The organism is Bradyrhizobium vignae (assembly GCF_004114425.1).
GTDB lineage: Bacteria > Pseudomonadota > Alphaproteobacteria > Rhizobiales > Xanthobacteraceae > Bradyrhizobium > Bradyrhizobium vignae.
On sequence record NZ_RDQF01000018.1, the window covers coordinates 57,672 to 114,923 of the forward strand.

Genomic DNA, 57,252 nt, shown 5'->3' on the forward strand with positions numbered 1-57,252 from the left:
CGTGGAACGCGGCCCCCCCGATCGGAGCGATCGTGTCCGCGCCCGTCAGCATGTTGATGCCGCGGCCGCCGATATGGCCCTTGTTCGGGTGAACGGATTCGGCAATCAGCACGCCGCGCCGCACGCCCTCGAACAGGGTTGCAACCAGTGTGGTCTCGCCGCGGCTGTTGCCGAGCGTCACCGCATCGCCATCGGCGATGCCGAGCGTGGCTGCATCCAGGGGATGGATCATCACGCTGGCCCTGCCCTCGCGCGCCTGCGACGACGGCGTCTCGTTGAAAGTCGTGTTGAGGAAGCTGCGCGAGGGGCTGGTCGCGAGGCGGAACGGGTGGTCCTGGTCGGTATGCTCGATCACGGCCCAATGGTCCGGCAGCGAGGGCATCTTGTCGAAATCGCCCATCGTCTGGCCGAACGGCGGGTGCGCCCAATCCGCCCTGAAGTGGAACTTCCCGTCGGCGTGGGCGAAGCCGTCGAGATAATGCGAGGTGCGGAAGTCCGGCTGCAGGTCGCGCCAGATGTCGGCTTCGAGGCCGGCGATGTCGCCGTGATTGCTCAGCTTCAGCGTCGCGTCGATCAGTTCACGCGGCGTCATCTCGAAGCCCGGATGCTTGGCGCCGAGCCGCGGCGCCAGCGCCTGCAGCAGCTCGTGGTTGGAGCGGCATTCGCCGGGCGGATCGATCAGCTTCGGCCCGACCGAGATGTGCTGGTGACCGCCGCCGTAATAGAGATCGTCATGCTCCATGAACATGGTCGCCGGCAGTACGATGTCGGCCATCTCGGCGGTCTCGGTCATGAACTGCTCGTGCACCGCGACGAACAGATCCTCGCGCGCAAAGCCCTGCCGCACCAGCGCCTGCTCCGGCGCCACCGTCATCGGATTGGTGTTCTGGATCAGCATCGCCTTGACCGGACCCTTGCCCTGCAGAGCTTCGGCATCGCCGGTGAGGATGCGGCCGATCTGCGACTGGTCGAGCGCGCGGGTGGTTTTGTCGATGGCGTCGTGGCCTTCGATGATGGATTCGTTGAAATGCCACAGCGCGTAATTGTTGAAGAAGGCGCCGCCGCCTTCATATTGCCAGGCGCCCGTCACCGCGGGAATGCAGAGCGCCGCATGCATCTGCGTCGCGCCGTTGCGCGAGCGGGTGAAGCCGTAGCCGAGGCGGAGGAAGGTCCGCTTGGTCTCGCCGACCGCCTTGGCAAAGGCCTCGATCTCCGCGACGGGCACGCCGCAGATGGCGGACGCCCATTCCGGCGTGCGCGTCTTCAGATGCGCCTCGAGCTCGGCAGGGCAGTCCGTGTATTTATCCATGTAGGCGCGGTCGGCATAGCCGTCGCGGAACAGGACATGCATCACGCCGCAGGCGAAGGCGCCGTCGGTGCCGGGGCGCAGGATGATCTTGATGTCGGCCTGCTTCATGGTCTCATTGTCGTAGATGTCGACCGCCGCGATCTTCGCGCCGCGTTCCTTGCGGGCACGAGAGGCGTGCGTCATCACGTTGACCTGGGTGTTGACGGGATTGGTGCCCCAGATCACCACGAGATCGGACAGCGCCATCTCGCGCGGATCGACGCCGGCGATCTTGCCGGTGCCGATCGCGAAGCCGATGCGCGCGACGTTGGCGCAGATGGTCTGATAGAAGCGCGAATATTTCTTCACATGGGTGAGACGGTTGAGGCCGTCGCGCATCACGAGCCCCATGGTGCCGGCGTAGTAATAGGGCCAAACCGATTCCGCGCCGAACTCGCGCTCGGCCTGGTTGAAGCGTGCCGCGATCTCGTCCAGCGCCTCGTCCCACGAGATGCGCGCGAACTGACCGGAGCCTTTCGGCCCAATGCGGCGCATCGGGAATGTCAGCCGCTCGGGGTGATGGATGCGCTCGGCATAGCGGGCGACCTTGGCGCAGACGACGCCGGCCGTATAGGTCTGTTTTTTCGAACCGCGGACGCGGCCGATGCTGCGGCCCTCGACCACCTCGACATCGAGGGCGCAGGCCGAGGGGCAGTCGTGCGGACAGGTCGAATGGCGGATCTCGATCTTGGCGTGCTGGTTCATGTCCAGTTCGTAACACCAAATTACCAGCCGGCCGAGCGCATTTATCCGGCAAGGCCCATGCGATTTGCTCAAACCGCGCATGCTGCAGGTTCCTGCTGCGGCCGCGAAATGCGGACCGCCACACCGACATCCGCCCGGTATTCCCGGCCCAATCACTGCCGTGAGGCGTCGACAGTCCGCATTCCCTGCCGCTACAGTACCGGCCAACAAGAACGATATCAGGGAGGTGGGCATGACAGCCCGAAGCTTCATGCTGGCGCTGGCCGCCGGCCTGCTCGCAGCATTCTCCGCATCCCCCTCCTCCGGGCAGGATTATCCCAACCGCGCAGTCCGGATCGTGGTGCCCTTTGGCGCCGGCGGGCCGGCGGACGTCGCGGCCCGGCTGATCGGCAACGTGCTCCAGGAGAGCTTTGGCCAGCCCTTCGTGATCGAGAACCGCACCGGGGCAGGTGGCGTCATCGGCACGGTGGAAGCTGCGAAATCGCCGGCCGACGGCTACACGTTGCTGATGATGTCCAATACGCAGACCGCGAATGAATCGCTGCTGACGCCGGACAAGCGCAAATACGAGCTGATGCGCGACCTCGCGCCGATCGCGCCGGTGAACTATTCCGATCTCGTCATCGTGGTGAACCCGCAGGTCCCGGCGAAGACGTTGCCAGAGTTCATCGCGCTCGCCAAGGCGCAGCCGGGCAAGCTGAACTACGCCTCTTCCGGCCAGGGCACGCCCTATCACATGGCCGGCGAGCTGTTCAAAGCGATGGCGGGCATCCATATCGTCCACGTGCCCTATCGCAACAGCGGCGAGGCGCGCAGCGGCGTGATCGGCGGACAGGTGCAGATGATGATCGACGCGGTGCCGGCAATGGCCCCGAATGTCGCCGAAAACCAGGTCCGCGCGCTCGCCACCACGGGCAAGCAGCGTTCCGCGGTGCTGCCGAACGTGCCGACCGCGATCGAAGCCGGGGTGCCTGGTTACGAGGCCACGATCTGGCTCGGCCTGATGGCGCCCGCGGGCACACCCAAGGCCGTCATCGACAAGCTCAATGCGGCGGTGAACGCAATGGTGAAGCGGCCCGACATCGTCAAGCTCTGGACCGAACAGGGCGCCATGCCCATGTCGATGACGCCGCAGGAATTCGACAAATTCCTGCGCGGCGACATTGAAAAATGGGCCGATGTCGTCAAGAAGTTCGACAGGTCCTGAGGCCGCACTGCTCATGCCCTCTCTTCAATTCCGCCTCAATGGCGCAGCGATCGCCGTGGACGTCGATCCGGACCAGACGCTGCTCGACGTGCTGCGCAGCCGGCTCGGCGTCACCGGTCCGCATTTCGGCTGCGGAGCCGGTGAGTGCGGCGCTTGTCATGTTATGGTCGACGACCGCGCGATGACCTCCTGCGACATGCCGATGTGGTCGGTCGAGAACAAGGACGTCGTCACGGTGGAAGGCCTCGGCACAATGCAGCAGCCGCATCCGCTGCAACGCGCCTTCATCGCCGAGCAGGCGATGCAATGCGGCTATTGCGTCTCAGGAATCCTGATCAGCGCAGCCGCGCTGCTGAAACGGAATCCGTCGCCGACGGAGGCCGAGGTGAGAGAGGCGCTCGACCGCAATCTGTGCCGCTGCGGATCGCATAATCGCATGGTCCGTGCCGTGCTGCGCGCAGCCTCTGAGATGGCCGAGCCATGATCTCGCCTGCCCCGAAACTGCCGGTCAGTCTCGTGGCCAATCCCAGGCTGTCATCTTGGGTGCAGTTCACCGATGGCGGCCGCGTGGCGATCTCGCCCGGCAAGGTCGAGATCGGCCAGGGCATTGTCACGGCGCTGGCCCAGATCGCGGCGGACGAGCTCGACGTCGATCTCGGCCGCATTGACATGATCCGCGCCTCGACGGCGATGAGCCCGAACGAAGGTGTCACCTCGGGCAGCCTGTCAATCCAGCAATCCGGCCGTGCGCTGCGCCATGCCTGCGCCGAGGTGCGGGAACGTTTCCTCGCGGCTGCATCGGAACGTCTCGGTGTCGATGCAGCGTTGCTCGATATCGATGACGGCACGATCTCGGGTCCCGGCAATGTCAGGACCAGCTATTGGGAGCTCGCTGGCGAGGTCTCGCTCGACCGCGACGCCACCGCGGGCGCACCAGCGAAGAGCCCTGCGGGGCGCGCCCTCGCCGGACATTCGGTCCCGCGGGTCGACATTCCCGACAAGGTGTTCGCACGACCACGATTCATCCACGATTGCGCGCTGCCTGGCCTGCTCCACGGGCGCGTGCTGCGGCCGGATGTCTCGCGCGCCAAATTGATTGCTCTCGACGAAGTCGCGACGGGTGCGGTCCCCGGCCTCGTCGCGGTCGTCCGCGACGGCAGCTTTGCAGGCGTGGTTGCCGACAGCGAGGCCGCGGCGGAAGCCGCTCTGAAGATCTTGCGCAAGGGCGCGACATGGTCGACCGGCGAACCGCTGCCCGATGAATACGATCTCGCGGGCTTCCTGAAAAGCCAGCCGGTCCAGACCACCGTCATCGACGCCAGGACGGCGACCTCTCCGAAGCAAGCCATGCGGACCTTGCGCCGGCAATACACCCGCCCCTACATCGCGCATGCCTCGATCGCGCCCTCCTGCGCCATGGCGCGATGGGAGGGTGATCGGGTCCACGTCTGGACGCACAGCCAGGGCATCTATCTGCTGCGCGCTGATCTCGCGATCGTGCTCAAGCTGCCCGCAGAAAGCATCATCGTCGAGCACATGGAGGGCGCCGGCTGCTACGGTCACAACGCGGCCGACGACGTCGCGCTCGATGCCGTGCTGCTGGCGAAAGCGGCCAGCGGCCGTCCGGTGCGGGTACAGTGGTCGCGCCATGACGAGATGAGCCATGCGCCGTTTGGTGCGGCGATGGCCATCGAGATCGAGGCTGACCTCGATGCGGACAATGAGATCGTCGGCTGGCGCCATGCGATCTGGAGCAACGGCCATGCGGCGCGGCCCGGACGCGCGGCGCAACCGGCGTTGCTCGCGGCTAGCGAGATCGAGAACCCTTATCCGCGCATGATCTCTTCCAATCCACCGGCTGCGAATGGCGGCGGCGGTGATCGCAACTCCGTACCTCTCTATGATGATTTTCCAGCCTGGACGATCACGAGCCACCGGCTGCTGACGATGCCCGTGCGCACCTCCGCGCTGCGGACCCTCGGCGCGCAAGGCAACCTATTCGCCATCGAGTCCTTGATCGACGAGATCGCGGCCCTGCGGGGCGAGGACCCGATCGCATTCCGCTTGCGCCACCTGCGCGACGAACGGGCGAAGGACGTGATCCGCGTCGCAGCGGGACGCGCGCAGTGGAAGCCGCAGAAGCGATCCGGCATCGGCTACGGCGCCGGCTTTGCCCGCTACAAGAACACGGGGGCCTATTGCGCCGCGATTGCGGAGATTGAAGGCGCGGAGGACATCCGCGTGAAGCGGCTGACGCTTGCGGTCGATGTCGGCGAGGCCATCAATCCCGATGGCGTCGTCAATCAGATCGAGGGCGGCGCCATCCAGGCCACGAGCTGGGTGCTGAAGGAGCGCGTCCGCTTCGACCGGACGCGCATCACCTCGGTCTCCTGGACCGACTATCCGATCCTGAGGTTCAGCGAGGTGCCGGCGGTGGATGTCGAGATCATCCAACGGCCCGAGATCGAGCCGGTCGGCGCCGGTGAAGCCGCGCACGGCCCGGTGACGGCAGCGATCGCCAATGCGGTCTACGATTGCCTCGGCGTACGCGTGCGCGACCTGCCGATTACGCGCGACCGGATCATTGCAGCTGCGGAGCTTGCATCGTGACCACCGTGAACATTTTGAGCGGGGGTGCCGCGCAAGGCCTGGTGCGCGGCCTCACTGAGACCTTCAAGGCGCAGACCGGCCTCAGTATCGACGGCGAGTTCGGCGCAGTCGGCATCATGGCCGACAAGCTGCGCGCCGGTACGGCGGCCGATCTCGTGATCCTGACGCAGGCGCTCCTCGCAAAACTGGCCGAGGAGACGCTCGTCATTCCCTCCTCGATCGCGAATGTCGGCCGGGTCGAGACCGCACTCGCGGTCCGCAGCCGCGATCCCCGGGTGGAGGTGAAGACCGAAGCCGATTTGCGCGAGATGCTGCGTTCCGCCGACGCCATCTACGTCCCGGACACGAAGGCGTCCACGGCGGGACAGCACATCGCAAAGCTGCTGGATCAGCTCGGCATCGCCTATGAGGTTGCTTCGCGCCTAAAGATATTTCCGAACGGCGCGACGGCGATGCGCGAGCTTGCGGCCTCCACTGCGCAAAGGCCGATCGGCTGTACTCAGGCCACCGAGATTATTGCCACCGACGGCATCGCATTGTCGGGATCACTGCCGCCGGGCTGCGAACTCGTGACGATGTACACGGCCGGCGTCACCGCGCGGGCCGCACATCCAAAGGAGGCCGCTGCGCTGGTGGCACTATTGACCGGCGCAGACCGGAGGGAACTGCGCCGGCGCGTGGGCTTTGCCGACTAAACGGCCGGCCTATTTGTGCAGCTGGGTGAGCCCGGTCGGCGGACCGTCGACCGCGGTCCAGCCGCCGTCAACGAACAGCGTGCTGCCGCTGACATAGCTCGCGGCGTCCGAGGCCAGATAGGCCACGGCAGTCGCGACTTCGTCGGCGCTGCTCCAGCGATTGAACACGGTGTGGCCGGCGTAGAGATTGTAAATGTCGGGCCGCTGCTTGAATGGGCCGGTCAGCGCTGTCTCGGCGATGCTGGGCGCGATCGCGTTGACGCGCACGCCGGCATGGCCGACCTCGGAGGCAAAGCCCTTCACCAAGAGGCCTATCGCTGCCTTGGTCGAGCCGTAGACGCCGAGGCCGGGCTCGATGGTGACCGCGCGCACCGAGGAGCAGGCGATGATGCTGCCGCCGTTCTGCTCCACCATGATGCGGCCGAAAGCCTGGAAGAACCACACCGTGCCCTTGACGTTGAGATTGAGGACGCGATCGAGATCCTCCTCGGTGTAGTCGAGGATGGTCTTGCGGATGTTGAGCCCCGGCGTCGTCACGGCAATGTCGAGCCGCGGAAACTTCTGCATGACGGTTTTGGCTAGCGCATTGACATCAGCAGCGCTTGCGGCGTCGCAACTAGCTGCCTCCGCCCAGCCGCCCTTGTCGCGAATGCCGGCGGCAGTTGCCTCCGCCGCATCAAACGCGCGATCGGCGCAGACGACGCGGGCGCCGAGATCCGCAAGCGCCTCGGCCGATGACTTGCCGATGCCGGAAGCGGCGCCAAGCACGACCGCGGTCTTGCCGGTGAGATCGAAGAGCTTGCGATAGTCCGTCACTGATAGCTTCTCCCTGGTGCTGCTAACCCTTGTAGCCCATCAAAAGACGCGGCAGCCACAGCGAGAATGCAGGAACGTAGGTCACGAACATCAGCGCTGCGATCAGCGCTGCATAGAACGGCAGGATGGTCCGCATCACCGCCCCCACCGAGATGCCGCCAATGGCGCAGCCCACGAATTGCGTCGTTCCGACCGGCGGAGTGTTGAGCCCGAGGGCGCAGTTGATCAGCATCAGCATGCCGAACTGCACCGGATCCATGCCCGCCTTCATCGCGATCGGCAGGAAGATCGGGGTGCAGATCAGGATGGTCGCCGCCATGTCCATGAACGTGCCGAGCACGAACAGGATGATGTTGATGAGCAGGAAGATCATCCAGGGTTGCGTCGACACCTTGCTCATCAAATCGCCGGCGAAGTCGGCCACCTCGTAGAGCCCCATCAGGTACTGGAACATGGTGGAGACGCCGATCAGGAGCAGCACCACACCCGTCGTCTTCACCGCCTTGGCCGCGGCCCGCAGGAAGTTCTGCAAAGTCATGGTGCGGTAGATCAAGAAGGTCAGCAGGATCGTGTAGGTGACCGCAACGGCGGCGGATTCGGTGGCCGTGAAGACGCCGGACAGGATGCCGGCGAGGATGATGCCGACGATCAGCAGGCCCGGCAGCGCGGCCGCGAACGAGCGGAAAACCTCGGCCCAGCCCGGGAACTTGCCGGCGGGATAGCCGCGCTTCACCGCGACCGCATAGGCGGCGACCAGCATGCACACCATCAGCACCAGCGCCGGCAAAAGGCCCGCGGCGATCAGCGCGCCGATCGAGACCTTGCCGCCGGCGGCCAGCGCATAGATGATCATGTTGTGGCTGGTCGGCATCAAGGCTCCGACCAGCGAGGCGTGGGTGGTGACGTTGACGGCGTAGTCGGTGTCGAACCCTTCCTTCTTCATCATCGGGATCATCACCGCGCCCATCGCCGACACGTCGGCTACGGGCGAGCCCGAGACCCCGCCGAACAGCGTGCAGGCAACCACGTTCGACATGCCGAGGCCACCGCTGATGTGCCCGACGAGGTTCTTGGCGAGCTTCACGATCTTGTCGGCGACGCCGCCATGCAGCATCAGCTCGCCGCTGAAGACGAAGAACGGAATGGCGAGGAACGAGAAGATGTTCATCCCCGACATCATCTGCTGGAAGATGACGGCGACCGGCAGGCCTTCGTAGAGGATGGTGCAGATCGCCGACAGGCCGAGCGCGAAGGCGACGGGTACGCCGAGGACGAGAAAGCCGAAGAAGGTGGCGCCGAGGATGATCAGTTCCATGAGGGGACGACCTCTTCGCCGCGCAGGAGCGCAATGATGTGCTCAATTGAAAACGAAACGATCAGGATGCCGGAGGCGATCAGCGGCACGTATCGGATCACCTCGGGCAGGCCGAGATTGGGGATCTTCACGGTGCCGACCGATGCCCCGAGGATCCAGCCGTTATAGGCCATCGCAATCCCGAACACGGCCACCAGGACGTGGATCACGATCTCGATCTTCTCGCGCACATGATGCGGAAGCATGACCAGCAGACTGTCCATGCCGATGTGTCCGGCATCGCGCACGCCGACGGCGGCGCCGATCAGCGTGACATACAGAATGAGGACCAGGGCAAGATTCTCGGTCCAGGTCGGGCTGGAATTGAGCACGTAGCGTCCGAACACCTGGTAGAAGACGATGGTGACGATGACGACCAGTCCGGCCACCGACAGATACATGCCCACGCGCGCGATGGGTGCATTGATCCGCGAGAGCAGGCCGGTGGACGGCCGTCCCGTGACCGCCTCCTGCTCGTGATCTGCGACGTGTGGGTCTGTCATCCCGCGCCTCTCTCGCGAGGGTCCGGTGTCACCTTGCAGCGACGCCGGACCCGATCCGCCGTGCTTCTACTTCGTGTCCTGGATGCGCTTGACGAGGCTCTGCAGCTTCTCGTCGCCGGCGAACTTCTGGTACACAGGCTTCATCGCATCGACGAACTCCTGCTTGTTGGCGATGGTGACGACCTGAACGCCGGCTGCCTCGACGGTCTTGCGGGAGGCCTGCTCACGCTCGTCCCAGAGCTTGCGCATGACGGGGACCGATTCCTTGGCTGCCTTGCGGATCATGGCCTGATCGTCCTTGCTTAGTGTGTCCCAGACCTTCTTCGACATGACCAGGACTTCGGGCGCGAGCGAGTGCTCGGTGACGTTGTAGAACTTAGCGGCCTCGAAGTGACGCGAGGATTCGTAGGACGGCCAGTTGTTCTCGGCAGCGTCCACGAGGCCGGTCTTGAGCGCGGTATAGACCTCGCCATACGGCATCGGAGTCGGATTGGCCCCGAGGCTCTGGATCATGCCGACCCACAGGTCGGACTGCTGCACGCGGATCTTCAGGCCTTTGAGGTCGGCGAGCGACTTGACCGGTGCCTTGACGGTGTAGACCGAGCGCGCGCCGCTGTCGTAGTAGGCAAGGCCGACCAGGCCCGCAGGCTCCATCGCGGCCAGGATCTCATCGCCGATCGGCCCGTCGAGGACGGTGCGCATGTGCTGCGTATCCCGGAAGACGAAAGGCAGGCAGAGGGCGATGGTTTCGGGCACGAAGTTGTTGAGCGGCGATGAGTTGATGCGCATCATGTCGAGCGCGCCGATCTTGAGCTGCTCGATCGTGTCCTTCTCTGAGCCCAAGGCCCCATTGGGAAACACCTTCACGCCGAGCTTGCCGCCGCTCGCGGCTGCGAGCTGCTTGCCCATGAACTTGACGGCCTCGACGGTCGGATAGTCGGCAGGGTGCACGTCGGCGGAGCGGAAATCGCGTGCGGTCGCCAGGGACGCTGAAACCGCCAGTGCAACGGCTGTGATGATACCGGTTAGCGTCTTCATCTGGGCTTTCCTCCTGGTTGATTGGATTGATTATATCGTTGTCGGGGCGGCTGCTGGCCGCCTTGGGTCGCTCCACTTCAGGTGTGAAGTCAAGCACCAAGTCGTCCCTAGGGCGGCCGGCATTCTCTGTCCAAGCCAAATCCGGCATCGATCAATGCAAGAGTTGCATCGATCGGTCTGGGGCAAGTCATGGTGAATTGACGCTACCAAGATGGCCCCTCAAGATGTCGGAAACTTCCGGATCTACTTGAGGGAATGCCCATGCCGCGGAAGCTGATCGATATCTCGGTGCCGCTCACAAACGACGTGACCGCCGATCCGCCCGGCAATCACCCGACGATCCAGTATATCGATCACCAGCAGGGCCTGCCGCGCATGCTGCAGTTCTTCGACGGCCTCAAGGCGGACGACCTTCCGGACGGCCAGGGCTGGGCGGTCGAGCAGGTCTCGCTCTCCACCCACAACGGCACTCATCTCGATGCGCCCTGGCACTTCCATCCGACCATGAACCGCGGCGAGCGGTCGTGGACCATCGACGAGGTGCCGCTGGAATGGTGCTTTCAGCCCGGCGTGAAGCTCGACTTTCGGCATCTGCCCGACGGCTACGTGGCGAGTGCCGAGGATGTCGAGAAGGAGCTGAAGCGCATCGGACACCGGCTGTCGCCGCTGGAGATCGTCGTCGTCAACACCAGCGCCGGCGCAAAATTCGGCAAGGCCGACTACGTCAATTCCGGCTGCGGCATGGGCTATGAAGCCACCATGTACCTGCTCGAACGCGGCGTGCGGCTGACCGGTACCGACGGCTGGAGCTGGGATGCGCCGTTCGTCTACACCGCCAAGAAATATGCCGAAACAAAAGATGCCGGCCTGATCTGGGAGGGCCATAAGGCGGGACGGCATATCGGCTATTGCCATCTCGAGAAGCTGCACAATCTCGACCTGCTGCCTTCGACCGGATTCACGATCTCGTGCTTCCCGGTGAAGATCGAGCGCGCCTCCGCAGGCTGGACCCGCGCGGTCGCCATCATCGACAACTAGGCCAGAAGCGTCACTCGCCGTCGAGGCCGCTCTCGGCGAGCTCGCGCAGTGCGTCGGTATCCAATACGACGATGGCGCCGTGCTCGAGGCGGACCCAGTGACGGCCGGCCCAGGCGCGCAATTGCTTGTTGATGCTCTCGCGCGTCATCCCGACCATCTCGCTGATCTCCTGCTGCGTGATGGCGAGCGTGCCGCTGCCGGAATCGAGCTTGCGCTCTTCGGTGAGGCCCAGCAACGCACTCGCGAGCCGGCCCGGCAGATTTTGGAGGATCACCTGCTCGACCTGCTGACTGGTCCAGCGCAGACGCGCACACAGCAGCTCGATGAATTTCATCGCCAGCGCCGGCTGGCTCTTCACGAAGGGCAGGAAGTCCCGACGATCGATGACGTAGAGCTCGCAATTGGTGTTGGCGGTCGCATCCGCCGACCTGGGAGCGCCGTCGAGCACTGCGATCTCGCCGAAAATTTCGCCCGGGCCGATCAGATTGAGGATAGCATTCCGTCCATCGGGCGACGAAGAGGAAATCTTGACTGTGCCGGCGATCACCGCGAACAGACTGTTGCCGGGATCGCCCTTGGCGGCGATCGTTGCGCCGCGCTTGACCGTGGTGTGCTTGGCGTAGCGGCAGAGCTGATCGAGCGCGTCCGGCTCCAGATCCGCGAAGATCGGGTGCTTGCGCAGGACCGATAGTTTGTTGCCCGCCGACTGTCGCGGTTCGCCGGTCTTGTCCTGAGGCACGCCGCGTTGCTCCTAAGACTACGAGGCACTGGGTTCCTGCGTAGTCAACGTTATCAGGCTTTTCAACCGGAAAGCACGCGCGCGATTTGAGGCAAATGCCACGAAATGGCCGTGGTAAAGTCGCAAGGATGCATCCGAAGGATGTGTCGATACATCACGGTCGATGCAGGGTTGCAAGCAGCGCAAGCCGATATTGCGTTGAGGCGCTGCCGAACGCCCGCGCCCGCTTGCGCATCGGTCGTCGGCGCGCCGGACGCGGACGATGAGCTTCAGCGCTTGGACTCGAGATGAGCCGGCCGGTGCTGGTTTGCCGGTCTGCCCAAGCCAGAACTGCGGCAAATGCGACGAAGATCGCGACGACGACAATGGTCACCAGCAACGCATCAGCGGGCATCATGCTCCTCCCGGATTCGGCTCGCGTCGAGGCCATGGCCGCGGCCTGACCTTGAGCGCGACCTGCCGCTCACGCCAGCCGAGTAGAAAGGTCGCAACCTTCTCGTCGGCCGCGCCTCGGCCGAGCAGGACCCCGGCCGCGCACCGTCAGGGCGTGATATCGAGCTCGCCAACGAAATTCACGGCGCCTCCATCGAAGCCCTCCAGCTCGAGGCCCGTGCGCTGCTGGCCCGGGTGTCCGGCGCAGTGCATCATCCGCTCAGCACGATCGTGCCGGCGCTGGTGCCGCTGATCGCGCTCATGCTCAAGAATTTGCGGACGACGGCCAAGACGCCCGCCGATGCGAGTTCAGAGCTTTAGCCTGACGTCGCAAATATCAGGCTCGGCCGGATCCGGCTTGACCTCGAAGCCGAGCTGCCGGCACATGTCGAGCATCACGGTGTTCTCCTGGAGCACGTCGCCCGATATGAACTTCAACCCTTCCGCCCGCGCGTAGTCGATGATCAGCTGCATGAGGGTCCAGCCGAGCCCCCTGCCTTTGAGATCGGACCGCAGCAGAATCGCGTATTCGCCGCTCTCGTAGATCGAGTCCGAATGGAGCCGGACGACGCCGACCATTTCGCCGGTGGCCTCGTCGAATGCGATGAAGGCCATCGCACGTGCATAGTCGAGCTGGGTCAGGCGCGCGATGAACTCGTGGGTGAACTCCTTCATCGGTGCGAAGAAGCGCAGGCGAAGGTCGTGCGGCGTGACGTGACGCAGGAATTCGTGGATGGTCGGCTCGTCCTCAGGGCGCATCGGCCGCACGAAGATGCGCCAGTCGTCCTTGAGCTTGAGGCGCCGCTCCCATTGCGACGGATAGGCGCGAACGGCGAAATTGGCCGGGCCGGAGCCGGCGAACTTCCGCTGCGGCGGCCCGACCGCGACGCGGGCATCCACCGCGGTCACGCCGGTTTCGTCCGCCAGCAGCGGATTGATGTCGAATTCGCGGATCTCGGGAATGTCGGCGGCCATCTGCGCCAGCTTGACCAGCACCATGGCCACGGCATCCTGCTTGACCGCCGGCACATCGCGGTAGGCCTTCAGCAACCGCGACACGCGCGTGCGGTCGATCAAATCGCGAGCCAGTTGCAGATCGAGCGGCGGCAGCGCAAGCGCCTTGTCGTTGATGATCTCCACCGCCGTCCCGCCGCGGCCGAAGACGACCACCGTACCGAAGGTCGGATCGTCGGCGAGACCCAGGATCAGCTCGCGGGCCTTTGCCTTGACGACCATCGCCTGGACGATGACGCCGCCGAGGCGGGCTTCCGGACGCAGCTTCTTCGCCCGCGCGAGAATGCCGGTGGCAGCGCCTCGCACGGCTTCGGGAGTGGTCAGGTTGAGCACGACGCCGCCGACATCGGATTTGTGGATGATGTCGCGCGACATGATCTTCAGCACGACGGTGCCGCCCTGTGCGAAGATATGCTTCGCATAGGCCACCGCCTGCTCGACATCGGTTGCCGCATAGGTCGGCACCATCGCGATGTCGTAAGCTTCGAGCAGGTGCTTGATCTCGACAGGCTCGAGCCATTCACGACCGTCCGCGATCGCGGCGGCGACGATCTCTCTCGCCCCCTTGGTGTTCGGAACGAACGTATCGGGCATCGCGGGAGGCACCTGGCTCAGCTCCTCCACCACTTCGCGGTGCCGGACCAGATGCATGAACCCGCGCACGGCATCGTCCTCGGTGGGATAGTTCGGCACACCGGCGCCGGAGAGTGCCTGAATGATGTGCTGATCGGCCCCAACCCAGGCCGCCAATACGGGCTTCGCCCACCGGCGGTGCTGCTCGCGATACTTGCCGACGAGCTCCGTCACGGTCGTCGCGATCTCGGCGGCCGAGGCGATCGCGGTTTGCACGTTGAGGACGAGGACTGCGTCATTGTCGCGATCGGCCAGCAGTTCCTCCAGCGCCGCCGCGTAGCGCGAGGCATCGGCGTCGCCCACGATGTCGACGGGATTTGCACCGGACCAGGTCGGCGGCAGCGCCGCATCGAGCTTCTTGCGCGCGTCGGCCGAGATGGTTGCCGGAACTCCGCCGAGCTCGACCAATCGATCGACGGCGAGGACGCCGATGCCGCCACCGTTGGTCAGGATGGCGAGACGCTTGCCCGTCGGGGATTCGACACGGCCCAGTGTCTCGGCACAATCGAACAGCTCACGCAGATCAGACACCCGCAGCACGCCCGCGCGGCGGAACGCCGCGTCGTAGACGGCGTCGGCACCGGCAAGCACGCCGGTATGCGTGGCAGCGGCCTTCGCACCCTGCGCCATGCGGCCAGACTTCACCACGACGACAGGCTTCACGCGCGCGGCGGCGCGCGCAGCCGACATGAACTTGCGCGCGTCCTTGATGGCCTCGATGTAGAGCAGGATCGCGCGGGTCTTGTGATCCATCGCGAAATGGTCGAGCAGATCGGCAATGTCGACGTCGATCTGATCGCCGATCGAGACGATACCGGAGAAGCCGACGCCGCGCTGCGCGGCCCAATCCACCATGCCGGCGGCAATCGCGCCCGATTGCGAAATCAGCGCGAGGTTGCCCGTTCCCGGCATGTGCGCGGCGAAACTGGCGTTCAGGCTGACGCCGGGCATCATGATGCCGAGGCAGTTCGGCCCGATCAGCCGCATGCCGTGCTTGCGGGCAGCAGTGCTTGTAGCCTCGTGCAGCGATCCCGGCCCCTGGCCGAGCCCGGCCGAGACGATCAGCGCACCCGCAGACCCGCGACGCCCGGCTTGGTCGATAATGTCTGGAATCTCGCTCGCGGGCGCGGTGATGACCACGAGTTCGGGCACGAAGTTCAACCTGTCCAGGCTCTTCACCGCCGCGACGCCGCCGATCTCGGCATGGCGCAGATTGACGAGGCCAAACTGCCCCTTGAATTCGGCCTTGCGAATGTTCTCCAGGACGGCACGTCCCACCGACGCCGGACGGGCGCTCGCCCCGACCAGCGCAACTGAGCGCGGCGACAGCAGGTTGTTCAGACGATAAATTGACATGGAAGCAAATACGCCGGGTCACCGGCGGTTCCGATGGTTGACGATCAGGCCGGAAGCAGGCGCCTGGTGTGAAATCATAACCCAGCACGGTGGCTGGCCAATGACGGTCTTTGTCACACCGCCCCATACGATCTCGTTCAGGCGAGAATGATGATAGGCGCCCATCACGATCGCATCGATACCATGGGAATTCGCCCAGCTTCCCAACACCTTGCCGATCGAGCTGCCCCCGCCTTTCGTCGTTTCGAACGAAGCATAGACACCGTGTTCCCTCAAATGATCGACGAGAGCCGCTCCGGATTGCATGATCGCGTCAGTCTTGTCCTCCGCCACAGTCAGCACGCGAACCGAGGCGGCAGCCCGAACGACGGGCAACGCGTTGCCGACTGCACGCGCGGAGTGATCCCAGGCAATCATGACGTTTTCGAATTCGGGCCGAAGTTCGTCCGCGAGATGTTCGGGACAGAGCAGAAGAGGTCGACCCGATTCGAACAAGGAGGCCTCGACCATGCCTCCGTTCGGCTGTCGTGCGGTTTTACCGGAACCAGCGTGAGGTCGCTGAAGCGGGCATGCTCGGCCAGGATCGCCCCGATCTGATCCGCAGGCACCTTACCCGATCGGCTTTGGGCGCGCATGTTGGCCCGAGAAGCTGCGTTGCTGAAGGCGTTCAGGAGCTGTTGCATGTCGCCGGCCCCAGGACTGGCCTGCACGAAATCGCGATCGTAAGGCAGCATCACCTTCGGCCGCTCGAAAACATCTTCTTCCTCGAGCACGAGCGCGGTGATCCTGGCGCCGAGATCCGCTGCGACAGCCACGCATTTCTCGATCGCAACCAGGGCTGGCCCGCGCGGCTGGCCGACAAGGGACAGCAAGACGTCCTTGATGGGCACCTCAGCCACCACAATAGGCCGGCTGACGTCGAGACGCTTGATCCTCGTCAAGGTAGGGGAAACTCCGTCCGGTCGCCCGGGAACAGGCGTTGACCGACGTCAAGGACTGGCCGCTGGGTCATTCTATGAATACTTCAATCGGAGCGGTTCGCCCCGGAGAGACTCATGCGTGCGATGGTGTTGTCGACCCCACGAGCACGGCTCCAGATGGAGGAGCGGCCTGACCCGATGCCGGGCAAGGGTCAGATCCGGGTGAAGATCAGCGCCTGCGGCGTATGCCGGACCGATCTTCATCTCGTCGATGCCGAGTTGCCCGATATTCGCTATCCGATCGTGCCTGGCCACGAGATCGTCGGCCGGGTCGATCTCGTAGGCCTAAATGTGACAACACATGCGCCTGGCGACCGGGTCGGCATTCCCTGGCTCGGCTTCACCTGCGGAAAGTGTCGCTTCTGCCGGGAAGGTATGGAAAACCTCTGCGACGCCCCGCTGTTCACCGGCTACACGCGCGACGGTGGTTACGCAACCCACACCATCGCCGACGCACGCTACGCTTTTCCGCTCGGTGAGACCGGGAGCGACGTGGAGATTGCGCCTCTGCTGTGCGCAGGCCTGATCGGCTGGCGCTCGCTGGTCCTCGCCGGCCCCGCCGACAGGCTCGGCCTCTACGGTTTTGGGGCGGCCGGCCACATCATCGCGCAAGTCGCGGTTTGGCAGGGACGATCCGTCCATGCATTCACGCGACGCGGCGACGCGGCTGCGCAAGACCTTGCGCGCCGTCTCGGCGCGGTCTGGGCCGGGTCATCCGACCAAATGCCGGACGAGCCGCTCGATGCCGCGATCATTTACGCACCGGCCGGCGAGCTTGTCCCGGCAGCGTTGCGCGCCGTCCGCAAAGGCGGTCGCGTCGTATGTGCCGGCATCCACATGACCGACATTCCAAGTTTTCCGTATGACCTGCTCTGGCAGGAACGGCAGCTGGTCTCGGTCGCCAATCTGACCCGGCGAGATGGCCTCGATTTTCTAAAGATCGCTCCGCAAGCCGGCGTGCGCACCGAGACGACGGCGTTTCCGCTCGATCAGGCCAACGAGGTTTTGAGCATGCTGCGGAACGGCCAGATTCTCGGCGCGGCCGTGCTGACGCCCTGATGGTGCTTCGGATGTCCGCTTCGCTGAAAGATGAAATGACGGCCCAGGAGCGCGTCTTCCAGATGCTGACCGAACATCCTGGCGTGACGCGGATCGACACGCATGCAGCCTCGGTGTTCCTGGACGCAAGGCGCGCGCTGAAGATCAAGCGCGCCGTCCGGTTTCCGTTCCTCGACTATTCGACACTCGAGAAGCGCAAGGCGGCCTGCGAGGAGGAGATCAGGATCAACCGGCCGCTGGCGCCGCAGATTTACCACCGCGTCGTGGCAATCACAGAAGAGCCGGATGGAACGGTGAAGGTCGACGGCGCTGGCCGGCCGATCGAATATGCGGTCGACATGTCGCGCTTTGACGAAGGCAGGACGCTCGATCATCTAGCCAAGGCCGGCCCGCTGGACACAAAGCTCGCCTCTGCGGCTGCCGACGCAATCGCCGCGTCACACGCGGCGGCGACGCGCGCCAATGGAAATGCATGGGTCTTCTCCATCCCTGCCCTGATCGACGGCAACAGCAACGGTTTGCGGGCCGGAGGACATTTCAGCGCGGAAGACATCGAAAAGCTCGGAAAAGCCTCGCACGCGGCATTTCTACGCATTCGTCCCCTGCTCGCAGAGCGCGGCCGCCGGGGCTTCGTGCGCCGCTGTCATGGCGATCTGCATCTCGCAAACATCGTCCTGATCGATGATCGGCCCGTGCTGTTCGATGCGATCGAGTTCGATGCGCAGATGGCAACGGTCGACGTGCTCTACGATCTCGCATTCACGTTGATGGACCTGTTGCAGCACCATCAGCCAAGCGCGGCGAACATGATCCTGAACCGCTATCTCGCCATCACGCCGGCCGACAATCTCGACGCGCTCTCGGCCCTGCCGCTGTTCATGTCGATCCGGGCGGCGATCCGCGCCCAGGTTGCCCTGGCACGGCAAAAGCGACCGCATTCCGATGCCCCCGGTATTGTTGACCAGGCACGGCGCTATTTTGAACTCGCCGAGATGCTGATCCATCCTCCTGCTCCGCGTCTGATTGCGGTCGGCGGGCTGTCCGGCACCGGAAAGACGGTCCTGGCGCACGCGCTCGCGCCGGTCGTCGCGCCGCAGCCGGGAGCCGTCGTGCTGCGCAGCGATCTCGTCCGCAAGCAAATGTTCGGGGTCGCGGATACGCACCGCCTGCCGCCATCCGCCTATTCGCCGGAGGTTACGGCCCGCGTCTACGACACGCTGGCTCAGCACGCCCGGCGGGTGCTGGCGCAGGGCCATTCGGCGATCATCGACGGCGTATTCGCACGCGAGGACGAACGCGATGCGGTCACCACGCTCGCGCGCGAGCGCAACGTGTCGCTGCACGGTCTGTTCCTGGTCGCAGACCTCGCGACCCGGCAAGCGCGGATCGGAAGCCGCCGGGGAGACGCATCGGATGCCACGCAAGAGGTTGCCGCGCTGCAAGAGCACTATAATATCGGCCATGTCGACTGGGCGACCATCAATGCATCCGGGACACAAGAGCAGACGCTCCAGAACTGCCGCGACGCGATCGCTGCGGGGCAAATAGGGCAATCGGATTGATGCGGGCAAGGATGTCGCGATCCATCACAAGCTCGACGGCAAACGCGCATGCCAAGCCGGCGGCGCGGCGCAACGCCCTGCCCGCCCGCCTCAGCCCCGGCATGGCCTGCGATACGGCGTTCCGGATCATCGCCCGCCGTCACCTCGACGCCGTGCTCGCTCAGCACGACGGCACTTGCCGCGGCGATCCCGACGCGCTGCACCAGATCCGCATCGCACTGACGCATCTGCGAACTGCCATCCGCTTCTTCTCGCCGATGGTCGACGATGCCCGGCGGCCGAATGTCTGGGCCGAACTGAAATGGCTGAACGGCCAGCTCGGCATGGTGCGGGATCTCGACGTGGCCATCGAGCGGGTCGTCGCCGAGAGCGGTGACGAGCTTGCCGTGATCGCCGAGCTTCAGCACTGGGACGAGAAACGGGCCGAGAGCCACCGGCTGCTGGCGCGCGCGCTGCAATCCGCGCGTTACCGCCGCCTGGTCGAGCAGACCTCGATGTGGATCGATAGCGGCCCCTGGTCGACCCGGCGTAGCAAGGAAGCCATTCGATTGCGCCGCCGCACGCTCGCCGACCACGCGAGGGAACGGCTGACGGACTGGGAGACGACGCTGCTCAAGAAGGCCCGGAAACTGAAGAGGCTCGATGTCGCGAGACGTCACCAGTTGCGGCTCCTCAACAAGCGGCTGACCTATTCGGTCGAGTCGCTTGCGGATCTGTTCGCCGATGGAGCGGCGGCGGCGAAGCAGAAGTCCATGCTCAAGCAATTGCGCAAGGCGCAACGGTCGCTCGGACAACTGAACGACGATGTACGGGGACAGGCGCTCGCGTCATCGTTGAACGGCGCCGTCCTTGATGCCGGCCATCGCTTCCTCAATCGCAAGCGGGAAAAGAAGCTGTTGCGAACGGCGTCAGTGGCCTACCGGAAACTGGACAAGACCAAGCGCTTCCGCTCCTCGGACCTCGCGCCGAGCTCCGAGCCGGAGGTCTAAGGCGCGACGAGATTGGGATGATCATCATCGCCCAGCTTATTGTTTGAGCATGATCTTCTCGGAAAACCGCCTCACACTTTTCAGATAGATCACCGAGGAGCGCGCACGGCAGGCCGCGATCGTCGCAGCGGAGAACGTCGAGGGCGTCACGAAGGTGCACGACCATCTGTGTTGGATCGACACCATGTCGGGCGTCTATCTGAACTCGCCCGAGGACGACGAGCTCGCCAAGGCGAGCTAATGCGAAATGGCCTTAGGATGAATCGATTGTGGCGGCTCGTTCACCTCTCCCGCTTGCGGGAGAGGCGTGGGCCGCCTCTGGCGGCCGTCATCTCAAACACGCCGAGGCAAAGCCTCGGCTATGGCGAAGCACCGGGTGAGGGCTTTCTCCTCTTGGGGATTGTCCCATTGCGGAAGCGCCCTCTCCCCAATCCTCTCCCGCAAGCTGGAGGGATCGCACCTCCGTCGTTGCGCAATCATACCTCATTTCATCGCGGCTTAACCAAGGCGAGCCGATCGCGGCCAAGCTCAGCGCGGAATGACGGCGGTGGCTTCGATCTCGACGCGCGCCGCCTTCTCCACGAGGCGAACGACCTGAACCAGCGCCATCGCAGGATAGTGCGCTCCGAAGACGTCGCGGTAGACCCTGCCCAGCTCCTTCAGATTGGCCAGGTACTCGTCCATGTCGACGACGTACCAGGTCAAACGCACGAGGTGCTCGGGGCGGGCACCGGCCTCGGCCAGGATCGCGGCGATGTTGCCTAGGGTATGACGCACCTGCGCGACGAAGCCGTCGGCGAGACGCTCTTCGGCGTCCCAGCCGATCACCCCGCCGGTCACGACGATGCGCCCCTCGGCAGCCATGCCGTTGGCATACCCCTTCGGCACCGGCCAGCCTGATGGCTGGAGGATCTGCGCCTTGATGCGCGTCCCGTCCTCGGCTGCTGTCGGCAGCTCCGCGAGTTGCGAGCCCTTCGGCGTCGTCACAGACAATTCTCTATCCTTCTCTCATTCCGCAGCGACGCCTGAGGACGTCACTGCGGCCTGCGCCAGCTGCCGTAGCGCAAAACGTTTCAACTTTCCGGTCTCGGTCTTCGGCAATTGCGTCACAAATTCGATGGCGCGCGGATATTTATACGGCGCGATCTCGCGTTTGACATGCTCCTGCAACTCGGCCACGAGCTGAGGGTCAGGCATCACGCCCGGTGCGGCAACGACATAGGCCTTCACGATCATGCCGCGCGCCTCGTCGGGGGCGCCGACCACACCGCACTCGGCGACCGCCGGATGCGTGAGCAGCGCCGCTTCGACATCGGTCCCTGCGATGTTGTAGCCGGCCGACACGATCATGTCGTCGGAGCGCGACTGGTACCAGAAATAACCATCGCCATCCATCAGATAGGTGTCGCCGGTGATGTTCCAACCGTTCTGGACGTATTTCCGCTGCCGCTCGTCGGCGAGATACCGGCAGCCGGTCGGCCCGCGCACGGCGAGGCGGCCCATCGTCCCGGGCGGCACGTCGCGGCCCTCGTCATCGACGATCTTGGCCTCATAGCCCGGCACGGGCTTTCCGGTGGCGCCGGGGCGGATCTCGTCCTCAGTCGCACTGATGAAGATGTGCAGCAGTTCGGTCGAACCGATGCCGTCCATCAGCTTGATGCCGGTGGCCTTCAGCCACGCTTCGAATGTCGGCTTGGGCAGCGTTTCGCCGGCAGAGACGCATTTGCGAAGCGAGGAGATGTCGCGGCCTGCGAGCTTGCCGAGCATGGCCCGGTATGCGGTCGGCGCCGTGAAGCAGACCGTGGTCTTGTACTGCTCGATCGCATTCAGAATGTCGTCCGGCGTGGTCTTCTCCAGCACCACGAAGGAGGCGCCGATATGCATCGGGAACAGCACGCCGCCGAAACCGAAGGTGAACGCGAGCGGCGCCGAGCCGATGAAGCGATCCTTCTGCTCGGCCCGCAAGATGTTGCGCGCATAGCCATCGCAGACCGCGAGCATGTCGCGGTGGAAATGCATGGTGCCCTTGGGATCGCCTGTGGTGCCCGAGGTGAAGGCGATCAGGCAGGTGTCATCGGCTGCGGTATCGAGAGCCCTGAACGCGGGGCTCGCATCCGCAATCAGCGCCTCGAGCGAATCGGAGGCGTCATTGCCCCAATAGACGACGCGCTCGAGACCGGGCGCTGCGGCCTTCGCCTTCTCCATCTCCTCGGAGAGTTTTCCGTCGCACAGCGCCAGCGTGATCGCCGCTTTCTGAATCGGATAGGACAGCTCCTTGGCGCGGAGCAGCGGCATCGTCGCTACGACGATGCCGCCGGCCTTGATCACCGCGAGATAGGTCGCGACCATCATGGGGTTATTGGCAGAGCGCAACAGCACACGGCCGCCGGCGACGAGACCAAGCTTGCCGACCAGCACGTTCGCGATGCGGTTCACCAGCGCCTGCAGCTCGCGATAGGTGTAGCTGACGCCAGGGCTGATGACGCAAGGTGCATCGCCCTGGCCCTGCTCGACCCAGCGATCGAGGAAATAGCTGACGCAGTTCAGTCGCGGGGGATAGCGCAGCTCCGGCCGCGAGAAAATGAATTCGGGCCAGAGCTCGCGCGGCGGCAGATGCTGCTGCGCGAACGTATCGACATGGGCCGTCGCGGCATTGCCGTCACACGGACCCGACACTTGAATCTTGGCGGCGTTGGCCATCGCACGCTCCTTTCAGCATGGATTGCACCCGGCAGCACGATCTGGAAAACATTTTAGGCTTAAAACAATTTCGCGCAATAGCGGATTTTGGGCATGCCGTGCTTTTTCCTGCGGCAAAGGGGATCGGCGGTCTGCTCGGCCGGCCGGTTTATGGCCGGCGCCGGGCGGCGGATTTCTGCGCCGAAGCCTTGGTCTTGGCCAAGAGGCGCATCAATTCGCGCACATCCTTCGGGGAGAGGTCAGCGAAGAGATCGGCGATCCAGGTCTCGTGTTCCGCAGCCATCCTGCGAAACTCGGCACGCCCGAGCTTTGTGAGACGGATCACCTGGACGCGGCGGTCCGTCTCCGAGGTGCGCCGGTCGAGATGGCCTGATTCCACCAGACGCTCGACGAGACCGGTGACGTTCCCGTTGGAGACCATCATGCGCTTGGAGACGTCGGACAGCGTCATGCCGTCAGGCGCCTTGTCGAGCTGTGCCATCAGGTCGAAACGCGGCAGCGTGACGTCGAACCGCTGCCGCAGCCGGCCGCGCACCTCGCCCTCGATCAGCGTCGTGCAGGTCAAGAGCCGCAGCCACAGCCGAAGCTCTTCGGCGTGGTCCTCCGGTGTTTCGACGGCCTTGGTCTCGGAATCGAGCATGTTGCTGCAGTCACTCACGGCCGGCATTTGGCGCCGGCACGGATTCCCCAACGTTTTGAGCTTCAAATAAATCGGCGCCGGCTGCAAGTCCAAAGCTGCAATAATCGACCGCACGTCAATTTCTTTAGGCTTCAAATAATTGGCGCGCCGCTTGCATGCGCAGCTGCCCGCGGGATAGCCGCCTCGAGCTCGGCTTGCCGCGGCGGCCGTCATCGGCATAAGCTTGGATCGAAGTACGTGGCTTGCAGCGCAAGCCAATCGACGCGAGGGAAGATGATGAAGACGCAAATGACCTTAGCCGCAGCCGCAATGCTGCTCGGCACCGTGGTGACCCCTGCCCTCGCCCAGGAAAAAATCAAGCTGGGTGTGATCGTGACCCTGTCGGGACCTGCCGCCGCGCTGGGCCAACAGGTTCGCGACGGCTTCACGCTCGCAGTGAAGGATCTCGGCAGCAAGATGGGCGGCCGCGACGTCGAGGTCGTCGTCATCGACGATGAGCTGAAGCCGGATGCAGCGGTGACGAAGGTCAAGGGCCTTCTCGAGCGCGAGAAGGTCGACTTCGTGGTCGGCCCGATCTTCTCCAACATCCTTCAGGCGATCCACCGGCCCATCACAGAATCGAAAACCTTCCTGATCAGTCCCAATGCCGGGCCGTCGACCTTCGCCGGCAAGGACTGCAACCCGTTCTTCTATGTGACGTCGTATCAGAACGATCAGGTGCACGAGATCCTCGGCAAGGTCGCGCAGGATCGCGGCTACAAGCGCATGTACCTGATGGTCCCGAACTATCAGGCCGGCAAGGACTCGGTCGCGGGGTTCAAGCTCGACTATAAGGGCGAGATCGTCGAGGAATCCTACATGCCGCTGAATACGCTGGATTTCCAGCCGGAGCTGTCCAAGATCTCGTCGCAGAAGCCTGATGCTCTCTTCACGTTCATGCCCGGCGGCCTCGGCGTCAATCTCGTCAAGCAATACCGGCAGGCCGGGCTCGCCGATACCATTCCGGTGCTCTCGGCGTTCACGGTGGATGAATCGACCCTGCCGGCGCAGCAGGACGCGGCCGTCGGCATGTTCGGCGGCGCGAACTGGGCGCCCAATCTCGACAATCCCCAGAACAAGAAGTTCGTTGCCGCCTACGAGGCCGCCTACAACAGCGTTCCCGGCACCTACGCCTTCCAGGCTTACGATGCCGCGATGCTGATCGACAGCGCCGTCAGGGCCGTGAAGGGCAACCTGTCCAACAAGGACGCGGTCGCCGCCGCTTTGAAGAAGGCCGACTTTACCTCGCTGCGCGGTGCCTTCAAGTTCAACACCAACGGTTATCCGATCCAGGATTTCTACCTGACCAAGGTGGCCAAGCGTCCGGATGGCAAGTTCCAGACCGAGATCGTGCAGAAGGTCTTTGAGAATTACGGCGATCGCTATGCCAAGGATTGCAAGGCGGCGAACTGAGCCGAAGCGTGTTACGGGAGGACTGCAATGAAGAGTGAAATCACCGGCATCACCCGCGCCAATGAGGGCATCCAGGGCATTTCCTGGAACATCCTCGGCCAGACCTACGTGCCGAAGAGCTACGCCGAGAACAGTTTCTCCTGGCATGCGACGCTGCCGCCGGGCACCTTCGTGCCGCCGCACATTCACCCCGACCAGGATGAATATCTCTACATGCTGGAGGGCAAGCTCGATTTCGTGCTCGGCAATTCGGAAGCGCAGGCAACGGCAGGCGACCTGATCCGCCTCGGCATGGGCGTGCCGCACGGCATCTTCAACAAGTCGGAGCAGACCGCAAAGGTGCTGTTCTGGGTCTCCCCGAGCCGCAAGCTGTTCGACCTGTTCTGGGGCCTTCACAACATGAAGGAGCAAAAGCCCGAGGACGTGGTGGCGATGGCCGCCGAGTTCAACATCCACTTCCTACCGCCGCCGCCCGGCGGCTAGCAGCCTGTCTTAAGCGCGCACGGCCGCAAGTCCCGGCACCGCGGCGAAACCGGCCTTCGTGGCATAGCCCCGCACGATCGCCTCGCGCTGGGAATAGCTCAGCACATTGTCGACATTGTCGAAGCCGTCGGGCGCGAGCTGCTCGACGGCGTCGATGACGCCCTCGGGGCCGCCGCGCCGATTGGAGCGGACGATCTCGGCCGTCATCGGCAGGCGCTTCTTCTCGTACTCCAGCAGCGCCTGGCGCGGGTGTTCGGCGCGTACCAGCGCATCCGCAAGGCAGCGCGCGTCAAGGATCGCCTGCGAGGCGCCGTTTGATCCGACCGGATACATCGGATGCGCGGCATCGCCGAGCAGCGTGACTCTGCCCGACGACCAATAGGGCAAGGGATCGCGGTCGCAGGTTGGATACTCGTAGAATTCGGGCGTTGCCGAGATCAGGCTCTTCACGTCAATGTAGGGAACCGAGAAGCGCGCGACATGCGGCATCAGCTCCTCGCGGCGGCCCGGGCGCGACCAGTCCTCCTTGCGCGGTGGCGGGGCATTACCCTCGCCGATCTTCACCAGCACCGCCCAATTGGTCAGCCGGCTTGCCGGGCTCGATCCTTCCGCGATCGGGTAGATCACCACTTTGGCATTGAGCCCCCCGGCCACGATCATCGACTTGCCGGTGAGGAACAGCGGCCAGTCGCGGGCGCCGCGCCACAGCATCAGCCCATTCCAGCACGGCGGGCCCTCGTTGGGGAACAGCGTCTCGCGGACGCGCGAATGGATGCCGTCGGCGCCTATCAGGATATCGCCACGCGCGGTGTGGACGTGCGCGCCGGCGCGATCGAAGAAGTAGGCCGTGACGCCGCCCTCGTCCTGCGTGAAAGCACCAAGCCGGCAGCCGGTGTGAATTGCGTTCGCGCCGAGCCGCTCCTCGACCGCGCGATGGATGACGCCCTGAAGCCGGCCGCGGTGGATCGAGAATTGCGGCACGTCGTGACCGGCGTCGATGCCGCGGGCTTCGCGCCAGACCTCCTGGCCATGGCGGTTGAGATAATAGAGCTGATCGGTGCGGATCGCGACGTCGTCGAGCTTCTGCAACAGTCCGAGCCCGGCCAGTTCCCGCATGGCATGCGGCAGCGTGTTGATGCCGACGCCGAGTTCGCGAATGGTGTCGGCCTGCTCGTAGATCTCGCAATCCAGGCCGCGCGAGCGCAACATCAATGCCGTGGTGAGGCCACCGATACCGCCGCCGACGATAATCGCCTTCATCGCCCTAACTCCACTCGAAACACAGGCAATGGGTTAACGTCGCACGGGCGGTCACTCCGCCGCAAGCGGCTTTGTCGCCTCCGCCTTGAGCTCGGCCCGGGTCTTGGGCTTAGCCTTAATTCTCAGCTCCTCGAGGTCCTGCCGGTCGCGCACGCTGTTGCGGAAGATCTGATCTTTGCCGGGCAGATATTGCGGGGGGCAGAAAGCGTCGTTTGCCCCATACCAGGCCGCCGCCTTCATGGTGAAGAAGGGGTCGACCAGGTGCGGACGGCCGAGTGCGACGAGATCCGCCCGGCCGGCGGCCAAGATCGTGTTGGCTTGGTCAGCCGTGGTGATGTTACCGACGCACATGGTGGCCACGCGCGCCTCGTTGCGGACCTGGTCCGAAAAGGGCGTCTGGAACATGCGCCCGTAGACGGGCTGCGCATCACGCACGGTCTGACCGGTCGAGACGTCGACGAGATCGACACCCGCCTCGGCGAAAGCGCGCGCTACGGCGACGGCGTCGTCGCCGGTGATGCCACCGTCCGCCCAGTCGGTTGCGGAGATGCGCACCGACATCGGTTTGTGCAAGGGCCACACCGCGCGCAGCGCCTCGAAGACCTCGAGCGGGAAGCGCAGCCGATTTTCGAGCGCGCCGCCATACTCGTCCGTACGGGTGTTCGTGAGAGGGGAGATGAAGCTCGCGAGCAGATAGCCGTGGGCGCAGTGCAATTCGAGCATATCGAAGCCGCAGCGCTCGCCGCGCTCGGCCGCCGCGACGAAAGCGTCTCTCACCGCTTTCATGCCGGCCCGATCGAGCTCACGCGGCACCTGGCTGTCGGGAAAATAAGGTAGCGGTGAGGCCGAGAAAACTTCCCAGCCGCCCTGCTCCAAGGGACGGTCCATGCCGTCCCACATCAACCTGGTTGCGCCCTTGCGGCCGGCGTGGCCCAGTTGCAGGCAGATTTTCGCGGCCGAATTGGCGTGGACGAAATCCACGATGCGCCGCCACGCGGCCTCCTGCTCGTCGTTCCACAGGCCGGCGCAGCCGGGGGTGATCCTGGCGTCGCGGCTGACACAGGTCATCTCGGTGAAGATCAGCCCGGCACCGCCGATCGCGCGCGAGCCGTAATGCACGAGGTGGAAGTCGGTCGGCACACCCTCCCGCGCCGAATACATGCACATCGGCGACATCACCGCGCGATTGGCGAGCTTCATCTCCCGCAAGCGGAACGGCTGGAACAGCGGCACCATCGGCCGATCGGTGTCGACATCGAAGCCGCTGCTGCGTACCTGCCTGGCAAACGACTTGTCGACCTCCGCCACGAAATCCGGCGCGCGGAGCTTCAGATTGTCATATGTGATCGCCTTCGAGCGCGTCATGACGCCGAAGGCGAACTGCACCGGGTCGAAATTCCAGAAGCGGTCGACGTGCTCGAACCAGACCAGCGAGACGTCGGCGGCATGCTGCGTCTTCTCGACCTCCTCGCGGCGGCCGTTCTCGTAGATCTGCAGCGCCGCCTCGATGCTGGGCGCCCTCTCCATGGCTTCGGCCAGCGCAATCGCATCCTCCATCGCAAGCTTCGTGCCCGAGCCGATCGAGAAATGCGCGCTGGCCTTGGCGTCGCCGAGCAGGACCATGTTGTCCTTGACCCAGCGCTTGCTGCGGATCATGGGGAAGTTGCGCCACATCGAGCGGTTCGTCAGCAGCTTGTGCCCATTGAGGAACCAGCCGAAGATGTCTGCCATCCGCGCGGCGGACTGAGCCTCGTCCAGCCCTGTCAGCCCCGCCCGCTCGAACGTTTCAGGATCGGTCTCGAAGATCCAGGTCGAATGCCCAGCCTCATACTGATAGGCATGGGCAATGAACGGGCCCCACTCGGTTTCCTGGAAGATGAAGGTGAAGGCATCGAGCGGCCTGGTCGATCCCATCCAGGCGAACTTGTTGGAGCGGACGTCGACCTCCGGCTGGAAATGATCGACGTATTTCTCGCGGAAACGGCTGTTGATGCCGTCGGCGATGAGGATGAGATCGGCATCGGCGAAGCGGGATTCATCGCCGATGTCCACCTCGAACTGCAGCGCGACGCCAAGCTCTCGCGCACGCTCCTGAAGGATCAAAAGCAGCTTGCGTCGCGAGCAGCCGCAAAAGCCGTTGCCGCCGACCCGGTGCACCGTGCCGCGGAAATGCACGGCGATGTCGTCCCAATAGGCGAATTCCTGGGTGATGCGGCGGTAGCTCGGAAGATCGTGCTTCTCGAAATTATCGAGCGTCGCATCCGAGAACACCACGCCGAAGCCGAAGGTGTCGTCGGCGCGGTTGCGCTCATACACGGCGACGTCGGCGCTTGGCCGCTGCTTCTTCAGCAGGATTGCCGCGTAAAGACCCGCAGGTCCGCCACCGATGATCGCGACTTTCATGGGAGCCTCGCCAATTCGACCGGCCATGAAAACTATTTTAAGCCTAAAATAATTTCGTGCAAGCCCCATTCCTGGCTTGGCTCAGGATAATAGCGGCCGGCTCAGTCGCCCCTGAAGACCGGCCTGACCTTGTTGGCGAACGCCTCGAAAGCACGCTCGAAATCCGCCGTAGTCATGCACAGCGCCTGGGCAACGGCCTCCGCTTCGATCGCCTCCTCGACCGACATCGCCCATTCCATGGCGAGCATCCGCTTGGTCATGGTGTTGGCAAAGGTCGGCCCTTCGGCGATCTGTTTCGCCAGAATTTGCGCCTGGGGCAGCACCTGCTCCGGCGTGACGATGCGGCTGAAGAAGCCCCAGCGCTCGCCCTCTTCCGCAGTCATGAACCGGCCGGTGTAGAGCAGTTCGGAGGCGCGGGACTGCCCGATGATGCGCGGCAGGATCGCACAAGCACCCATGTCGCAGCCGGCCAGCCCCACCTTGTTGAACAGGAACGCCACCTTCGCCCCGCTTGCCGCAAGGCGCATGTCCGATGCCATGGCGATGATCGCCCCGGCCCCGGCGCAGATGCCCTCGACCGCGGCCACGATCGGCTGCGGGCAGGCCCGCATCGCCTTGACGAGGTCGCCGGTCATCCGCGTGAAGGCGGTCAGCCCCTTGGTGTCCATCTTCACGAGCGGACCAATGATCTCGAACACGTCGCCGCCGGACGAGAAATTGCCGCCGGCACCGGTGACGACGATGGATTTGACCGCGTCGTCGAAAGCGCAGGCACGGAAGAAATCGGTCAATTCCCGGTAGCTTTCGAACGTCAGGGGATTCTTTCGTTCGGGGCGGTTGAGCGTGACCGTGGCAACGCCGTCGACCACGGCCAGCAGGAAGTGCTGCGGCGAATAGTCTGCAAGCGGCACGGTGACGGGATTGGCGGGTCTGCTCATGCGATCTCCTTGGCTTCCTTGGTTCGGGCCTTGCGCAGCTTAGATTTCACCACCGGCAACCGCGATCGCCTGTCCGGTGATCGCGCCGGCGCCCTCGCCGCACAGCCAGAGAACCGCGTCAGCGACCTCCTGAGGCGTGATCAGGCGCCCTTGCGGATTGTGTTTCGCAAGCTCTGCGACGGCCTGCTCGCGGCTACGCCCCGTCTTCTTCATGATATTCTCGATGCTGCCGGCAACGAGATCGGTGTCGGTGAAGCCGGGACATACCGCATTCACGGTGACGTTGCTTCCAGCCATCTCGAGGGCAAGGGACCGCACGAACCCGACCACGGCGTGCTTAGCGGCAGCGTATGCGCTGACATAGGCGTAGCCTTTGAGCCCGGCCGTGGACGCAACCGCGACAATGCGGCCATAGGGACGATCTTTCATGCCCGGCAGCACAGCCTGGACGGCGTGGACCACGCCCATGAAATTGACATCCATCATGCGCGCAAAAAGGGCGGTATCCGATTTCGCAAACGGCGCCGATTCAGCGCTGCCCGCATTGGCAATGAGAATGTCGATCGGCTTGCGCGCACTTGCCGCGGCAATGGCGCCTTTCAGTGACGTTTCGTTCGAGACATCAGCGACAGCCGCAAAGTGCGCGGCACCTGCATTGACCGCCTCTTCGAGAACCGCCGCATTTCGGCCAAGCACGGTCACGGTCGCGCCAGCGCCGACCAGAGAAGCAGCTATCGCACGGCCGATGCCGCGACCGCCTCCGGTCACCAGCGCATGCGGCGAATGCGGCAATCCGGACATGCGCTGGCTCCCTGGGCTGCTGATCGTTCCCCGATATATTTTAACCTTCAAGTTTTTGCAACGAAAGCGCCGATCGACATCGCGAACGCCCGCATGGCGCCCGGCCCGAAAATTGCTTTAAGTGTAAAATTATCGCTTCCCATCGCCGGCAAGCCTGTTAGCATCGAAGGGCCCAGCAAAAAGGATGTCGCGTGTCGCAGCCTGTGCCAATGATAACAAAGGACGGACGCTTCGCCTATGAGGCCGCGGGCGATCCGGGCGCGATACCTCTGATCTTCCTGCATGGCATCGGCGGCGCGGCGCGGGCCTGGCGGCGGCAGCTTGCCAACTTCGGCGACCGCTTCCGCGCGATCGCATGGGATATGCCGGGTTATGGCGGATCGGCGCCGCTCGCCAGCGTCAGCATCGCTGCCCTGGCGGAAGCACTCCAGCAGTTCATCGAGCAACTCGGCGTCAGCGGGCCTGTTCTGATCGGCCATTCCATCGGCGGCATGATCGTCCAAAGGTGGCTGGTGCAGTTTCCCAAACTGGCACGCGCGGTCGTGCTGGCGCAGACCAGCCCGGCCTTCGGCAACGCCGACGGCGACTGGCAGAAATCATTCGTCGCGGCGCGGCTCGGGCCGCTCGAGCGCGGGGAGACGATGAAGTCGCTGGCCCCGTCGCTGGTGAAGGAACTCGTCGGCGACGATCCGGATCCGAACTGGATGGAGCTTGCCCGCGAATGCATGGGGAGCGTGCCTGAGGCCAGCTATCGCGCCATGATGCTGGCTCTCATCGGCTTCGATCAGCGCAGCACGCTTGGGAATATCTCCGTTCCCACCCTGCTGCTGTCCGGCTCAAAGGACAACAACGCGCCTGCGCCGATGATGGCAAAGACGGCGACCTTTATTCCGGGAGCTGAATATGTCGAGCTCGCCGGCGTGGGCCATCTCGCCAATCTCGAACGCCCCGGTGCCTTTGACGGCGCTCTCGCCCGGTTTCTGAACTCTCTCGCGACCAAAGCCTAAGGTAACTGCGCGATGACCATGCAAGTCAGCAAGACGATCGGCACGACCAACAAGGTTGCGCTGGATGCGCCGATCTTCGATCCTGTCGCGTTCCGCTTGAGCGACGAGCAGGCCGGCATCGTCACGCGCGCCCGCGAGATCGGCCAGAGCGTGTTCGCTACGCGCGCGGCGGCCTACGATCGCGAGGCGATCTTCCCGACTGAGAATTATCGCGACCTGCATCGCGTCGGCCTGCTCGGCATTGCCGTCCCCAAGAAGCACGGCGGCCTCGGCGCGAACTATCAGACCTATGCCTTGGCGGCCGCCGAGATCGGCCGCTATTGCGGTGCGACCGCGCTGACATGGAACATGCACGTCTGTTCGACGCTATGGTCGGGTCCCCTTGCCGACGATCTCGACATGGACAAAGAGGCGCGCGCCGAGCACGAACGGCGGCGCGCAGTCCACTACAAGCGCATCGTCGAGGATGGCGCAATCTATTCGCAGCCCTTCTCCGAAGGAGGCGCGGCGGCTGCCGGTGGGGTCGCATTCGGCACGGAAGCAAGGCCGGTCGAAGGCGGCTGGATCATCAACGGCAAGAAGATCTTTGCGTCGCTCTCGGGTCATGCCGATTATTACGGCGTGCTCTGCACCGAGATTGAGGAAGGCGAGAAGGCTTCGCGCCGCAACACGCTTTACCTTGCGATTCCCGCCAAGTCGGAAGGTGTTTCCGTCGTCGGCGATTGGGATCCGCTAGGCATGCGCGGCACGGTCTCACGGACGCTTCTGTTCAAGGACGTGTTCGTGCCGGATGATTCCGCGCTGATGCCCCGTGGCGTCTATTTCCAGGCCGCGATGCGCTGGCCGCACATGTTCCTGACGCTGTCGCCGACCTATATGGGTCTCGCACAAGCCGCCTATGACTTCACCGTACGTTACTTGCGCGGCGAGGTTCCGGGCATGCCGCCGGTCAAACGGCGGATGTACCCGACCAAGCAGATCGCGGTCGCGCAGATGCAGATCAAGCTGGAGCAGATCAAGACAATCTGGTTTCAGGCAGTGACCGAAGCACGCGCCAATCCGACCAAGGAGCAGGTTCTGCGCGCCTATGCCGCGCAATATTCGGTGATGGAGGGCGCCAATGAGCTCGCCGCGCTAGCGATCCGCACCTGCGGCGGTCAGGCCATGCTTCGCTCGCTGCCGCTGGAGCGGATCTATCGCGACAGCCGCTGCGGCTCGCTGATGCTGCCCTGGACCGCCGAGCTCTGCCTCGACCGAATCGGGCGCGAAGCGCTGTACGAGGCCGGCGAAACGGACGACTGACGGTGGACCTCTGTAGCCTGATCGACCGCAATGCGGCGTTCGCGCCAGACAAGACAGCCATTGCCTTCGAAGGCGAGCAGCTGAGCTACGCGGCATTCGCCTCGCGCATCGAACGGACCGCGACGGCGTTGAAGCAACAGCTCGGCGTCGGCCGCGGCGACCGGGTCGCGATTTTGAGCCTGAACCGGCCGGATTATCTGGTCCTGCTCTACGCGTGCGCGCGGCTCGGCGCGATCCTGGTGCCGCTAAACTGGCGGCTGGCCGTCGCCGAGCAGCTATTCATTCTCGGCGATGCCGGCGCCAAGGTCCTGGTGCTCGAGCAGGCATTTTCCGGAGTGCTTGCCGAGCTTGGGCAGACTGCGCCGGAGACATCCGTGGTCGGTCTCGACTTCCCGCCACCTCGCGGTGTGACATTTGAAGCTCTGCTGGCTCGCAGCCAGGGCAGCGGCCGCACCCCTCACACCGACCTCTCCTGCCCGCTCCTCATCGTCTACACCTCAGGAACGACGGGGCGGCCGAAAGGCGCAGTGCTGCGCCAGGAGGCGCTGTTCTGGAACGGCGTCATGAGCCAGCACATGCACAACATGACATCCGACGACCACGTGCTGACTGTGCTGCCGTTCTTCCACGTCGGCGGCCTCAACATCCAGACCACGCCGGCGCTGCAGCTGGGCGCGACGGTCACGGTCCATGCGCGCTTCGCGCCGGATGCCGCGCTTGCGGCCATCCAACAGGAACGGCCGACACTCACGGTGATGGTGCCTGCGATCCTGCAGGCGGTGAGCGAGCATCCTGCCTGGCCGACCACTGATCTTTCGTCACTCAAGGCCATCGCCACCGGCTCGACCATCGTGCCTCCTCACCTGATCGAGCGTTTCGTCGCGCGCGATGTCCCGGTACTTCAGGTCTATGGCTCGACGGAAACCTGCCCGATCGCCGTCTACACGCGGCTTGGCGGCGACCTTTCGCGCGCGGGATCGACCGGCCTTGCCGGCTTGTGCTGCGAAGCCAAGGTGATCGATCAGGCCGGCAACGAAGTCCTTACGGGCACGCCGGGCGAGATCGCGGTGCGCGGGCCCAACGTGTTCTTTGAATATTGGGGCAACGAGGCCGCAACGCGCGACGCGTTGCACGACGGCTGGTACCGCACCGGTGATATCGGCCTGTGCGATGCCGACGGCTATTTCTGGGTCCGTGACCGCAAGAAGAACATGATCATATCAGGCGGGGAAAACGTCTACCCGGCCGAGGTCGAGCGCGTTTTGCTCGAACATCCTGATGTCAGCGAATGCGCCGTGATCGGCCGGCCCGACCCGCGCTGGGACGAGGTGCCGATCGCCTATGTCATTGCGAGATCCGGCTGCCGGCTCGAAGCGGACGAATTGAGGGCGCATCTTCAGGCACAACTCGCGCGCTACAAGGTGCCGCGCGAGATCGTCTTCGTCACCGATCTGCCGCGGACGGCACTGGGCAAGGTCCAGCATTTCGTACTGAAGCAGCTTGATGCGCAGTCCCGCGCGCAAGGAGAAGCATCTTGAAGATCGCAGTTCTAGGTGGGGGAAACGGCTCTTTCGCGGCCGCGGGCGATTTTGCTCTGTCGGGGCATGAGGTGCGGCTTTGGCGCCGCGATGCCGGTCAAGTCGCAGCACACCGCGCCGCCGGCTCGCGCATCCTGGTCAAGGATCATAACGGCCGTCACGACCTGAAGCTCGCGCTGGTCACGACCGATATCGCCGAAGCCGTCGACGGAACGGAGTTGATCCTGTGCCCTGCCCCGGCCTTCGCGCAGCCGGATATTGCCCGTCTGCTTGCCCCGCATCTGCGGGACGGTCAGGTCGTATTTCTGCCGCCGGCGACGTTCGGCTCGATGATCTTCGCCCAAGCGGCACGGGATGTCGGCAACCACGCCAGGGTGAGCTTTGCCGAAACCGGCACGCTGCCCTGGCTGACCCGCAAGCACGGAACGTTCGAGGTCGCGATCACCATCCGCGCCAAGCGCCTGCCCGTCGGTGTGTTCCCGCTTGATCAGGCGCCGCATGCACTCGAAATCATCGGACGCGCTTTCCCGGGCGTGATCGAACCGTGCGGAGATGCGCTATCCGGCGCGCTGATGAACGCAGGCCCGATCATTCATCCGCCGTTGATCGTGATGAACGCAGGCCCGATCGAGCATTTCGAACGCTGGGACATTCACAAGGAAGGCACACAAGCCGCGATTCGCCGGGTCACCGACGCGCTCGACGCCGAACGCATCGCGGTGCGCGAGGCGCTCGGCTACGGCGCGCCGCATTTCCCGCTCGCCCATCACTACGCGAAGGAAGGCGAGATCTGGATGTATGGCCGCGGTTCGCATGATCGTCTGACCGATTCCGGCGACTGGCGAGAGCGGATAGTGCTGACCGAACATCGCTACATGCGCGAGGATCTGCGGCTCGGGCTGTCGCTGCTGGTCTCCGTCGCTGGCCTTTCTGGCGTAGCCACGCCGTTGGCCAAGGCATTTCTGTCGATTGGCGGCGCTGTCTGTGGCGAAGATTTTGCGCGAAGTGGCCGGACGCTCGAAACACTGGGTCTTGGCGATCTCAGCAAGGCCGAACTGCAGACGCTGCTTCGCAACGGATTCTGATCGATGACCAATCGCGTCAATATCGCCTGTCTCGGCGCCGGCCGCATGGGACGCGGCATCGCCGTCGCGTTCGCCTATGCGGGACATGCGGTCACGATGGTCGACGTCAAGGCGCGCTCCGCGGCGGAGTTCGCCAAGCTGGAAGCGGATGCGCTTGGCGAGGTCAGGACGACCTTTGCCAGCCTGGCGAAGCTGGGGCTCTTGACCGAGGCAGATGTAGATCCCCTTGTCGCACGGGTCTCAGTGATCGCGGCCGGCCAAAGCGAGGAAGCACTATCCGACGCCGGGATGGTCTTCGAGGGCGTTCCTGAGGTCGTCGAGCTCAAGCGCGAGGTGCTCGGGGCGGCTTCAAAGCAGGTCGGTCCGGATACAGTCATCGCGTCGACAACCTCGACCATCCTCGTCGATGATCTATCCGGCGCGATCGTTAACCCTCGCCGCTTCCTGAACGTGCACTGGCTTAACCCGGCCTATCTGATCCCGCTGGTCGAGATCTCGCCCGGCAGAGCCACTGATCCCATCGTCGTCGACGAGGTCAAGGCGCTGCTCGAAGGCATCGGCAAGGTCCCGGTGGTCTGTGCAGCGACGCCCGGCTTCATCGTTCCACGGATCCAGGCGCTGGCGATGAACGAGGCCGCTCGCATGGTCGAGGAAGGGGTCGCCAGCGCCGAGGAGATCGACAAGGCGATCCGTTACGGTTTCGGCTTCCGCTACGCCGTGCTCGGCCTGCTCGAATTCATCGATTGGGGCGGCGGCGACATCCTATACTACGCAAGCAGATATCTGGAAGGCGCGCTCGGCAGCGAGCGTTATCGGGCACCGGATGTCATTTCACGCAACATGCATGAAGGCCGGATCGGCCTGCGCACCGGTGCAGGCTTTCTCGATTATTCCGGGCTCGACGTCGACGTCTATCGCGCGAAGCGGCTCCAGGCCATGGTCGATCTGCTCCGACACTTCGGACTAGCGCGCCCCCCGGTGCTCGACCGCAACTAGCCAAAGACGTCCTGGAGCACGCCCTCCCGGACCACCGTAACGCCATCGAGCTCGATGGTCGTGCCCATTATCGGCAGATCGAAATGCCCCGCCGTGTAACGGCCGGCGAATTCATTGGCGCCGGTTGAGAACAGGAAATTGCCGGAGACGGCCCGAATCTCGGTGCCGTTGGTGTCGCGCTGATCATACATCGACAGCGCCTCGTAGCGCGCGCCGGAGTTCATGCCGAAGCCGACATGCGAGACCGCATAGGCTTCGCGATCTCCCCAGGCAGCGAGATAGGCGCGCATCATCGCGGCATCCGTGCCCTCGCCTTCCAGCTCGACGACATAATCGTCCTTCAACGTCATCTTCACGGGCGATGTCAGGTAGCGCTTGAAGGTGAGATTGATGTCACCAGGCGCCATCACCAGAGTGCCGTTGATGGTCCCGCTCTTGGGGAAGCTGACGACGATACCGCCGGGCCAATGTGCCAGCGTGCCGGGCTTGTCGGTCCAGCCCCACACACCAACCGTCGAAGCGCCGACCATGTCGACATCGAGCGCGGTGCCGGCCTTCGAGGTCACCCGCATCCGCTTGGTCCCCCGCAGCATCTTCGCCGCCGCGCGAACGCGCTTCTCAAGCGCGGAATCCGGCACCATGCGCTCCAGCGCTTCGGGATGCTCGTTGGAGATCACCAGGATCCGCGCGCCGGCCTTGAGGATCTCGGGCGTTTCCCCCGCATGCATCAGGCCTTCGATGGTGCAATCCACCACAAACCCGGCCTGCTGAAGCGCCGTGATGACTGGCCGGAGCTTTTGCATTGCCTCGCTCGCGCCGGTGGAGCGCACCGGAACGACATGACGGTTACGCGGTGTCGGCATCACCAAGTGAAACGGCCGCGCGCCCATGCGCAGCAGGGCCAGCTCCGCAAGATGCACGTTCAACGCACGCGACTGGGTTTCCGAGAGGATCGCCGCGGTATCGCCGGCCTTGACGGCGCATCGCTCAAAGATCTCGCAGAATGCGTCAATCCATTTTGCTTCGATGCGATCAGCCAGCATGGTTCTCTCCCGGTCTTCTATTTGTTCGTTACGCTTCGGGAAAACCCCGAAGCAGGTACGATCGCACGGCGCCCAGCAGGCCATTCAGGATCAAACCTAGCAGCGATATCGTGATAAGCGGGACGAACATGTCCACTGCCTGGAAGGTGCGGGCCGCCGTCACGAGCGCGTGGCCTAGTCCATCCGTCGATGTGATCATCTCGGCCAGAAACACCACGATACAGGAAATGACAAGGCCGATCCGGCACCCAGTCAGGATCGATGGCATCGCCGAAGGCAGCACCACCTTGAAGAGGATTTCATAGCGTGGTGTTCCCGCTGCCATAGCCGACCAGATCAGCTTCTGCTCGACGGTCGATGCACCATAATAGGTCGACAGCAGAATGGGAAAGAGCGCGTCCGCGGCCACCAATGTGACCTTCGATCCGTGACCGAACCCGAGCAAAAGCAGGAGCGCCGGATAGAGCGCGACCTTGGGCAACGGCGCCAAGACGCGGACGATCGGACGAACCACGGCGTTGATCGCCGGATTGGCGGCGGCGGCGATGCCGATACTGACCCCGAGCACGACCGCAATCGCAAACCCGGCAAACAGGCGAATCAGCGTTGCTGCGATTTCCTGCTGGAACGTCAACGTCACGAGCTGCTGAAGCAGCCGGCTGAAGACGAAGCCCGGCGGCGGCAGCAAGACCGCGGGCGCAAGGCCGAATGACACCAGGCCCTGCCACAGGGCGAGGATCAGCGCGATCGGCGCAACGCCGAGAAGGACGTTTGGGGAGAGAAGGCGCGACATCATGAGAAGCTCAGCGGCATGTCGAATTGCGGCTCGGACCAACGCACGAGTCTGGCACGAACACTTTCGAAAATCGCGTCGAGGCAAATTCCCATTGTCCCCACGATGATGATCATCGCAAAGACGGTGTCGTATTGGCCCATATCGAGCGCATTGAACAGGATGTTGCCGGCGCCCGACTGACGGGCGATCATCTCGCTGGTGATCATCGTGATCAGCGCCAGCACCAATCCCGTGCGGCATCCGGTCAGGATTTCCGGCAGCGCCACGGGCAGCACGATCCGCACCAGGCGTTTCGCAGACGAAAGCCCCATCGCGGCACCCGACCACAGCATCTTCTCCTCGACCGCCTTGGCACCCTCGAAACTGTGATAGATCACGGGAAGGCTGACGCCCAGAAAGATCACCAGTGTCTTCGTGGCGTCGCCAACGCCCAGCCAGAGCATGATAATCGGCATCAAGGCGGCCTTCGGCACCGGATAAATCACCATCAGGAGCGGATTGAAGAAGGCCGCGATGCCCCGGCTGCGTCCCATCAACAGACCCAGCGGAATCGAAACCAGCACCGCCACACCGAAACCCATCGCCATGCGGCGAAGCGAAGCCAGGATGTTGGTCAAGGATTCCCTGTCGCCGAGAATGTCGGGAATTGCCCGGATCGCCTCGATCGCCGTGGGGAAGCTGTCGTTCTTCAGCGCAAGCGAGGCGACCTGCCACACTGCCAGCAATCCGACGCAGGCCAGCACCGGAGCAGCCCGCCTGGTCAAGACAGCCGACGATATCATGAGAAAGGCCCGGCTTCGTCGCTCTCATCGAACATGCGCTCGATATCGACGACGTACTTCTGGTAGCGCGGATCCAGCAGCAGCTCGTTGCGGCGGCGCGGTCGCGGCAGATCGATGTCGATGACTTGTCGGATTCGGCCGGGCGATTTCGACATCATGACGACCTTGTCCGAGAGGAAGACGGCCTCGTCGACCGAATGCGTGACGAACAGCACCGTCTTGCGGTCGCGCTCCCAGATGTTCAGAAGATCGTTCTGCAGGCGCGTCCGTGTGTGCGCGTCGAGCGCACCGAACGGCTCGTCCATCAGCAGCACTTCGGGCTGGTAGGCGAGTGTGCGCGCCAGTGCCACGCGTTGCTTCATGCCACCCGACAATTCCTTGGGATAGAAATTCTCGAAGCCCTTGAGGCCGACCATCTCGATCAAGGCCCGGCTCTGCGCCTCGGCCTCGGCGGTGCGCACACCTTGCTGACGCGGGCCATACATCACATTGCCCAGCACGGTTTTCCAGGGAAACAGGGCAAACTCCTGGAACACCGGTCCGCGATCCGGACCCGGCCCGGTGATCGTGTGTCCCCTGATTTTCGCCATGCCGCTGGTCGGGCGGACAAAACCGCCGACGATATAGAGCAGTGTCGACTTGCCGCAGCCGGACGGACCTAGGATAGAGACGAAGGCTCCCTCCTCGATCGTCAGCGAGATGTCCGATAGCGCCAAATGATCCTTGCGCGCCGAGGTTTGAAAGACCTGGGAGACACGATCGATCTCGATGATTGCAGAAGCCGGCTCTTGTGAGTTCACCGGTCTCATCCATTCGCTCGATCTTGCAGGCACTACCGTCATCCTGTCTTTCGCCTCACGCGCACGAACATTCAGCGGCACGACCTTAGCAAGAAGCCTGCCAGACGGGTCGTCGTTTTCGCACCCGTCCAGTGCGTCATTCGAACCACGGCCATTCTGCCGGGCCTTCATGCGTCACGGCTCCGCCCGGCGCCTGTCCAACCAGTCGCGCATACTTTGCAAGCGCACCCGCACGGTGACGCGGCGGACGCGGCTTCCAATCGCGGCGCCGCGCGGTGAGTTCCTGCTCATCGAGCAGGAGATCCATCCGCCGGTTTGCGGCATCAATCCGGATCCTGTCACCGTCGCGAACAAGCGCCAGCGGACCGCCAACAAATGCCTCGGGGGCCACGTAGCCGATGCACATGCCGCGGGTCGCGCCGGAGAACCGGCCATCGGTGATCAGCGCCACCTTTTCGCCCATACCCTGCCCGTAGATCAGTGCGGTGACGCCGAGCATTTCGCGCATGCCGGGTCCGCCGACCGGGCCTTCGTTGCGGATCACGAGGACCTCGCCGGCCTTGTAGCTGCGCTCACGCACCGCTACGACACAAGCTTCTTCATCCTCGAAAACATGCGCCACGCCTTCGAAGAACTGGCTCTTCAGGCCCGCGACCTTGATCACCGCGCCATCGGGGCAGAGATTTCCCTTCAGCACCACCACACCGCCGTCAGGCATAATCGGCGCACGAACAGACTGGACAACCTCTCCGTCCGGTGCGTTAGCCGCGCCATATTCTTCAGCAAGCGTGCGACCGGTAACGGACAGGCAGCTGCCATCGATATGGCCGCTCTGGATCAGCTCGCGGATCACAACCGCCGCGCCACCGATGTCATAGACATCCTTTGCCGTGTACTTGCCCCCGGGGCGCAGATTCCCGATTAGCGGCGTCCTGGCAAAGACTTCACCCACGTCATCGATTGTGAATGCGATGCCCGCCTCGTTCGCAATCGCCGGAAGGTGCAGCGCGGCGTTGGTCGAGCCGCCCGTCGCGGCAACGATCGCCGCTCCGTTTTCCAGGGATTTCCGCGTCACGATATCGCGCGGCAACGGTCCGCCACGCGCGAGCATCTCCATGATCAGCCGCCCGGCGTGCTGCGAGATCTGCGCACGCTCCGCATAGACACCAGGCACCATGGAGACGTTGGGAATAGTCAACCCCATCGCCTCGGAGACCATGCCCATGGTGTTCGCGGTGAATTGGCCGGCGCACGCGCCGATGGTCGGCAAGCAAGCACGCTCGATCCGCTCAAGCGTAGCGCCGTCGATGTCGCCAGTCATGAAGCTGCCGACAGCCTCATAGGAGTCGAGCACCGTCAGCGTACGCCCATCCACGCGGCCCGGCAGCGAGCTGCCGCCATAGATGAAGATAGACGGCACGTTGCAGCGAACCATGCCCATCATCACGCCGGGAAGGGTCTTGTCGCATCCGCCGTATCCGATCAGCGCATCGTAGGCCAGCCCCTGGACGACGGCTTCGATCGAATCGGCGATCAGCTCCCGAGAGAACAGGGAGAACTTCATTCCCTCGTGGTTCATGCTGATGCCGTCGGAAACCGAGACGGTCGAGAACTCGCGCGGCGTGCCGCCGGCTTCCTCGATTCCAGTTTTGGCCGCAGCCACCTGGAAGTCGTGGGTCATGTTGCAGGGCGTCTGCTCGCCCTTCATGCTGACAATGCCCACCATCGGCTTGGCAATCGCGGCGTCGTCGAGCCCCATGGCGCGCATGAATGCACGATGCGGGGCTCGGTCGAGCCCGTCTGTTGTAACCCGTGATCGCAACTTCTTCATATTTGCATCTTCTTCATGCAGCGTCCCGGATGATCCGGCACGCCACGATCTTACGCGCGATAATTCGCCCGCCTCTATTGCAGCGGAGCGACGATCGTCTGATGCTTGAACTGTGCGACATCTAGCTTCGGCAGCATTCCTGTCTCTGCATAGATATCCAGCATCTTCTGGATCGCGGGGAAGTTTGGTGCTGCGCCCGGATCGCGACCGAAATCGTTGTCCTTGAGCAGATAGGTCTCGAGCACCGGAACGGGCGCCTTGAGCACTTCGGACACCACCTTCAAGGTTTCCTCGCGGTTGGCCAGCGCCTTCTTCATGCCTGACGTGATGTCACGGACATAGGCTTTGACCAGCTCCGGATTCTTGTCGACGAAGTCAGCACGGCAGGCTTCCAGGATGTGTACGATGTTCGGCATGGCCTGGGACAACGAAAACAGCTTCCTGGTGCCGCCCTTCGCCTCCGCGCGCGCGGCAAACGGCTGGTTCATGTTGACCGCATCTACGCGGCCTTGACGCAGCGCGTCCTCGGAGACGGCAAAGCCGACCTCGACCAGCTTGATGTCCTTGGCCGGATCGACGCCATTCTGTTTCAAGAGCAGATTGAACGGCCCTTGCGTGCCGCCACCGATCACGGAAATGCCCACCGTCTTGCCCTTGAGATCCGCGATTGTCTTGATGGGCGAGTCATCCTTGACGGCCCAGTAGACCGAGAAACCGCCGGGCTTCTCGAAAACGTGCTGCGCCACGATATAGGCCTTGAGATTGCCGCCGACCACGCCGTTGGCGAGCGACAGCGGCGCCTGGGTCGCACAGTCCAACGCACCGGCCGCCAATGCCTGCGTCATCGGCGCGGTGCCCTGGAATTGGGTCCATTCGATATTGTAGGTCTTACCGATGCTGGGAAATTCGGCCGGCCTGCGCATCATCCAATATTTGGATTCCTCGGCCGGAATCGTCCAGCCGACGCGGATCGTCTGCTGCGCCCATGACTGGCTTGCCCCCGCGCTCGCGGCCGCTGCCGCCCCCAAAGCCAGGATCCACCTCGAAACGGTTCGCATCGTGCCACTCCGCTACTCTGGCGCCGTCCGGCGCCCGCCAACCCGACCGCCTCAAATGTTTCATGGTTCAAACAATGAGGCAAGCCATGCGAGCAAGCGCTTTTGCCGTTCGATGTGCAATGTATGGTAAAGCTGCGTCGCATTGCGACAGAAGGAGGCAACCTATGGCTGATGAGAACAAGGCAAACCCGCAAGGCACCGAGAAGCTCGGCTATCTCGGCCTTGGACTCATGGGAACGCCGATGGCCCGACGCCTGCTCGAGGCCGGCTATCAAGTCGCTGTCTGGAACCGCTCGGAGGGCAAGGTGGCGCCGCTCGCCAAGGCCGGTGCCCAGCGCGCGGTCACGCCTCGTCATCTCTTGGTGAACTCGGATATCGTCTTCATGTGCGTGACGGATGCGGCCGCGGTCGAGGAGGTGATCTTCGGACCCGAAGGTCTGGCATCGGCGCCTGGTTCTGGCAAGCTTGTCGTCGACTTCTCGTCGATTCATCCAGACGCGGCGCGCGATCTTGCAACGCGACTAAAAGACGCCAACGGTGCGGGCTGGATCGACGCGCCGGTATCCGGGGGCACGAAGGGCGCCGACGAAGGCACGCTCGCCATCATGGCGGGCGGAGAAGCTGACGACGTCGAGAGGGTGCGGCCCTATGTTCTGGCCATGGCACGCAGGTTCACTCACATGGGGCCGGTCGGCGCCGGCCAGACCACAAAGCTTTGCAACCAGGTGATCGTCGGATGCGCGATGGCCGTGCTCGCGGAAGCAACGCGCTTGGCCGCGAACGCCGGAATCGATGCCAATCGATTGCCCGAAGCGCTCGCCGGCGGCTTTGCAGATTCAATCCCGCTCCAGCTGTTCGTGCCACGGATGGTGCAGGGCATTCACACCCCGCCGCTCGGCCACATCGCCACGATGCTCAAAGACCTCGATACGGTTGCCGATGTCGCACAGGCGACGTCGACGCCGGTGCCGATGGCTTCGCTTGCCGGACAGCTCTTCAGGCTAGCGAAGGCCGCGCGAGGTGCGGACGCGGACGCGTTGGAGATCTACAAGCTTTCAGCGGCAGAGCCCACGCTGTCTAGGGCGACCTGAAGAGCGTTAAGGCGCCTTCTTGCGCTCATCGTCGGCCATGAAGCGACCGAACGCCCCTCTCGCGAAGAGCAGCGGCTCCGTCGCATTGTAGGTATAGGCTTCGACCGCGCCGAGAAAGATCACGTGGTCGCCGCCATAGTAGCGATTCACGGAGCGGCATTGAAAGGTTGCGACGCTCTCGGCGAGCACCGGCGCGTTGCCGAGGCCAGGTGTCCAGCCGACGCCGGTGAACTTGTCATCCGACGATTTAGCGAATTTGTTCGCAAGTTCTTGTTGCGAAGCGCCAAGAACGTTGACGCTGAAATGGCTGGCGTTCTGGAAGATGATCAGGCTCGAGGAATAGACGACGAGGCTCCACAGAACTAGCGGAGGATTCAGCGAGACCGAGGCGAACGAATTGCACGTCAGTCCGTAGGGCTTGCCGTCGGGCGCTGCCGCCGTGATGATGGTCACGCCCGTTGCGTAGGTTCCGAGCGCGTTGCGAAAGTCGCGAGGATCGATCTGGGAGCTGTCGCTAGCGAACTCGTTAGCGGGATCGGGAGCACGGGGCTGCTTCGGCAGATCATTCATCGGCCGACCTCACAGCGTGAGATTCTCGGACGGCAGGCCCAGCGCCACCCGTCCATAATTGGTCCCCGCCGCATCGAAATTGAACGCGAGATGCGAGTTGATCGCGTGTGCATCACGGAACTGCCGCTGCAACACGCCGGTCGTGAACAGACCCCGCGCGCCGCTCGCGGCAAACAGCATCGAGACCGCGTCCGTGCACAAGTTCACTGAAAAAGATCCGTCGCGCCGATATCTGGTCTTGGTCGCCATGTCAGGGATATGGCCGCACCGTGCGTCCTCCATGGCCTGGAGACACGCCGACCGCATGATCAGGCGTGCGGCATCGATCTTGGCCGAGGCTTCCGCGATCTTGATCTGGGTGCTCTGAAAATCGCTCAGCTTGGCCCGGTTGTAGGTCGAAATGCGATGGCGTGCGATCTCCGTGTAATCGTCGAGACACGCCTGCGCATTGCCGAGCGCAACGCCGGAGAGGACGTAAGGAAATAGCGAGAACACGGGGAGCGCATACAGCGGATTCGGGTTGACCTTGCTTCCGGGTGTCGGGCCTCCGGCAAGGTCCCCGACGGCGACCGACATATGGTCAGCCACGAAGGCGTCCCTGACCTCCACGTCGCAAGATCCCGTCCCGCGCAGTCCGGCCACGTTCCAAGTGTCCAGCACCTTGTAATCGCCTTTCGGCACCAGAAAAATTCGATACTCGATGCCGTCCGCCTCGTCGTCGGAGTAGACCACGCTTGCAAGCATATTCCATTCGCAGGAGGCAACGCCCGAGGAGAATGGCCAGCTACCGTGCAGCCGGTATCCGCCCTCGACCCGCGTGGCGCGTCCGGCGGGAAAAATGAATGAGGATGCGATCAGAGCGTCCGGATCGCGGCCCCAGACCAGATCCTGCGCCTTCTGCTCGAACATGCCGAGCATCCAGTGATGGCTCGCCAGATTGGCGAGATTCCAGGCTACCGACGCATCCGCCTGCCCGAGCAGCTCGGCGCAATCGACGAGAGCAACATAGTCGAGCTCGGCCCCGCCAATCCGGGCTGGTTGGAGCATTCGGAACAGGCCAGCGTCATGAAGATCGATCTCGGTTTCCGAGGGGAGCTGCCGCAGCTCCTCCGTCCGCGCCGCCCGCTCGCGTAATCGCGGCATGAGACCGCGGGCCTTCGCGATCATTGCCGCATAGGCGCCTTCGCCGGCTTCCGGCGCGGCGGACCGTCCCATGCTCGGCTTTCGATCCGGCGCCATTCGTGTCCCTCAATTTCACGTATTTATGCGGCCGCCCCTTCGCCAAATCAAGCCAATGCAGCCGGCATTGCAAAGCATCGATCCGCGCGCTGCACGTGCCTGGTGCCATGGGACCGTCCTTGGGCTCACGTCGGCGTCGAGGGCCTGCCGGAACCAAACACACCTTTCTGGGTAAACTCCGTGATCCGACGTTCGTCGTAACCGAGGATGTTGCGCAAGACGTCCTCGGTATGCTCGCCCAACAGGGGCGCCGCAACGGGATCGATCGCGGCGGTTAGGCTCATGGTAATGGGCGGCTCGATGTTGGGCACCCATTCCGCTGTAGGGTGCGGAATCCGGTTCAGGCGATGGCGCTCGCGAGCCTCGGGCGCATTGAAACCCTCCTCGACCGTCCGGAGATAGCCGACCGGGATATTCGCCAGCTTCATCTTCGCCATCCAGTTCTCCAGAGTATCGCTGGCAAAGACCTCTGCAATGGCTGCCCGCAAGAGCTCCTTGTTCTCCGAACGAGCTTTGCGCGTGGCAAACCGCGGATCGGAGATGAGATCGGGCCGATTCAGGACCTCGACCACGAGCCGGCGGTAGAGCCGGTCGTTGGCGCATGCCATGTAGAGCGGCCCGTCAGAGGCCTCGTAGACGCCGACGGTGGGAGAGCCGCTCGGCGAATTGCCGAACCGGCCGGGATTTTCGCCATTGATGAGATAGGCCATGCCATAGAAGCCGGTCATCGCCATCGCGATATCGAACAGGGCGACTTCGACATGTTGGCCGCGGCCGAGCCGGTCGCGCGCCAGCAACGCCAACAGGATTGCATTGCAGGCAGACATGCCTGTCGCCATGTCCACGATGGGCGGACCGGTACGAACCGCTGGGCCGTCGGCAAATCCGTTGAGCGACATGAAGCCGCTTTCCGCCTGCGTGATGGGATCGAAGCCCGGACGCGAGGCAAACGGTCCGGTACGTCCGTAGGCGGAGATCGAGCAATAGACCAGCCGAGGATTGAGTGGCGCGACCGACTCATAGTCGAGCCCGAACTTCTTCATGACCCCACTCGAAAAATTCTCCACCACCACATCTGCTTTGCGGATGAGATGCAGCGCGATCTCTCGAGCCTCCGGCACGGCAAGGTCGAGCGCAATGCCGCGCTTGTTGCGGTTCAGGCTGAGATAGGCGGCGCTTTCGCCGCCAATCTCGGCGTGCTCATAAGCACGCGTGTCGTCGCCGCCGTCGGGATTCTCGATCTTTATGACGTGCGCACCATAATCGGCGAGCGTCTGGGTGCAGGCCGGCCCGGCGACCACGCGCGTGAAATCGACGACCAGCAGACCATCGAGCGCACTCGGCCCTCCCGTCCCTCGCGACGAACGTACCGGCAGATGAGGCTTGGTGGGCATCGACAGCGCTCTCCCTTGCATCGGCTCATGGCCGCCGAATTTCCTGCAAGAGCAAACTTAAAGCCTGACGCTGCCAACTTCGCAAGTGTTTCACCCGCATTGCCTATAAACGCAAAAGAAGCCCGGCAGCCGTCGGGCTGCCGGGCTTCTCGCCATCCTGCGCATACAGGCTACGCCACAACTCTGATGAACCATACACACCGCGTTCCGCGTCGCGGGAAACGCTCCAGCGCTCACCGTAGCCACTTTCTCCAGTAAAGTGTATGCGACCAGGCCCAAAGTACCTCGGGCTCAAAGAGCCGATAACCTGACTGGATGAAGTTATTGGCAGACACGGGATTGTCTGTCGTATCCGAAACGACACTGTCCCATTCCCCTCTCGTCGAGCGGGCGCAAGATGGCTCTGGACTCATGCCAATGCAGCTGTCGAGGCGAAGACGCGCGGGCTGAGCCTCGCCACCGGAGGCGCCCCGGCGATCGAGCCGGCACTGTCGCCGTATCGCGAGCGCGGCTTCAGCAATAGCGAGGCGTTCGCCGATGGGCCGAGCGCCTTCAAACAGTTTGCTGGACGTTGTGCTTCAATCCGCCCCAATGCAAGAAATCTGCACCGCATCCTGTCACGCGAAGTCGTCGTCCGCTTCTTGCTTCGAAGGCGCGTCCTGCGTCTTGCGTCCAAGAAACGTATCGGGTGGCGGTTGCTTCAACAACTCGCGGCATTCGCGCACGATCTGCCGCATGTATTCGGCCTGCTCATGTTCGACAGGCAATGGCCGATAGACCCGCATCTGGTGCTCCCTTCGCTTTTGCAGGCGGGAGCGCGCTCGGTCTCTCAGCCACCGACGCCCACGGACGAAAGCCTTGGCCGGTGATGTCCTACAAACTAGCTGGAGTCGCTTCGGTTCAAAAATGAACTTTGGTGTCACGCGCGCAAGATGAGTAAGTGGCGCAAACGACTGAACTTGCACCTGAAAATTTAATACGCGCAACATATCAAATGATGTGACTCCGCTTTGCCAGGAGCATAAGGTTAAGCCATCAAGGCTTGAGGCATCGATCGGCGATGAGAACGCCAGTTGCGCTCCCGCCCTACTCCAACGAGGAGCCGCGCCATGCTGAAGCGGCGTCGTTTCAAACAGACCACGACACTGAACGAAAGACTCGCGGACGAGGCCGCTCGCTGCCGCGCGGAAGCGCGCACACTGGCACCGGGCCGCCGCCGTGAGATGCTGCTGCGTCAGGCGCGGCAGGACGAGACGGCCATGCAGATCGAGGCCTGGCTCCGCTCGCCCGGCCTGAGGGCGCCGACATGACGCAGCAATATCGCGCTTATCTCGTCGGCGAGAACGGCGTCTTCCGCTCCGCCGAAGCCTTTGAAGCCTCGTCCGATTCCTCTGCCTTGGCCTTTGCGAAGCAGTTCACGCGGCTGGGCAAGGTCGAGGTCTGGCAACTCGGCCGGAAGATCGCCGTGCTGGAGTCCGAGCAGTCTCGGCTACTCGAGCCAACCCGCCCGACACTGACGCGTCAATGATCGCGTGCGTGCGATCGCAACACCCCCTCACTCCTCCGCAAGCTTGCGCTCGATCTCGGCGAACGAGCGCTGCACGCCGACTGCGACATCGTGCTGGTCGAGTGCGTCGCGCTGGAGCACGCGCAGGCCGTGCCCACGGGCGCTGGCCGGCGCCGTGTTCAAAAACTGGTTCGATGACGCCCTTGGCGGAGCGGGATGGCCTTGGGATCGCCCCTGGCGATCAGGAGCCGCAACAGGCTCTGACATTCGGCCAAACCGGGCATGGCCTCTCTCACCTTTGCTGCGATCTCGGCTTCGGCCGCTTGACCGGCTGGGTATGGATACCGAACAGCGCCAGCAACAGCGCGACTTCTTCCTTCGAACCGATCTGGATCATGATTGTCTCTCCTGTTCGCTCCGTTGGTCGGGGCTTGGCCCGGTGGAGTTCAGGACGATCCGGTTTCAGCAATGTTTCAGGCGTGTTTCGTCGGGGCGATCTGCGGCGACAGGCCCCACAAAGCCACACGACAAAAGCCCCGCGATGCGGGGCCTTTCATCCCGAGCGCCAGCCATCGTCGCGACGCCGGCGCTCGCCTATGGTCTCATTTTGCCAGTGTTTTGTCCGGTCGGGGCAAACTTTATCTCAAATGCAGCAAAGCGGATTCGGCGAAACGAAATCTCTCCGCGTCATGCTGGGACATGTCGTCTGGAACGGCGGCAAGCCGGAGAGATCTACAATGTACTACGTCGCTGCTGCATTGCTGGTGCTGTCGGGACTATTCTATTCCGCGAGCCATCATGAGCTCGGCCAATTCGGAGCAGACGCGTGCAGTTATGGCGGCACCTTCTGCGACAATCCGGTGGTCCTTTTCACCGGCGCGGCGCTGGCCGCCGCCTGGGGCATGCTCGTCAGCGTCAAGTAGGACGCTGGGCGCAGCACCACTTCCATGCGGCATCCGCCACCGCCACCGGGCGCGAAGCCTGGCGAACGGGCGTGACGTCCTGAATTGCTCGATGATGGCAATCTACCCCTGTTTTGCCCGACGGAGCAAGCAGACTTAGCATTATCAGAAATGCGCGGCTCGCGTGGCCGGGAACTTTCATTCCCTCGTCGGCATTTGCTATGAAGATACAACCCTGACTGAGGCCCCCTTCCATGAGCGACAGCGACGCGGCCCCCACAAAATCCGCGCCGACGCTGCTGCAACGATTGGGGCCCGGCCTCGTCACCGGAGCTGCCGACGACGATCCGTCGGGCATCGCCACCTATTCGCAGGCCGGCGCGCAATTCGGCTACGGTCTGCTGTGGACCGTATTTCTGACCACGCCATTCATGATCGCGATCCAGCTCGTCAGCGCGCAGATCGGACGCGTCACCGGCAAGGGGCTGGCCGCCAACGTCGTGAAGGTCGCGCCGCGCTGGGCGGTTCTGGCGCTGGTCGCCATGCTCGTTGCCGCGAACACGTTCAACATCGCCGCCGACATCGCCGCGATGGCCGAGGCCCTCTCACTCGTCATCGGCGGCCTGAACCACGAGCACGCGTTGATCTTCGCGGCCGGCTCGACCCTGCTCCAGGTGTTCCTGCCGTACCGACGCTATTCGCCCGTATTGAAATTCCTCACCTTGGCGCTGTTCGCCTATGTCGCGACCGCCTTCACCGTCAGGATTCCCTGGAGCACGGCGCTGCTCGCCGCGGTGTGGCCGAAGGCCAATGTCAGCGGCGATTATTTTCTGATGGTGGTCGCCGTGCTCGGCACCACCATCAGCCCCTATCTGTTTTTCTGGCAGGCCTCGCAGGAGGTCGAGGAGATGAACCAGGGCAGGCGTGACAAGCCGCTTCGCCAACTCAAGCACGGCGGCCGCCCGGAGCTCGCGCGCATCAGGGCCGACACCATCTCCGGCATGCTGCTCTCCAACAGCATCGCGTTCTTCATCATTCTCACCACGGCGTCGGTCCTGCACGCCAACGGCGTCACCAACATCAGTTCGGCCACGGAAGCGGCTGAAGCGTTGCGGCCGCTCGCCGGGGATTTCACCTTTGCCCTGTTTGCGACCGGCATCATCGGCACCGGCTTGCTCGCCATCCCCGTCCTGGCGGGCTCGGCCGCTTACGGAGTCGCAGAGATCTTCGGCTGGCGTGCCACGCTGGAGGCGAAGCCGGACGAAGCGGCCGGCTTCTACACCATCATCGCCGCGGCAACCCTCATCGGCTTCGGCCTCGGCTTCACCGGAATCGACTCGATCCATATGCTGGTGTGGAGCGCGGTGCTCAACGGCATTGTCGCCGTCCCCATCATGGCGATGATGATGCTGATCGTCTCCAGCCGCGCGATCATGGGCCGCTTCAGGGCCCGCTCATGGCTGATCGCGCTGGGCTGGCTCGCCACCGCGCTGATGGCGCTGGCCGTCCTCGCTTTGCTGGGTTCATCGTTGACTGGATGACGCGACTGCGCACGATTGCCGCGCGCATTCGCCGAAGACGAGCGGTCGCAGCAGCCGAGAGCGCTACGGCGTCACGGGATTGACGGTGGGGGACGTCTTGGGTCCCGGCCGCACTGGCTCGATCGGCGACTTCGGTTTGGTCGGTAGCACCGTGGCGCCAGCGGCCCGTGCCGCGTCTCCCGTGGTCGCATACATTGCAACATGGGCCGGCTGCGTCTTGGCGCGGCTCCAGGGTCCGTGGTCGACGATCAGCATTGCAGCAATCGTCACACCCGCGACGATCAGCGCGATCACGCCGGGATGGCGGAGAGCGGCGGAGATGGAGCTTGCGAAACGGCCAATTGTCATCGAAGGATCCGCTATCTTCCCTATCGCAGGTCAATGCGATGGCGCCCCATCAGGTTCCCGTTTCCATCAAGCAAGTTCCGAGCCAACAGCGCCTTTCCTGTTGATTTGCCGAAACCAAATTCCGCGCCGTGAACACGTTTCCGACTGCTGCGCTTTCAGCACACACGCCGTCCGCCGCTTTACTCGCCCGGCGCGATTGCGTTGCTGGGCGTCGGCCGGTCGGTGATCTGCTGACCGAATAGGCTGCCGATCAGCTCAACTGCAGTACGCGCGGTCCGACCACGTTCGTCCAGGAAGGGATTTAGCTCGACGATGTCGACCGATCCTACGACGCCGGAATCGTGCAACAGCTCCATGATCAGGTGCGCCTCGCGATAGGTGGCCCCACCCGGCACTGTGGTGCCGACGCCCGGCGCCACGCAAGGGTCGAGGAAATCAACGTCGAAGCTGACATGCAGCACGCCATTGCCCGCCTTGACCCGCTCGATGACGCGGCGGATCAGGACGGCGACGCCGAATTCGTCGATCTGGCGCATGTCGACGATCCTGATCCGGCGCAAGCGCATCAACTCCTTCTCGAGCTTGTCGATCGAACGGGCGCCGAACAGGTCCAGCTTGTCCGGATTGATCGAAGCGCGCGGATCGTCACCCAGCAGGCCGTCGAGGCCGGGCTCGCCACACAAGAACGCGGCTGACATGCCGTGCATGTTTGCCGTGATCGTCGTCTCCGGCGTGTTGTAATCGGCGTGGGCATCGAGCCAGAGCACGAAGAGCTCGCGTCCACGTTCCTGCCAATGACGCGCCATCGCATTGACCGATCCCATCGACAGCGTGTGATCGCCGCCGAGGAAGATCGGCAGCGCGCCGGTTGTCGCGATCTCATAACCTTTGCGGCTCAGCACGCGCGTCCAGCGCTGGATCTCGCGGTAGTGATTGGCTTTTTCGGGCGGGCTGTCGGTGAGGTCCGGGACTCCGGCGACGGAAAGATCACCATGATCGCGGACCTCGAAATCCAGGCTTTCGAGCAGTGTCGCAAGGCCGGCGGTGCGCAGTGCGGCAGGACCCATCAAGGTGCCGCGCTGCGAGGCCCCCATGTCGATGGGAGCGCCGAGCAAGGCGATGCGCCGGGCTCGATCCGCCATGGTTCGATCGGTCACGGCTGTCTCCTGACATCAGCAAGGTTGACCTAGCCTAACAGAGATTCGCACCCGTCGTTTCCCGGGGAAGGTCCGCCCGAACAAATCATCCGGAACAAAATCCCGCGCGCTGAATTGCCCATCCAAGGCCGGCACCCGCCGTCAATCACGGCGCCTGTCGCGGATAGCCAAAGGTCATCAGACCCGCTGTTCAAAACGAGCGCTCGCGCGGATAGCCAAAGGTGTCGGCCCGCATGTCAGGCCTGGAGGTCGCGCCCGTGAGCACGGAGATACCGCAACCCACTTCCCAACCCGGTGTGGCCGAGCGTGCCATCGATGCAGCGACGGACGTCTCCCGCACGATCGGCGAGGTCGCGGGAGGCCTGCGCGCAGCTGTCGACCGCCTGACCTCTACGATCGAGGAAGCGCGAAAGCCTGGCGGAACTCTCGCGACAGTCGCGGCGATCACGCGCGAAGCACCGCTGACCAGCCTGTTCGTCGCATTCCTCTTTGGCGTCGCAATAGCGCGCCGGCGGTAGCAGCAAACCACCCTGCTCAGGCCGCGCTGACAGCCTCGAGCTCCGCGGCTAGGAACTGCTTTTCGAATGCCGCGGCAGGCATCGGACGGCCAAAGAAATATCCCTGCCCTTCCCCGCATCCCATGCTGACCAGGAGGTCGGCAGTTGCTTTGTTCTCGATGCCTTCGGCCACGACCGTCAGACCGAGCTGCTTGCTGAGGCCGATCGTCGAGCTGACGATGGCAGCATCGTCGGAATTCGCGAGAAGCCCAAATACGAACGATCGGTCGATCTTGAGCCCGTCGAGCGGAAACTTCTTGAGATAACTCAGGCTCGCATAACCGGTACCGAAATCATCGAACAGGATTCGGACGCCGAGCTCCTGAATCCGCTTGAACATGGCGAGCACACGGCGTTCGTCATGGAGCAGGATGTTTTCGGTGACTTCGATTTCGAGAAGCGATGGCGTCAGCCCCGTCGCGTCGAGCAGGGCCGCGACCGAATGCGCGAGATCGCCGGATTGAAGCTGCGAGGGCGCGAGGTTGAGCGCGACGCGCACGTTGTTGCCGGACAATTCCCAGGCTCGCGCCTGGCGGCAGGCGGTTTCCATCACCCAGTTCGCGATCCGCTCCGACAGGGCCGACGTGTTGACCACCGGCATGAACTCTCCGGGCGAGACGTAGCCGCGCACCGGATGTCGCCAGCGAATGAGCGCTTCGGCTCCGACCAGACTGCCGTCGATCAGACGAACCTGCGGCTGGTAGAATAGTTCGAACTCGCCGCGGTCGGCGGCAAGTGCCAGCTCCCGTTCCAGCGTCAGCCGGTTTTCGAGCTCCTGCCTGATCACGCTTTCGAAGATCACATGGCTGCCGCGCCGGGTCCTCTTCGCGCGGCTCAGCGCCAGATGGCCATTGCTCAGGAGATCATCGGCCTTTTGCCCACCTTCCGGATAGACGGCAACGCCAACGCTGATCCTGACGCGGTGCTGTCGCGCGCCCGTTGCGAGTGGCGCTTCAAACGCGTGCGCGATCCGCTCGGCAAACGCTGCGATCGGCTCGCCGACTTTCGCGCAATCGATCGCTATGGCAAATTCGTCCCCGCCGAGCCGGGCCACGATCGCCTTACCATCGACTTCGCTCTGGAGACGCTCGGCAACCGCGCGCAGCACGAGGTCGCCGGCCGAGTGTCCGAGCATGTTGTTGATCTCTTGGAAGCCGTCGAGCCCGAGCACGAGCAGGGCGATGCCGGAAGACCGCCGCTCTGCCGCACGGATCAGATCGGTGAGGCCAGCTTGCAGCATGCTCCGGTTGGCAAGCCCGGTCAGCGCGTCGTGTTCGGCCAAGTATCGAATACGCTCAACTTCACGTTTGCGGACCGAAATATCGCGCAGGATCGCTCCGTATTGGAAGCCGTCCGTTCCCTGCCAGCCCGAGAAGCTCGCCTCGACCGGGAAGGTCTCCCCATTCTTGCGCCGGGCCTCGAACTCGACGACGACCGCCCCGCCCGGAACGAGAAGCGCCTGGCGCGCCGCGTCGTGCATGGACGGCCTTGTACCGCCGTCCACCGGCAAAGCGGACAGCGTTTCGAACGGGCGGCCAATGATCTCGGCCGGCAGGTAGCCGAAGATCGCGCTCGCGCCGGGATTCCAAACCGTGATCCGGTGATCCTCGTCGGTGCAGACGAGCCCGTCGCCGAGCGACATCGCGATGCGATGAAAGCGGCTCTCTGCAATGCGTCCGAGCAGGCTACGAAAATCGATTTCGTCCAGCGCAGTTGCGGTCAGATAGGCAACAGTGGCGATGTGAAACAGCGATGTGTCGATGACAAGAGCCCACCTCGCCTGCACCAAGGCCGCGACCAGTTCGAGGCCCATCCCGGCCGCGATGAGGATCGCGACGCGAATTCCTGGTGCGAAGCGGCGCCACGAATACATCATCAGCGCGCAGATCACGCCCAGCCCAAGGATCATGCCGATATCGGACGTCCAGCGCAGCATCCGGTTCTGAAAGATGGATTCAGCAGCCAGCGCCTGGAGAATGGGCCCTGAGATGATCTTGCCGTTCGGAACGCTGAACCGGTCTCCGAGCTCGAGCGCTGTCGCACCGACGATGATCTTCTTGTCTTTCAGCTTGCCGAGCGTGGTGGTATCGCCGCGTAGCACGTCGACATAAGAGACAGTGGGAATGGTGGCCGCACGGATACTGAAATCTATCAGGAAGGGCGGCCGCCGATTGGCATCCTGTCCCGCCAGCACGACCGCCATCGAAGGCATGAAGGCGTCGCCGAGCTTCTCGCCGAACGGATAGCGACGAACGAGTCCGTCGGATTCGACTGCGACATTGACGACGGCCGGCCACGACTGTTGCCGAACGACTTGAGGGGGCGGTTGACGTGAGCCGGACCACCATTCGGCGTCGGCTGCTTGAAGGACGGCAGGATGGTCGAGCCGCCGACCTCACGGAGCGCATTGACGAAAGCCTCGTCCGATGCAGGATCCGACGGCGTGCTGAAATCGACATCCAAGGCGACGTCCTGCGCTCCCGCGGCCTCGAGCCTGCGCAGCAGCGCGGCGTGCAACCTGCGCGGCCAGGGCCAGACCCCGATCTGGTCGATCGACGGCGCGTCGATAGCCACGACCACGACATTGCCGCTGGCGTCACGTGACTGCCAGGCGAAGCGCAGGTCGGTGAGCGCGTTGCGAATCGAACCGTGCCATCCCGTAGACAGCACGATCGCAAGCGCGATCACAACCAGAATATGTGGCCGATAGCGTTTCACTGATCCTCTCGCGCCCCGCTCCAGCGGGTGCGCCCCTCATCCCCTAGCAAACCGCCTCAGTGTCGGTCGCGGCCATGGCCATTGCTGCCGTGACCGCCGCCATTCCAATTGCCGTTCCCGTTGTTGTTCCAGCCGTTCCCAGTGGCGCCGTTGTTGCCGCCGTTGCCGTTACCATTGTTGCCATTGCCGGAGTTGGCATTTCCGTTGCCGCCCGAGTTTCCGTTGTTGGCCGCCGCGGCGACTATTGCGGCGCCCGGAATCGACGAGCCGCTACCGCCAGCCGTTGCGGCACCGCTCGTCGTTGCGGCAGTCTCAATCGCGCCGTTGGATGCGCTCGTGCTGGTCCGGTTGTCGCTCCGGACCGTCTCGGCACCTGTGCTGGCATTGGCGTGGCGCACCTGGCCGCGAGCCACAGTGCCGTGGGCAAGTCCGCGCGTCACCTTATGGAAGTTGAGCTTGACCTCACCGAGCGAGCTCGAGATCCGCACGACGCCGGCCTTGGGGACATGACCTCCAGCCGCCTGATGGGATGGCGCGCCGGCCGTCTTGGTCCCCTTGTCGATCGGACCGAGCGCATGGATGGCACCGCCGTTCGCCGCATTGCGCGGCGCCGACAGCCCTGACTTCGGCACGGGAACACGCTCGATCGTCGCGGCGCGCGGCTTGCCGTGCTCGATCGGATTGAACGTCCCGGCACCGCTTAGGCTGATGCCGGATTTGCCGTGCTCAAGGACGGTGGCCGCTTGTCCCGGCATGACCTGTGCAATTTGTCCCGTCTTGAAGTCGGAGACTTCGACCTGGCCGCGGAGCACGCCGACCTTGGTGCTACCCGCTCCCACCGTGACGCTGAATTGCGTTCCCTTGACCACAGCGGCCAGATAGGGCGTCTCGACCTCGAAATGCTTGACGTTGCGCTTCTCGACCTCGAGCAGGATCGAACCTGCCTGCTGCATGATGGTGGTCGAGAGCCCTTCCTTTTTCTCCGCCGGCAAGCCGACCACCGAATTAGGCGAGATCAGAATCGTTTCCTCACCGCGGACAAGCAGGACGCGTCCATTGCGTCCGGTACGAATGGTATCGCCCGGTTTCAGCGTCCCTTCCTGGCTCAACGACACCTGCTGGGTGCCGTTCGTCGCGAGCCAGACCTCGCCCGAGGACTTGCTGACGGACCAGACGCCGTCATCTGCCGCGAACGCGCTGGAGGTCGTTCCCAGGATCAGCACTGCCAGCAAGGC

Annotated in this window: 50 protein-coding genes and 5 pseudogenes (2 of these 55 running past the window's edge); 23 read left to right on the top strand and 32 right to left on the bottom strand. The window is 63.8% G+C overall.

What is annotated here, in order from left to right; translation table 11 throughout:
• On the bottom strand, positions 1 to 2,053 hold the 5' portion of the coding sequence (locus EAV90_RS17495) for a molybdopterin oxidoreductase family protein (RefSeq protein WP_129144154.1). It extends 35 nt beyond the left edge of the window; 2,053 of the gene's 2,088 nt are visible here — the first part of the coding sequence; the start codon lies at positions 2,051 to 2,053; its stop codon lies off the left edge, out of view.
• A gap of 232 nt (positions 2,054 to 2,285) precedes the next feature.
• On the opposite strand from EAV90_RS17495, the gene EAV90_RS17500 reads away from it, so the two are divergent.
• From EAV90_RS17500 to EAV90_RS17515, 4 genes are read left to right on the top strand one after another with little or no spacing between them, the layout of a single operon-like run.
• Positions 2,286 to 3,260, top strand: coding sequence for a tripartite tricarboxylate transporter substrate binding protein (locus EAV90_RS17500; protein WP_164936985.1), 975 nt, complete (start codon positions 2,286 to 2,288; stop codon positions 3,258 to 3,260).
• 13 nt (positions 3,261 to 3,273) lie between these two features.
• Complete coding sequence (locus EAV90_RS17505) at positions 3,274 to 3,744, top strand: (2Fe-2S)-binding protein (protein WP_129144156.1); 471 nt, start codon at positions 3,274 to 3,276, stop codon at positions 3,742 to 3,744.
• Entirely contained in the window at positions 3,741 to 5,870 is a 2,130-nt protein-coding gene (locus tag EAV90_RS17510; RefSeq protein WP_129144157.1) for a xanthine dehydrogenase family protein molybdopterin-binding subunit, read from the top strand. The genes EAV90_RS17505 and EAV90_RS17510 overlap by 4 nt, the downstream gene beginning before the upstream one ends.
• Entirely contained in the window at positions 5,867 to 6,565 is a 699-nt protein-coding gene (locus tag EAV90_RS17515; RefSeq protein ID WP_129144158.1) for a molybdate ABC transporter substrate-binding protein, read from the top strand. The genes EAV90_RS17510 and EAV90_RS17515 overlap by 4 nt, the downstream gene beginning before the upstream one ends.
• Before the next feature lie 9 nt (positions 6,566 to 6,574).
• On the opposite strand, the gene EAV90_RS17520 is transcribed toward EAV90_RS17515, so the two are convergent.
• The 4 genes from EAV90_RS17520 to EAV90_RS17535 form a co-directional block, all read right to left on the bottom strand.
• Positions 6,575 to 7,381: an SDR family NAD(P)-dependent oxidoreductase gene (locus EAV90_RS17520; protein ID WP_129144159.1), complete on the bottom strand. Its 807-nt coding sequence runs from the start codon at positions 7,379 to 7,381 to the stop codon at positions 6,575 to 6,577.
• Positions 7,382 to 7,403: 22 nt separating this feature from the next.
• Positions 7,404 to 8,696: a TRAP transporter large permease gene (locus tag EAV90_RS17525; RefSeq protein WP_129144160.1), complete on the bottom strand. Its 1,293-nt coding sequence runs from the start codon at positions 8,694 to 8,696 to the stop codon at positions 7,404 to 7,406.
• Positions 8,687 to 9,238, bottom strand: a complete 552-nt coding sequence (locus EAV90_RS17530) for a TRAP transporter small permease (RefSeq protein WP_122402269.1) — start codon at positions 9,236 to 9,238, stop codon at positions 8,687 to 8,689. The genes EAV90_RS17525 and EAV90_RS17530 overlap by 10 nt, the downstream gene beginning before the upstream one ends.
• 66 nt (positions 9,239 to 9,304) lie before the next feature.
• A complete protein-coding gene (locus EAV90_RS17535; protein WP_129144161.1) occupies positions 9,305 to 10,276 on the bottom strand; it encodes a TRAP transporter substrate-binding protein in 972 nt (323 codons plus the stop codon).
• A 261-nt stretch (positions 10,277 to 10,537) separates the two neighbouring features.
• Between EAV90_RS17535 and EAV90_RS17540 the strand changes: the two genes are divergently transcribed.
• Positions 10,538 to 11,314: a cyclase family protein gene (locus EAV90_RS17540; protein ID WP_129144162.1), complete on the top strand. Its 777-nt coding sequence runs from the start codon at positions 10,538 to 10,540 to the stop codon at positions 11,312 to 11,314.
• A gap of 10 nt (positions 11,315 to 11,324) precedes the next feature.
• On the opposite strand, the gene EAV90_RS17545 is transcribed toward EAV90_RS17540, so the two are convergent.
• Both EAV90_RS17545 and EAV90_RS17550 read right to left on the bottom strand, forming a co-directional pair.
• Positions 11,325 to 12,053 carry a Crp/Fnr family transcriptional regulator gene (locus EAV90_RS17545; protein WP_129144163.1) on the bottom strand — a complete coding sequence of 243 codons (729 nt, stop codon included), beginning with the start codon at positions 12,051 to 12,053 and terminating at the stop codon, positions 11,325 to 11,327.
• A 154-nt stretch (positions 12,054 to 12,207) separates the two neighbouring features.
• Positions 12,208 to 12,450: a hypothetical protein gene (locus EAV90_RS17550; RefSeq protein WP_129144164.1), complete on the bottom strand. Its 243-nt coding sequence runs from the start codon at positions 12,448 to 12,450 to the stop codon at positions 12,208 to 12,210.
• 131 nt (positions 12,451 to 12,581) lie between these two features.
• On the opposite strand from EAV90_RS17550, the pseudogene EAV90_RS17560 reads away from it, so the two are divergent.
• A pseudogene (locus EAV90_RS17560) lies at positions 12,582 to 12,806 on the top strand (phage holin family protein); the annotation flags it as partial.
• Here the strand turns inward: EAV90_RS17560 and EAV90_RS17565 are convergent.
• Entirely contained in the window at positions 12,795 to 15,488 is a 2,694-nt protein-coding gene (locus EAV90_RS17565; protein WP_129144165.1) for a bifunctional acetate--CoA ligase family protein/GNAT family N-acetyltransferase, read from the bottom strand. The pseudogene EAV90_RS17560 and the gene EAV90_RS17565 sit on opposite strands and share 12 nt — an antisense overlap.
• Before the next feature lie 18 nt (positions 15,489 to 15,506).
• Positions 15,507 to 16,378 (bottom strand): annotated as a pseudogene (locus EAV90_RS17570) (universal stress protein).
• Positions 16,379 to 16,543: 165 nt separating this feature from the next.
• Between EAV90_RS17570 and EAV90_RS17575 the strand changes: the two are divergent.
• The 4 genes and pseudogenes from EAV90_RS17575 to EAV90_RS40640 all read left to right on the top strand — a co-directional run.
• Positions 16,544 to 17,527, top strand: a complete 984-nt coding sequence (locus tag EAV90_RS17575; RefSeq protein ID WP_129144166.1) for a zinc-dependent alcohol dehydrogenase family protein — start codon at positions 16,544 to 16,546, stop codon at positions 17,525 to 17,527.
• A 35-nt stretch (positions 17,528 to 17,562) separates the two neighbouring features.
• Positions 17,563 to 19,089, top strand: a complete 1,527-nt coding sequence (locus tag EAV90_RS17580; protein ID WP_164936986.1) for a bifunctional aminoglycoside phosphotransferase/ATP-binding protein — start codon at positions 17,563 to 17,565, stop codon at positions 19,087 to 19,089.
• Between the two features lie 11 nt (positions 19,090 to 19,100).
• Complete coding sequence (locus EAV90_RS17585; RefSeq protein ID WP_129144167.1) at positions 19,101 to 20,078, top strand: CHAD domain-containing protein; 978 nt, start codon at positions 19,101 to 19,103, stop codon at positions 20,076 to 20,078.
• An 88-nt stretch (positions 20,079 to 20,166) separates the two neighbouring features.
• Positions 20,167 to 20,319: pseudogene (locus tag EAV90_RS40640) on the top strand (BON domain-containing protein); the annotation flags it as partial.
• 287 nt (positions 20,320 to 20,606) lie between these two features.
• On the opposite strand, the gene EAV90_RS17600 reads toward EAV90_RS40640, so the two are convergent.
• From EAV90_RS17600 to EAV90_RS17610, 3 genes are all read right to left on the bottom strand, one after another.
• Positions 20,607 to 21,071, bottom strand: coding sequence for a RidA family protein (locus tag EAV90_RS17600; RefSeq protein ID WP_208738511.1), 465 nt, complete (start codon positions 21,069 to 21,071; stop codon positions 20,607 to 20,609).
• Between the two features lie 15 nt (positions 21,072 to 21,086).
• Positions 21,087 to 22,778, bottom strand: coding sequence for a benzoate-CoA ligase family protein (locus EAV90_RS17605; RefSeq protein ID WP_129144169.1), 1,692 nt, complete (start codon positions 22,776 to 22,778; stop codon positions 21,087 to 21,089).
• Between the two features lie 148 nt (positions 22,779 to 22,926).
• Positions 22,927 to 23,445 (bottom strand): MarR family winged helix-turn-helix transcriptional regulator, encoded by a 519-nt coding sequence (locus EAV90_RS17610; protein WP_162500193.1) that lies wholly within the window; start codon positions 23,443 to 23,445, stop codon positions 22,927 to 22,929.
• 249 nt (positions 23,446 to 23,694) lie between these two features.
• On the opposite strand from EAV90_RS17610, the gene EAV90_RS17615 reads away from it, so the two are divergent.
• Both EAV90_RS17615 and EAV90_RS17620 read left to right on the top strand, forming a co-directional pair.
• Complete coding sequence (locus tag EAV90_RS17615; protein ID WP_164936994.1) at positions 23,695 to 24,870, top strand: ABC transporter substrate-binding protein; 1,176 nt, start codon at positions 23,695 to 23,697, stop codon at positions 24,868 to 24,870.
• A 27-nt stretch (positions 24,871 to 24,897) separates the two neighbouring features.
• A complete protein-coding gene (locus EAV90_RS17620) occupies positions 24,898 to 25,353 on the top strand; it encodes a cupin domain-containing protein (protein WP_018643141.1) in 456 nt (151 codons plus the stop codon).
• A 9-nt stretch (positions 25,354 to 25,362) separates the two neighbouring features.
• Here the strand turns inward: EAV90_RS17620 and EAV90_RS17625 are convergent, their stop codons facing one another.
• From EAV90_RS17625 to EAV90_RS17640, 4 genes are all read right to left on the bottom strand, one after another.
• On the bottom strand, positions 25,363 to 26,613 hold the full coding sequence (locus EAV90_RS17625; RefSeq protein ID WP_122402259.1) for a flavin-dependent oxidoreductase: 1,251 nt from the start codon (positions 26,611 to 26,613) through the stop codon (positions 25,363 to 25,365).
• A gap of 51 nt (positions 26,614 to 26,664) precedes the next feature.
• Positions 26,665 to 29,016 (bottom strand): bifunctional salicylyl-CoA 5-hydroxylase/oxidoreductase, encoded by a 2,352-nt coding sequence (locus tag EAV90_RS17630; protein ID WP_129144170.1) that lies wholly within the window; start codon positions 29,014 to 29,016, stop codon positions 26,665 to 26,667.
• Between the two features lie 101 nt (positions 29,017 to 29,117).
• Positions 29,118 to 29,954, bottom strand: a complete 837-nt coding sequence (locus EAV90_RS17635; RefSeq protein WP_122402257.1) for an enoyl-CoA hydratase family protein — start codon at positions 29,952 to 29,954, stop codon at positions 29,118 to 29,120.
• A 39-nt stretch (positions 29,955 to 29,993) separates the two neighbouring features.
• Positions 29,994 to 30,755, bottom strand: coding sequence for an SDR family NAD(P)-dependent oxidoreductase (locus EAV90_RS17640; RefSeq protein ID WP_122402256.1), 762 nt, complete (start codon positions 30,753 to 30,755; stop codon positions 29,994 to 29,996).
• Positions 30,756 to 30,946: 191 nt separating this feature from the next.
• Here EAV90_RS17640 and EAV90_RS17645 point away from each other — a divergent pair, with 191 nt between their 5' ends.
• The 5 genes from EAV90_RS17645 to EAV90_RS17665 are packed head-to-tail and all read left to right on the top strand — an operon-like array spanning position 30,947 to position 36,683.
• Positions 30,947 to 31,762: an alpha/beta fold hydrolase gene (locus EAV90_RS17645; RefSeq protein WP_129144171.1), complete on the top strand. Its 816-nt coding sequence runs from the start codon at positions 30,947 to 30,949 to the stop codon at positions 31,760 to 31,762.
• A gap of 12 nt (positions 31,763 to 31,774) precedes the next feature.
• Positions 31,775 to 33,064, top strand: a complete 1,290-nt coding sequence (locus tag EAV90_RS17650) for an acyl-CoA dehydrogenase family protein (protein WP_129144172.1) — start codon at positions 31,775 to 31,777, stop codon at positions 33,062 to 33,064.
• A gap of 2 nt (positions 33,065 to 33,066) precedes the next feature.
• On the top strand, positions 33,067 to 34,602 hold the full coding sequence (locus EAV90_RS17655) for a class I adenylate-forming enzyme family protein (RefSeq protein WP_129144173.1): 1,536 nt from the start codon (positions 33,067 to 33,069) through the stop codon (positions 34,600 to 34,602).
• The gene (locus tag EAV90_RS17660; protein WP_129144174.1) at positions 34,599 to 35,687 is read left to right on the top strand and encodes an NAD/NADP-dependent octopine/nopaline dehydrogenase family protein; all 1,089 of its coding nucleotides are present in this window, start codon (positions 34,599 to 34,601) and stop codon (positions 35,685 to 35,687) included. The genes EAV90_RS17655 and EAV90_RS17660 overlap by 4 nt, the downstream gene beginning before the upstream one ends.
• A gap of 3 nt (positions 35,688 to 35,690) precedes the next feature.
• Complete coding sequence (locus EAV90_RS17665) at positions 35,691 to 36,683, top strand: 3-hydroxybutyryl-CoA dehydrogenase (RefSeq protein WP_122402251.1); 993 nt, start codon at positions 35,691 to 35,693, stop codon at positions 36,681 to 36,683.
• On the opposite strand, the gene EAV90_RS17670 is transcribed toward EAV90_RS17665, so the two are convergent.
• The 6 genes from EAV90_RS17670 to EAV90_RS17695 all read right to left on the bottom strand — a co-directional run bounded on the left by EAV90_RS17670 (position 36,680) and on the right by EAV90_RS17695 (position 42,993).
• Positions 36,680 to 37,726 (bottom strand): 2,5-dihydroxypyridine 5,6-dioxygenase NicX family protein, encoded by a 1,047-nt coding sequence (locus tag EAV90_RS17670; protein WP_122402250.1) that lies wholly within the window; start codon positions 37,724 to 37,726, stop codon positions 36,680 to 36,682. The genes EAV90_RS17665 and EAV90_RS17670 overlap by 4 nt on opposite strands.
• Before the next feature lie 28 nt (positions 37,727 to 37,754).
• A complete protein-coding gene (locus tag EAV90_RS17675) occupies positions 37,755 to 38,522 on the bottom strand; it encodes an ABC transporter permease (protein ID WP_129144175.1) in 768 nt (255 codons plus the stop codon).
• Positions 38,519 to 39,304, bottom strand: coding sequence for an ABC transporter permease (locus tag EAV90_RS17680; protein WP_129144176.1), 786 nt, complete (start codon positions 39,302 to 39,304; stop codon positions 38,519 to 38,521). Before EAV90_RS17680 ends, EAV90_RS17675 begins: the two co-directional genes overlap by 4 nt.
• The gene (locus EAV90_RS17685) at positions 39,301 to 40,146 is read right to left on the bottom strand and encodes an ABC transporter ATP-binding protein (protein ID WP_122406547.1); all 846 of its coding nucleotides are present in this window, start codon (positions 40,144 to 40,146) and stop codon (positions 39,301 to 39,303) included. The genes EAV90_RS17680 and EAV90_RS17685 overlap by 4 nt, the downstream gene beginning before the upstream one ends.
• 94 nt (positions 40,147 to 40,240) lie before the next feature.
• A complete protein-coding gene (gene ilvD / locus EAV90_RS17690) occupies positions 40,241 to 41,935 on the bottom strand; it encodes a dihydroxy-acid dehydratase (RefSeq protein WP_129144177.1) in 1,695 nt (564 codons plus the stop codon).
• A gap of 74 nt (positions 41,936 to 42,009) precedes the next feature.
• Positions 42,010 to 42,993, bottom strand: coding sequence for an ABC transporter substrate-binding protein (locus EAV90_RS17695; protein ID WP_122402246.1), 984 nt, complete (start codon positions 42,991 to 42,993; stop codon positions 42,010 to 42,012).
• Positions 42,994 to 43,157: 164 nt separating this feature from the next.
• On the opposite strand from EAV90_RS17695, the gene EAV90_RS17700 reads away from it, so the two are divergent.
• Complete coding sequence (locus EAV90_RS17700) at positions 43,158 to 44,084, top strand: NAD(P)-dependent oxidoreductase (protein ID WP_164936987.1); 927 nt, start codon at positions 43,158 to 43,160, stop codon at positions 44,082 to 44,084.
• 6 nt (positions 44,085 to 44,090) lie between these two features.
• Here EAV90_RS17700 and EAV90_RS17705 read toward each other — a convergent pair whose 3' ends face one another.
• The 5 genes and pseudogenes from EAV90_RS17705 to EAV90_RS39550 form a co-directional block, all read right to left on the bottom strand.
• Positions 44,091 to 44,654, bottom strand: a complete 564-nt coding sequence (locus EAV90_RS17705) for a flavin reductase family protein (protein WP_129144179.1) — start codon at positions 44,652 to 44,654, stop codon at positions 44,091 to 44,093.
• A gap of 9 nt (positions 44,655 to 44,663) precedes the next feature.
• Positions 44,664 to 45,869, bottom strand: a complete 1,206-nt coding sequence (locus tag EAV90_RS17710; RefSeq protein WP_245509551.1) for an acyl-CoA dehydrogenase family protein — start codon at positions 45,867 to 45,869, stop codon at positions 44,664 to 44,666.
• Positions 45,870 to 46,018: 149 nt separating this feature from the next.
• Entirely contained in the window at positions 46,019 to 47,287 is a 1,269-nt protein-coding gene (locus EAV90_RS17715) for a CaiB/BaiF CoA transferase family protein (protein ID WP_129144181.1), read from the bottom strand.
• Between the two features lie 233 nt (positions 47,288 to 47,520).
• Positions 47,521 to 47,679 (bottom strand): annotated as a pseudogene (locus tag EAV90_RS40645) (GNAT family N-acetyltransferase); the annotation flags it as partial.
• Between the two features lie 225 nt (positions 47,680 to 47,904).
• Positions 47,905 to 48,072 (bottom strand): hypothetical protein, encoded by a 168-nt coding sequence (locus tag EAV90_RS39550; RefSeq protein WP_160118810.1) that lies wholly within the window; start codon positions 48,070 to 48,072, stop codon positions 47,905 to 47,907.
• 324 nt (positions 48,073 to 48,396) lie between these two features.
• On the opposite strand from EAV90_RS39550, the gene EAV90_RS17725 reads away from it, so the two are divergent.
• Both EAV90_RS17725 and EAV90_RS17730 read left to right on the top strand, forming a co-directional pair.
• Positions 48,397 to 48,597 (top strand): hypothetical protein, encoded by a 201-nt coding sequence (locus EAV90_RS17725; protein ID WP_129144182.1) that lies wholly within the window; start codon positions 48,397 to 48,399, stop codon positions 48,595 to 48,597.
• A complete protein-coding gene (locus EAV90_RS17730; RefSeq protein WP_122402241.1) occupies positions 48,594 to 48,815 on the top strand; it encodes a hypothetical protein in 222 nt (73 codons plus the stop codon). The genes EAV90_RS17725 and EAV90_RS17730 overlap by 4 nt, the downstream gene beginning before the upstream one ends.
• A 27-nt stretch (positions 48,816 to 48,842) precedes the next feature.
• On the opposite strand, the gene EAV90_RS41265 is transcribed toward EAV90_RS17730, so the two are convergent.
• Positions 48,843 to 48,977: a hypothetical protein gene (locus EAV90_RS41265; RefSeq protein ID WP_283810490.1), complete on the bottom strand. Its 135-nt coding sequence runs from the start codon at positions 48,975 to 48,977 to the stop codon at positions 48,843 to 48,845.
• Positions 48,978 to 49,531: 554 nt separating this feature from the next.
• On the opposite strand from EAV90_RS41265, the gene EAV90_RS17740 reads away from it, so the two are divergent.
• On the top strand, positions 49,532 to 49,717 hold the full coding sequence (locus tag EAV90_RS17740; protein ID WP_122406545.1) for a hypothetical protein: 186 nt from the start codon (positions 49,532 to 49,534) through the stop codon (positions 49,715 to 49,717).
• 233 nt (positions 49,718 to 49,950) lie between these two features.
• Entirely contained in the window at positions 49,951 to 51,237 is a 1,287-nt protein-coding gene (locus tag EAV90_RS17745; protein WP_129144183.1) for an NRAMP family divalent metal transporter, read from the top strand.
• 63 nt (positions 51,238 to 51,300) lie between these two features.
• Here EAV90_RS17745 and EAV90_RS17750 read toward each other — a convergent pair whose 3' ends face one another.
• Positions 51,301 to 51,585, bottom strand: coding sequence for a hypothetical protein (locus tag EAV90_RS17750; protein ID WP_129144184.1), 285 nt, complete (start codon positions 51,583 to 51,585; stop codon positions 51,301 to 51,303).
• 179 nt (positions 51,586 to 51,764) lie between these two features.
• Positions 51,765 to 52,742: an arginase gene (gene rocF / locus EAV90_RS17755; protein ID WP_129144185.1), complete on the bottom strand. Its 978-nt coding sequence runs from the start codon at positions 52,740 to 52,742 to the stop codon at positions 51,765 to 51,767.
• Between the two features lie 257 nt (positions 52,743 to 52,999).
• On the opposite strand from rocF, the gene EAV90_RS17760 reads away from it, so the two are divergent.
• Entirely contained in the window at positions 53,000 to 53,260 is a 261-nt protein-coding gene (locus EAV90_RS17760; RefSeq protein ID WP_174221567.1) for a hypothetical protein, read from the top strand.
• 16 nt (positions 53,261 to 53,276) lie between these two features.
• Here EAV90_RS17760 and EAV90_RS17765 read toward each other — a convergent pair.
• Positions 53,277 to 56,017, bottom strand: a pseudogene (locus EAV90_RS17765) (EAL domain-containing protein).
• A 56-nt stretch (positions 56,018 to 56,073) separates the two neighbouring features.
• Positions 56,074 to 57,252, bottom strand: partial view of a FecR domain-containing protein gene (locus EAV90_RS17770; RefSeq protein WP_129144186.1) — the 3' portion only. It continues 27 nt past the right edge of the window; only the last 1,179 of its 1,206 coding nucleotides appear in the window; its start codon lies off the right edge, out of view — the gene reads right to left on this strand; the stop codon is at positions 56,074 to 56,076.

Bases quoted from the DNA above. Each gene is read 5' to 3' on its own strand.
- EAV90_RS17500 (WP_164936985.1), top strand. From the start codon at position 2,286: ATGACAGCCCGAAGCTTCATGCTGGCGCTGGCCGCCGGCCTGCTCGCA.
- EAV90_RS17505 (WP_129144156.1), top strand. From the start codon at position 3,274: ATGCCCTCTCTTCAATTCCGCCTCAATGGCGCAGCGATCGCCGTGGAC.
- EAV90_RS17510 (WP_129144157.1), top strand. From the start codon at position 3,741: ATGATCTCGCCTGCCCCGAAACTGCCGGTCAGTCTCGTGGCCAATCCC.
- EAV90_RS17525 (WP_129144160.1), bottom strand. From the start codon at position 8,696: ATGGAACTGATCATCCTCGGCGCCACCTTCTTCGGCTTTCTCGTCCTC.
- EAV90_RS17530 (WP_122402269.1), bottom strand. From the start codon at position 9,238: ATGACAGACCCACACGTCGCAGATCACGAGCAGGAGGCGGTCACGGGA.
- EAV90_RS17535 (WP_129144161.1), bottom strand. From the start codon at position 10,276: ATGAAGACGCTAACCGGTATCATCACAGCCGTTGCACTGGCGGTTTCA.
- EAV90_RS17540 (WP_129144162.1), top strand. From the start codon at position 10,538: ATGCCGCGGAAGCTGATCGATATCTCGGTGCCGCTCACAAACGACGTG.
- EAV90_RS17550 (WP_129144164.1), bottom strand. From the start codon at position 12,450: ATGATGCCCGCTGATGCGTTGCTGGTGACCATTGTCGTCGTCGCGATC.
- EAV90_RS17565 (WP_129144165.1), bottom strand. From the start codon at position 15,488: ATGTCAATTTATCGTCTGAACAACCTGCTGTCGCCGCGCTCAGTTGCG.
- EAV90_RS17575 (WP_129144166.1), top strand. From the start codon at position 16,544: ATGCGTGCGATGGTGTTGTCGACCCCACGAGCACGGCTCCAGATGGAG.
- EAV90_RS17580 (WP_164936986.1), top strand. From the start codon at position 17,563: ATGACGGCCCAGGAGCGCGTCTTCCAGATGCTGACCGAACATCCTGGC.
- EAV90_RS17585 (WP_129144167.1), top strand. From the start codon at position 19,101: ATGTCGCGATCCATCACAAGCTCGACGGCAAACGCGCATGCCAAGCCG.
- EAV90_RS17605 (WP_129144169.1), bottom strand. From the start codon at position 22,778: ATGGCCAACGCCGCCAAGATTCAAGTGTCGGGTCCGTGTGACGGCAAT.
- EAV90_RS17610 (WP_162500193.1), bottom strand. From the start codon at position 23,445: ATGCCGGCCGTGAGTGACTGCAGCAACATGCTCGATTCCGAGACCAAG.
- EAV90_RS17615 (WP_164936994.1), top strand. From the start codon at position 23,695: ATGAAGACGCAAATGACCTTAGCCGCAGCCGCAATGCTGCTCGGCACC.
- EAV90_RS17620 (WP_018643141.1), top strand. From the start codon at position 24,898: ATGAAGAGTGAAATCACCGGCATCACCCGCGCCAATGAGGGCATCCAG.
- EAV90_RS17625 (WP_122402259.1), bottom strand. From the start codon at position 26,613: ATGAAGGCGATTATCGTCGGCGGCGGTATCGGTGGCCTCACCACGGCA.
- EAV90_RS17630 (WP_129144170.1), bottom strand. From the start codon at position 29,016: ATGAAAGTCGCGATCATCGGTGGCGGACCTGCGGGTCTTTACGCGGCA.
- EAV90_RS17635 (WP_122402257.1), bottom strand. From the start codon at position 29,954: ATGAGCAGACCCGCCAATCCCGTCACCGTGCCGCTTGCAGACTATTCG.
- EAV90_RS17640 (WP_122402256.1), bottom strand. From the start codon at position 30,755: ATGTCCGGATTGCCGCATTCGCCGCATGCGCTGGTGACCGGAGGCGGT.
- EAV90_RS17650 (WP_129144172.1), top strand. From the start codon at position 31,775: ATGACCATGCAAGTCAGCAAGACGATCGGCACGACCAACAAGGTTGCG.
- EAV90_RS17665 (WP_122402251.1), top strand. From the start codon at position 35,691: ATGACCAATCGCGTCAATATCGCCTGTCTCGGCGCCGGCCGCATGGGA.
- EAV90_RS17670 (WP_122402250.1), bottom strand. From the start codon at position 37,726: ATGCTGGCTGATCGCATCGAAGCAAAATGGATTGACGCATTCTGCGAG.
- EAV90_RS17675 (WP_129144175.1), bottom strand. From the start codon at position 38,522: ATGATGTCGCGCCTTCTCTCCCCAAACGTCCTTCTCGGCGTTGCGCCG.
- EAV90_RS17680 (WP_129144176.1), bottom strand. From the start codon at position 39,304: ATGATATCGTCGGCTGTCTTGACCAGGCGGGCTGCTCCGGTGCTGGCC.
- EAV90_RS17685 (WP_122406547.1), bottom strand. From the start codon at position 40,146: ATGACGGTAGTGCCTGCAAGATCGAGCGAATGGATGAGACCGGTGAAC.
- ilvD (WP_129144177.1), bottom strand. From the start codon at position 41,935: ATGAAGAAGTTGCGATCACGGGTTACAACAGACGGGCTCGACCGAGCC.
- EAV90_RS17695 (WP_122402246.1), bottom strand. From the start codon at position 42,993: ATGCGAACCGTTTCGAGGTGGATCCTGGCTTTGGGGGCGGCAGCGGCC.
- EAV90_RS17700 (WP_164936987.1), top strand. From the start codon at position 43,158: ATGGCTGATGAGAACAAGGCAAACCCGCAAGGCACCGAGAAGCTCGGC.
- EAV90_RS17705 (WP_129144179.1), bottom strand. From the start codon at position 44,654: ATGAATGATCTGCCGAAGCAGCCCCGTGCTCCCGATCCCGCTAACGAG.
- EAV90_RS17710 (WP_245509551.1), bottom strand. From the start codon at position 45,869: ATGGGACGGTCCGCCGCGCCGGAAGCCGGCGAAGGCGCCTATGCGGCA.
- EAV90_RS17715 (WP_129144181.1), bottom strand. From the start codon at position 47,287: ATGCCCACCAAGCCTCATCTGCCGGTACGTTCGTCGCGAGGGACGGGA.
- EAV90_RS39550 (WP_160118810.1), bottom strand. From the start codon at position 48,072: ATGCGGGTCTATCGGCCATTGCCTGTCGAACATGAGCAGGCCGAATAC.
- EAV90_RS17725 (WP_129144182.1), top strand. From the start codon at position 48,397: ATGCTGAAGCGGCGTCGTTTCAAACAGACCACGACACTGAACGAAAGA.
- EAV90_RS17730 (WP_122402241.1), top strand. From the start codon at position 48,594: ATGACGCAGCAATATCGCGCTTATCTCGTCGGCGAGAACGGCGTCTTC.
- EAV90_RS17740 (WP_122406545.1), top strand. From the start codon at position 49,532: ATGTACTACGTCGCTGCTGCATTGCTGGTGCTGTCGGGACTATTCTAT.
- EAV90_RS17745 (WP_129144183.1), top strand. From the start codon at position 49,951: ATGAGCGACAGCGACGCGGCCCCCACAAAATCCGCGCCGACGCTGCTG.
- EAV90_RS17750 (WP_129144184.1), bottom strand. From the start codon at position 51,585: ATGACAATTGGCCGTTTCGCAAGCTCCATCTCCGCCGCTCTCCGCCAT.